Below are 56326 nucleotides of genomic sequence, written 5' to 3'. Positions count from 1 at the left end.
AGTTTGACGCCGTGGCGCAGCGCCGCCTCGACGTGCGCCATCGTGCCCTCGGGACGCGTGAAGTCGATCAGGCAATCGGAGGCGGCGAGCACGCTGTCGATGTCGCCCGTGAGTGCGACGCCGGTTTTCTTGCCGAGAAACGCGCCCGCGTCCTCGCCTATCGTCTGAGCATCGCGGCGATCGAGCGCGCCGGTAAGCGTCGCGTCCGGATCGTTCAGCACCGCTTCGATCAGCATCCGGCCCATTCGGCCCGATGCGCCCGCTATGGCGATTTTCATCGGCACGCTGTCCTCACGAAGAACTGGCGGACGACGAACCCGAGCGCGCGCCGCTGCCCGACCCGTTGCTGCTTTCCGTGCCGGCCGGCCCGACCGGCTGACTTTGATCGGGCGAAGCCGGCTGCGGCTGGCGATGAAACTGGAACTGCGGCGTCGCGCCGCCGGGCCCGCCCGGCGAAGGATTGCCCGAGCGCACTGAAGGCGTCCCGCCGGTGGGCGACTGCACCTGGTTGACGGCACGGTTGGCCGCCTGCGCGGCTTGAGCGTTCGGATCGGCGCCGGCGCCCGAAGCCGCCGTGGGTGCAGAGGCTTCGGCCGCCGCGGACGCGCTCGCCGCCGACGCGGCCGGTGCTGCCGCACTGGCGGGGCTCGCGATCGCCGCGACCGTTTTCGCCTTCTTGCCGCGCTTGTCGCCGTCGATGTCGGCGAGCAGCTCGAGTTCGGACGGCAAATCGTCGCCGCCCTCCCAGCTTGCGACGCGGTCATCCGCGAAGTGGACGATGAAATCGCGCTGCTGCACGACCGAGGTCGAGCCGCGCTTGAAATAGAACAGATAGTCCCAGCGATCGGCGTGGAACATGTCGGTCAAGAGCGGAGTACCGAGCGCGGTCTTCACCTCGGCGCGCGTCATGCCGACACGAAGCTTCGCGGCGGCTTCTTTCGAAACGAAGTTGCCCTGAACGACCGTGATCCGATAAGGCGTGATGCTTTGCGCGACGCGCTGCGTGAGGCTATCGTAGGTCGAACACCCGGCCAGAACGGCAATTGCCGCCATCACGGCGAAAGCGCCGCGCGCCATGCTGTTCGTTCTGCTCCCCCGATATATCTTCAAAACAAAATTTCGACTCATTTCACCCACCGTGCGGGCCTCCGTTTGCATCTTGAGCGTCTTTCCCCGAGGGGGTGCTCAGTATGCCTGGGGCGGCCCGGCGCATACTGAAGTGTGACCGGAAAAGCAAAAAACCATTACCATTGGAGCCCTGCATTGTACTCTAGGGACGCCGACCCATGACCAATCCCACGGATCTGAAAAATATAGGGCTCAAGGCGACTCTACCGCGCCTTAAGATCCTCGAGATCTTCCAGCGCAGCGCCGTTCGTCATCTGACCGCGGAAGACGTTTACCGAAATCTGCTGCAAGAGCAACTCGATATCGGGCTCGCCACTGTCTATCGCGTGCTCACGCAATTCGAGCAGGCGGGACTGCTCTCGCGCAGCAACTTCGAGTCAGGCAAGGCCGTCTTCGAGCTCAACGAAGGGAAGCATCACGATCACCTCGTCTGCATCGACTGCGGACGCGTCGAGGAGTTCTTCGACCCGGAGATCGAATCGCGCCAGCACTCGATCGCCGAAGCGCGCGGCTTCAAGCTCCAGGAACACGCGCTCGCGCTCTACGGCGCCTGCACGAAAGAAAACTGCCCGCACCGCAAGCACTGAACGGGCAGCGTTCCACTCCGGTACCCGACGCCGGCCAGCGTCGATGGACTTTCTGGCCGGCGCGGCGACTCTCCCGCTTACTTCGCGGTCCCGAGCGCGATGGCCGTATCGAGCATGCGGTTCGAGAAACCCCACTCGTTGTCGTACCAGCTCGACACCTTGACGAGACGGCCCGACACCTTCGTGAGCGTTGCATCGAACGTCGACGAAGCCGGATTGTGGTTGAAGTCGATCGAAACGAGCGGCGCGTCGTTGTAGGCCAGAATGCCCTTCAACGCTCCACCTTCCGACGCATCCTTCATGATCGAGTTGATCTCGTCGACGGTCGTATCGCGCTTGGCGATGAACGAGAGGTCGACGATCGACACGTTGATCGTCGGGACGCGGATCGCGTAGCCGTCGAGCTTGCCCGCGAGCTCGGGCAGCACAAGGCCGATCGCCGAGGCCGCGCCGGTCTTCGTCGGAATCTGGCTATGCGTAGCCGAGCGCGCGCGACGCAGATCCGAATGGTAGACGTCGGTCAGCACCTGGTCGTTCGTGTACGAGTGGATCGTCGTCATCAGGCCCGACTCGAGGCCGATCTTGTCGTTGAGCGGCTTGACGAGCGGCGCGAGGCAGTTCGTCGTGCACGACGCGTTCGAGATGACCGTATGGTCGGCTTTCAACGCCGTGTGGTTCACGCCGTAGACGATCGTCGCGTCGACATCCTTGCCGCCCGGCGCCGAAATCAGCACCTTCTTCGCGCCGGCCGCGAGGTGAGCACCTGCCTTTTCCTTCGACGTAAAGAGACCCGTGCACTCCATCACGACGTCGACGTTGAGCTCGCGCCACGGCAGCTCGGCCGGATTGCGATGTGCGAGCACGCGGATCTTGTCGCCGTTCACGACGAGGAACTCGCCCTCCACCGACACTTGCCCCGGAAACGGGCCGTGCGCCGTGTCGTACTTGGTCAGATGCGCGTTGGTGTTCGCATCGCCGAGGTCGTTGATCGCGACGATCTCGAGATCGTGCTTTTTGCCGCTCTCGTAGAACGCGCGCAGCGTGTTGCGGCCGATCCGGCCATAACCGTTGATTGCAACGCGAATCGTCATGCTGTTTCTCCTGATCTTGGGCTGAAAAATACGTTCGATGTTCGAAAGCCCGCCGGGCGCCTCAAGACTGCCTTGCGGGCGTTCCGCCGTTCTCGTCCTCTTATGAATCGAGCGCCGCCTTCGCCTGCGCGACGACATGCTCGACCGTGAAACCGAAGTGCTTGAAGAGCACGCCGGCCGGGGCCGATTCACCATACGTGTCGATACCGACCACGCCACCCTCGAGCCCGACGTACTTTCGCCAGTAGTCGGTCACGCCTGCCTCGATCGCTACGCGGCGCACGCCCTTCGGAAGCACGCGCTCGCGATATTCGGAGTCCTGACGGTCGAAGACCGTCGTCGATGGCATCGACACGACGCGCGCACCGATGCCCTCTCGCGCGAGCGGCTCGATCGCCTTCAAGGCGAGCTCGACTTCGGAGCCGGTCGCGATCAGGATGATTTTGCGCGCAACGATCTCGTCGTTCCAGTCGCGCAGCACATAGCCGCCTTTGGCGACGTTCGCGATCTGAGCGTCCGTGCGCGTCGTGAACGCCACGTTCTGGCGGCTGAAGACGAGGCACGACGGGCCGCGGTGCTCGACGGCCTGCGTCCACGCCACGGCCGTCTCGACCGTATCGGCCGGACGCCAGAGCGCCAGATTCGGGATCAGGCGCAGGCTCGCGAGATGCTCGATCGGCTGGTGCGTCGGGCCATCCTCGCCGAGTCCGATCGAATCGTGTGTGAAGACGAAGATCGAAGGCGCCTTCATCAGCGCGGCAACGCGCAGCGCGTTGCGGCTGTAGTCGGAGAACGTGAGGAACGTGCCGCCGAACGGCTTATAGCCGCCATGCAACGCAACGCCGTTGATGATGGCGCTCATGCCGAATTCGCGAACGCCATAGTTGATATGGTTGCCCCATTGGATGCCCGCGGCCGCGCCTTCGGCCGCGCGCACGGGCTTGCTCGCCTTCCAGTTGGTGAGGTTCGAGCCCGTCAGGTCGGCCGAGCCGCCGAGCAGTTCGGGCAGCGCCGCGGCGAGTCCTTCGATGGCTTGCTGCGAGGCCTTGCGCGTCGCGACCGTCTCGGCGCGCTCGTTCGCGCCCGCAATGATCGCCTGCGCCTTCGCGGCCCAGTCGGCGGGCAGTTGGCCCGCGGCGCGGCGCGCGAATTCGGACGCCTCTTGCGGATACTTGACCCGGTATTGCGCGAAGGCGTCGTTCCACTGCGCCTCGTTGCGCGCACCCTGCTCCTTCGCATCCCACGCCGCATAGACTTCCTGCGGAATGACGAACGGCTCCCATTTCCAGCCGATCGCCTCGCGCGTGGCCGCGACCTCGGCGGCGCCGAGCGGTGCGCCGTGCACGTCGTGCGTGCCCGCCTTCGTCGGTGCGCCCTTGCCGATTACCGTCTTGCAGCAGATCAGCGTCGGCCGGTCCGCGCGCTTGGCCGCTTGGATCGCGGCATCGACGGCCTCGACGTCATGACCGTCCACGGCGCGAATCACGTTCCAGCCGTAGGCTTCGAAACGTTTTGGCGTGTCGTCGTGGAACCAGTGCTCGACGTGGCCGTCGATCGAAATGCCGTTGTCGTCGTAAAGCGCGATGAGCTTGTTCAGCTTCAATGTGCCGGCGAGCGAGCACGCCTCGTGCGAGATGCCTTCCATCAGGCAGCCGTCGCCGAGGAACACGTAAGTGTGGTGATCGACGATCTTCGCATCGACCTTGTTGAATTCGGCCGCGAGGAGCGCTTCGGCAAGCGCCATCCCGACCGCGTTCGCAAGACCCTGGCCGAGCGGTCCGGTCGTCGTCTCGACGCCGGGCGTGATGCCGTATTCAGGGTGGCCGGGCGTCTTCGAATTGAGCTGGCGGAAGTTCTTCAGCTCTGCCATCGGCAACTCATAGCCGGTCAGATGCAGCAGCGAATACAGCAGCATCGAGCCGTGCCCGTTCGAGAGCACGAAGCGGTCGCGGTCGGCCCAGTGCGGATTCGCCGGATTGTGCTTGAGCTGCCGCGACCAAAGCGCGACGGCGATCTCCGCCATGCCCATCGGCATGCCGGGATGGCCTATGTTCGCTTGTTGCACGGCATCCATCGCGAGTGCGCGAATCGCATTCGCCATCAGGGCGGTCGGAGCGGGGGACGAGGTCGTCATGTCGGTGCGGAAGAACGAGTCGAGAAAGCGGGGCCGAAGGCGGACCGTCGCTCGGGCTGCGCGCTTTTCGGGCGTCGCCGGCGTGGGCCGCGAGGGCCACGGCGGGACGGCATCGGCCGCGCGGGCTCGCTGGACGCGACAGAAGCCGGGGAGCGAACGGACGGGGCTGCAAAGCGTGTAATTCTAACAGATAGCCACCGGGATTCCGGCCGCCGAACGTCCGCTGACCGCCGCCCTCGAGGGAGGGTCCGCTCCTATAATCGCGGGTTGTCACGCCCTGCACTTGCTGCCGCTACCGCGAGCGGCAGCTTTTCGACTCCGTTGCCATGCCCCGTTTCTTTCTCGATGCCGCCATCCATTCGGGTGACGTTCTCACGCTGCCCGACGACGTGGCGCGCCATGTTCAAGTGCTGCGCCTCAATGCGGGCGACACGCTGACGCTCTTCAACGGCCAAGGAGGCCAATATGCCGCGCGGCTCGCCGAAGTCGGCCGGCGCAGCGCCGTCGTCGAAGTCGGCGAATTTTCGGCGGTCGATGTCGAGCCGCCTTACGAAATCACGCTCGCGCAAGGCGTAGCGGGCGGGGACAAGATGGACTGGCTCATCGAGAAGGCGGTCGAGCTCGGCGCGGCGCGCTTCGTGCCGCTCGCGACGGCAAGAAGCGTAGTCCGGCTCACCGGCGAGCGCGCCGCGCGCCGACAGGCGCACTGGCAAGCGCTCGTTCAGTCCGCGTGCGAGCAGTGCGGCCGCAACCGTGTGCCGGCGGTCGAAGCGCCGAACGAATTCATGCGCTGGCTGGAGGGGTTACCCGCCGCCACTGCCGAAGGCGAGCTACGGCTCATGCTCTCACCGCGCGCGCAGCTTCCGTTCGCTGCGTTGCCCGCTGCGGCACCGAGCGCCGCGGTTACGCTGCTGATCGGTCCGGAGGGGGGGCTTTCACCGGAAGAGGAAGACGCCGCCGCTGCGCGCGGTTTCACGGCACTCTCGCTCGGCCCGCGTCTGTTGCGCACCGAGACCGCCGGGATTGCGGTGCTAGCCGCGCTTGCGGCGCGCTGGGGTGGCTGGTAGCACCTGGGCCTGCTAGCTGTTGCCGACCTCGAGGCTGTACCAGGTCGGCACCAGGCGCTTCACGAGCCCCTCGACGCGCACGACGCTCTCGATAAGGTCGATCGCTTGTCTCGCCGAAGGCGGCGGCGCTGGTGACTCGTATATTTTGTCATTGCTCTCACGAGCAGCGTGCTCGATTTCGATCCGATCGTCGATATCCAGTTCAAGGCCTACGTGGTCCAAAAGCGTCCCGATAGCGCGTATGCGATGGCCGTCACCACCCGTTGGCGCGAGCGCGTGCAGGTACAGGAAGCCAATCGCTAAAGCATGGACCGCCTCATAGGCGAGCGCGTAGCGGACGATCGGGGGCTGCTTCGCATCTTTCGCTGACTGTAGAAACGATGCGGCGTTTCGCCGGAACTGCGCTGCATTGCTAGCTTTGAAGATTGTTGGCCGAACGTACTTTGCGTTAAGCATGTTCGTCAGCTTGTCTGTGAGTGGGAGTGGAAACATCGAGCGGTATCTTGGGACCTTGATCGATCGAATGTAATACAGGGTCCGTTGCGCGCTTCGCATCCCATTCTTCTTTCGGATAAACGCTCACGTGAATCTCGCGCCCGAGCTCGCCACCCGCCACATCGAGCTCTCGTTGCACACGCCCAGTCCGAACATCGCCGACAACCATGACGTCGACGTCACTTGCCGCGGTTGCTGCCCCGCTGGCTATGGAGCCGAAGATAAAGGCCTGCACGATCTTGTCGCGGATTGGCGCGAGCGCACGCTCGAGAGGCTCCTTGACGCCGAAACTCTTCACCGCGATCCGCCGGAGTTCCGGGTAGAGCGGATGACCCGGATTGATGCGATACCGACGCTGCTTACGGTCAGTTTCCACGTCTATCACGCGCGCGTCGCACAGCGTTCTCAGAAATGCTTGCGTCGAGCTTCGCCCCCCTTCCGCAAGCTCGAAGAATTCCGATAGCGAAAAGCTGCGATCAGGGTTCAATAGCAGAGGGCCAAGGATGCGCTGTTGCTTCGGTGTAAGCAGGAAATCAGCGAGCATTCGTACCTCTTTCAGGTAACAAGTTACCTAAACATGGTAACTCATCATCAGCCTGTGCGTACCTTAATCAGGTATGAAGTTACCCTTTTTCGGTAAAATCGTTCGATAGCGTCCAGACGAAAGAAAGGCCTGCGCGGCGGCAGGCCTTGTAATCTGACAGCGTTGGCTATCGCCGATCCGGCGGCGGAGCAGCTCGCGTTTATCCCGCTCAGGCGAACGAGTAGAAGACGCGGAATGCCACTTTGCGCTCGGCCCAGAACTCGGCCGCTTCGCGGAACACGTCGAGCAGCGTCTCGCGTCCCTCCTTGTCGAACTTCTGCGCGATCGGCAGCGCTTCGAGCACGATGACGAATCCCGGCTGCGCACCCGCCTTGTCCACCAAATCGGTCAGACAGTCATAAAGCGCGTCGTAGTTCTTGCCGAAATGCTTCGGAAACAGGAACGACGTCGCGATCGTCTCGAGCACCTCCTGCTTCGAAGCCGCGCCGCCGCAATAGGCGTAGAGGAAATGCTGGCCCAGCCGGCCCGCCTCGTCGGCGAGATCCTGCACGCGGAACGCCCGGATCGACTGCACGATGTTCGGCCGCACCGTCGCGAATAAGCTCATAGGCTCCTCTTTCGATGAACGTCCGGGCTCGTCCTCAGGTTGCGCGCCCTGCCCGCGCTCGACCTTGCGCATTTGCATGACGCGCTGAAAAAGATTGCCGTCGCCGGCCGCGAACAGATCCGTCGCGACTTGCGAATCGTGCGCGTAGATGTTGTCGCTCATGCCGCTCATCCCGATATCATTCAACAATGCGTTTAAAACTGTTGTAGTGGTCGTCCGAATAAAAACAGTTGTCGGTCCGCCTCGGCGGTCCGCCACAGACGATGCGGCGGGCGCCGCGATTTCTGGCGCGCGGCGTAGGAACCGTGTATTCGTGGTAATAGCCGCGCGGGCGCGCCGGCAACAGCCGTTCGAAGTTGCCGAACACCACGCCATCCTTCGCGTAGGGATAGGGCCCGCCGGACGCGATCAAGTTCAATGTGTCTACCGCCTCGCCCGGCAATTGCGCCCGCGCGACGGTTGGGCCGACCCGTCCTGCCTCGCCATAACCGTGAGCCGGCTCGCGCGCGAGCGCGACCTGCCACCCGAACGGCTCCACGGCGCCCGGAACGAAACTCCCGAAGCCACCGAGCACAGCCGCCACCAGCAAGCCGACGAACATTCCGCCGCGCTTTCTCGCCGCTGCCGCGCCTCCCCGCGCGCTCTTCTTCATTGATCGGCCCGATTTCCCTGCTTTCGTTTCTCGACGTGAACGACCACGAAAAGCGTAAGGGTATCTCTAACGGTCCTCGGAAGCAATCTTTGTGTGGAAAATGAAAGGTTTACGCGCGCCGAGTGCCTGGATCGGCAGTTCGTCTCGGCGATTCCGCGTATCTTTTTATCTTTTACGAGGAATTTTTATCTAGTTTACGTTAAGCTAACAGTGACGGCTCCGATCGCGACGGGTTTTTGCCTCCTCGTCGCTGGTTCCGAACCTGGGAGTCGTCGTTTCACGCTTTTGGGCGGCAATCCTCTCTATCGCCCACGGCGTGCCCATCGCGGGCACGCCGTTTTTTTTGCTCGTCGTTTTTCCGCCGGCCGCTCGAGGATCTCCGTTCGAGAGCCCGTCTGCTCCTCGCGGCGGTGCGGTACTTGCGTTAGCGCGCAGCGTTGGCGTCCGCCACGAGCAGCGCCGTCATGTTGACGATTCGCCGCACTGTGGCCGAAGCCGTCAGCACGTGCACGGGCTTGGCCGCGCCGAGCAGGATCGGGCCGATCGCGACGTTGTTGCCGGCCGCGGTCTTGAGCAGGTTATACGCGATGTTGGCGGCATCGATGTTCGGCAGCACAAGCAGATTGGCGTCGCCCTCCAGTGTCGATTCGGGCAGCACCTCGCGCCGCAGATTCGAATCGAGCGCAACATCGCCGTGCATCTCCCCGTCGACCTGCAGATCGGGCGCCCGCTCCTTCAGCAGCGCGAGGGTGTCGCGCATTTTTTGCGCCGACGGTGCGTTGCTCGTACCGAAATTCGAGTGCGACACGAGCGCGATCTTCGGCTCGATACCGAAACGCCGCACTTCCTCGGCCGCCATGATCGTGATCTCCGCCAACTGCTCGGGCGTCGGATCGACGTTCACGTGCGTATCCACGAGGAAGATCTGCCGCCCCGGCAGCACGAGCGCATTCATCGCGGCATAGACGCTGCAGCCGGGCCGCTTGCCGATTACCTGGTCGATGAAGTGCAAATGCCGATGCGTCGTGCTGATCGTGCCGCACATCATCCCGTCGGCCTCGCCCTTCTCGAGCAGCATCGATCCGATCAGTGTCGTGCGCCGACGCATTTCGAGCTTCGCCATCTGCTGGCTGATGCCCTTGCGCGCCATCATGTGCGCGTACGTCTGCCAGAAATCGCGGTAGCGCTCGTCATGTTCCGTATTGACGATCGTGAAATCGACCCCTGCCGCAAGCCGCAATCCGTAGCGCTCGATCCGGTTTTCGATGACGGCGGGCCGGCCGATCAGGATCGGCGTGGCGATCTTCTCGTCCACGAGGATTTGCACCGCGCGCAGCACGCGCTCCTCCTCGCCCTCCGCGAAGACCACGCGCTTTTTCTCGGGCGCCACGGCGCGCGCCTGCTGGAACACCGGCTTCATCGTCGTGCCGCTGTGGTAGACGAACTGCTGCAGGTGCTGCTTATAGGCCTCCATGTCCTCGATCGGCCGCGTGGCCACGCCCGAATCCATCGCGGCTTGTGCCACGGCGGGGGCGATCTTCACGATGAGGCGCGGATCGAACGGCTTCGGAATCAGGTAGTCTGGTCCGAACGAAAGGTCCTGAATCCCGTACGCCGTGGCCACGATGTCGCTCTGTTCCTGGCGCGCGAGCTCGGCGATCGCATTGACGGCCGCGATCTCCATCTCCCGCGTGACCGTCGTCGCGCCCGCGTCGAGCGCGCCGCGGAAGATGAACGGGAAGCAGAGAACGTTGTTGACCTGATTGGGATAGTCGGTGCGTCCCGTGGCGAGCACGGCGTCGGGCCGCACTTCGAGCGCGACTTCCGGGAGAATTTCGGGCGTCGGGTTGGCGAGCGCGAGGATCAGCGGCTTGTCGGCCATATGCTTGACCATCTCAGGCTTCAGCACGCCGCCGGCCGACAGGCCGAGGAAAATGTCCGCGCCCTCGATCACCTCCGCGAGCGTGCGCGCGGACGTCTCGCGCGCGAACCGCTCCTTGTCCGGATCCATCAGCTCAGTACGCCCCTTGTAGACCACCCCGGCCAGGTCGGTCACGAAGATGTTCTCGAGCGGCAGCCCAAGATCGACGAGCAGGTCGAGGCACGCGAGCGCCGCCGCGCCGGCGCCCGAAGCGACGAGCTTGACCTTGCCGATCTCCTTGCCGACCACCTTCAGCCCGTTCAGAACCGCGGCGGCCACCACGATGGCGGTGCCGTGCTGGTCGTCATGGAAGACGGGAATCTTCATCCGCTTGCGGCATTCGCGCTCAACGATGAAGCAGTCCGGCGCCTTGATGTCCTCGAGATTGATCCCGCCGAACGTCGGCTCGAGCGCCGCGATGACGTCGACGAGCTTATTCGGGTCCGGCTCGTTGATTTCGATGTCGAAAACGTCGATGCCGGCAAACTTCTTGAACAGCACCGCCTTGCCTTCCATGACCGGTTTCGACGCGAGCGGGCCGATGTTGCCGAGCCCCAGCACGGCGGAGCCGTTCGTCACGACGCCGACCAAATTGCTGCGCGCCGTGAAGCGCGCCGCGTTGAGCGGGTTCTCGACGATCTCCTCGCACGCGAACGCGACGCCCGGCGAATACGCGAGCGCCAGGTCGCGCTGGTTGATCATCTGCTTGGTCGGCGCGATCGCGATCTTGCCGGGAGCGGGGAACTCGTGATAGTCGAGCGCGGCGTCGCGCAGTTTGCTTTTCGCGGGATTCGTAGACATGAGAAGAAAAATCCAGGCGTCGGGGCCGATTAGAATAGGAGGTCGACGCATTGTAGCGCCATTCCCAAGCCCGTCCGCGCGGGCTTGGTACGGCCTAGGCCATCCGGCCAGCCGTTTCGCGGCCGCTACCGCGATCCGCGACGATCGTCGTCGTTTTTGCGACTATCACCCCGAAACATGCCGCTTTCAGAGTTTTCCCTTATCGACCGTTTCTTCGCGCACCGGGCCCGTGCCCACGCCGGGACCGCGACTTCCCCGGCGGCGACGCTCGGCATCGGCGACGATTGCGCGCTCCTCGCGCCGCGGCCCGGCGAGCTTCTCGCCGTGTCGACGGATATGCTCGTCGAGGGCCGGCATTTTTTGCCCGATACCGATCCGCATGCGCTCGGTCACAAGGCGCTCGCCGTGAACCTGTCGGATCTGGCCGCGATGGGCGCGAAGCCGCGCGCGTTCACGCTCGCACTCGCGCTCGAGACGCCGCGCGAGACCTGGCTCACAGCCTTCGCCGACGGCATGTTCGAGTTGGCCGAGCGTTTCGGCTGCGAGCTCGTGGGCGGCGACACGACGCGCGGGCCGCTCAATCTCTGCCTGACCGTCTTCGGCGACGTGCCGGTCGGCGCCGCATTACGCCGCGACGGCGCGCAAGCGGGGGACGATATATGGGTATCGGGCACGCTAGGCGATGCGCGCGCGGGTCTCGCGCTGCTGCGCGATGAATGGCCTGGCGCGCCCCATGGCAAAGAGGGTTCGGCTCAGGTCGACGACGCGGCGTTCCTGCACCGCGCGCTCGAGCGCCCCGAGCCGCGGGTCGCGCTGGGCCTCGCGCTGCGCGGACTTGCCCATGCCGCGCTGGATATCTCGGACGGTCTCGCGGGTGATCTCATGCATATCCTCGAGCGCTCGCGCGTCAGCGCGATCGTCGACGTCGACGCCGTGCCGCGCTCGAGCGCGCTCCAAAAGCTGCCGCGCGACACGCAATTGCGTTGCGCGCTCGCGGGAGGCGACGACTACGAGCTCTGTTTCACGGCGCCGCCCGACGCACGCCGTGCGATCGCGGCGGCCGGCGAGCGCGCGCGCGTCGCCGTCACACGCATCGGTACAATAACCGCCTTGCGCGACGCGGCCGGCGCGCCGTCGATCGCCTGGCACGACGCGGCCGGCGCGCCGCTCTCTCTGACGTTGCACGGATTCGATCACTTCAATGCAGACTGACCCGACGCTTAGCGACGGCGCCCAAACCGAACTGCCGCCGGAAGGGCCGCGGCGCGCGACGGCGCGCTTCATGCTCTCGCATCCGTTTCATCTCGTTTCGCTCGGATTCGGCAGCGGTCTGTCGCCGATCGCCCCGGGTACGGTCGGAACGCTCTTCGCCTGGGTCTCGTTCGCGGCGCTAGCGGGGCGCCTGACTGTCACGGAATGGGCGGCGCTCATCGCGATTGGCTTTTTCGCCGGCATCGGCCTCAGCGGATTCACCGCCAAAAAGCTCGGCATCGGCGATCCGTCGCCCGTCGTCTGGGATGAAATCGTCGCCTTTTGGCTCGTTCTGCTTTTCGTCACGCCCGAGCCGTTCGTCGGCCAGCTTTGGGCGTTCGTCATCTTTCGCTTCTTCGACATGGTCAAGCCGCCTCCGGTCCGCTACTTCGACAGGCGTTTCTCAGGCGGCTTCGGCATCATGATCGACGATCTCGTCGCGGCGTTTCTGACGCTGTTCGTCATCGCGCTCTGGCGCATAACGATCTGATCGTACGAGAACACGCACGCGCGTTTCGCCCCGCTTCAACCGAATACAAGCCGGAATCCGAGCCATGGCCACCGATTCAGTCGTCCACCAACTTGCCGTACGCGTCGGCAACAAGCTACGCGATACGCGGCTCATGCTCGCCACCGCGGAATCGTGCACGGGCGGCATGGTCGCCACGGCGATCACCGACATTTCGGGCAGCAGCGGCTGGTTCGAGCGCGGCTTCGTCACGTATTCGAATCAGGCGAAAACCGAGATGATCGGCGTGCCGGCCGAGCTCATCGACAAGCATGGCGCCGTCAGCGAACCCGTCGCGCACGCGATGGCCGAAGGCGCGCTGCGCAACAGCCGCGCGCAGGTCTCGGTCGCGATCACGGGGGTGGCCGGTCCCGGCGGCGGAACCGAAACGAAGCCTGTCGGCATGGTCTCGTTCGCCTGGAGCAACCGGCTTCATACGTCGGTCGAGACGCTCGTCTTCAAAGGCGATCGCAAGCAGATCCGGACGCAGGCCGCCGCTCATGCGTTGCGCGGCCTGCTCTCCTTCCTCGACGAGCAGGAGCGTTGAACGGTTGAGCGCGTTGAAAGTACGCTGCGCTGACGCGGCTCAGCGGTAGAGATTGATCTTGTCGCGCGTTTCCTGAGCGGCGCGCGCGGCCGCCTGCGCGAAGTCGTCGCCTTTGCCGGCATAGAGGATCGCGCGCGACGAGTTGATCATCATCCCGACGCCGTCTTTCGTGCGGCCGGCGCGTACCGTCGCCTCGACGTCGCCGCCTTGCGCGCCGATGCCCGGAATCAGCAGCGGCATATTGCCGACGATGCCGCGCACCACCTCGATTTCGTTCGGGAACGTGGCGCCGACGACGAGCGCGAGCTCGCCCGCCGCATTCCATTTTTCGGCGGCCAGCTGCGCAACCGTTTGGTAGAGCGGTCTTCCGCCCACATCGAGAAACTGCAGGTCGGAGCCGCCCGGGTTCGACGTGCGGCACAGGACGATCACGCCCTTACCTTCGTGCGCGAGATAAGGCTCGATCGAATCGAAGCCCATGTACGGATTGACCGTCACGGCGTCGGCCCGATAACGCTCAAACGCCTCGCGCGCGTACTGCTCCGCCGTGCTGCCGATGTCGCCGCGTTTCGCGTCGAGGATGACGGGCAGGCCCGGGTGCTTCTCGTGGACGTGAGCGATCAGTTGCTCGAGCTGGTCTTCGGCGCGATGAGCCGCGAAATAGGCAATCTGCGGCTTGAAGGCGCTCGCATAGGGCGCCGTCGCATCGACGATCGCCCGACAGAAATCGAATATTGCGTCGCTGCGATTCGCGAACGCGCCCGGAAAACGCGACGGTTCGGGATCGAGCCCGACGCAAAGCAGCGAGCCCGTGCGGCGCCACGCCTCGTCGAGCGTTCGGACGAAGGACGGATTGGGAGACATGAGGAAACGCCCGGTCGGGCGGTGGTCGTCGGAGAAGGTGCGTATTCTAAACGCCCACGCGCGCCACGGTGAATCGAAACTCGCGCGTGAGCCGCTCGCCCGGCCCGAGCACCGTCATCCCGTGCGCATCGGCGCCGCCCGGAAGATTCACGGCGTTGATTGGATGATCGACGGGTTCGAAGCAAAAGAAATTCTCGCCCGGCGGCGTGTAAAGCACGTAATAGTCGGCGTTCGCGGCAATCGTCAGCGACAGGCGCCGCGTGGGCCAAACGACGGCCGCGTGGCCGCTCCAGTCCGTGAACGCATGGTTGACGAGCGTGTCGGGCAGCGGATAGGCAACGCCGAACTGCCAGGCCGGCGGCGCCTGCACGTGACGCACGGGCAGCCAGTCGTCGTCCGAAAGCCACAGCCCGCTTGCCGCCGCCGACAGATGCGTTTTCTCGTCGCGCGACAGAAACGGATGCAGGCCGAGCCCGAACGGCATCCGTTCGCGCCCTGCATTCTCGACGGTAAGCCTTATCCGCAACGTCGCGTCATCGAGCGCGTATGAGAGCGTGGCGCGATAAGCATAGGGACGTGCGCGGCTGCGATCGAGGACGAGCGTCGCGCGCACGGCATCGCTTTCGACGAGCTCCCACGCTTGCAGCCAGCCGTCGCCATGGATCGGCAGCGCTTCGTGGGGGCAGGTGCGTGGCACGTCGACCGAGCGGCCGCCGAACGCAAAGCGCGCGCCGCCGATTCGGTTCGAATAGGGGACGAGCGGATAGCAGCCGAGCGTGTTCGGATCGGCGCCGACCTCCACCGACGCCGCGCGGCGGAATATCGGCGTCGGTGCATCGCCGTTGCCGCGCCAATCGAAGCACGTGATCGCGCCGCCGAGCGAAGGGGCGATGTCGAGCCGCAGTTGCGGCGTGGCGAGGGTGACCGTCTCGCTCTCGCGAGCTTTGCCGAGACCGCGCGCCATCGCCGAGGTGCTGGGCCCCGGCCGCACGGGCTGCGCGATCGCCGCCAGCTTGGCGCGGCGCGCGGCGGAAGGCGTCGCGCCCCTGGCAGAGGTGGGTACGCTAGTCGATGCGGCTGGCGCCGTGGCGGTCGTGCCGTCGGTATCCGCTGCGGTCATCGTTCGCTCCCAGGGTCTGTTTGCGTATGGAGGCGGGAGGCCCTCGGCGCGTTACCGGCGACCCCCGATTGGTCTGCGAAAGGCGGCACTGCTTCCCGCCTTTGTCTCTTTATTTATTGGTCGGTTCCGCTCGTTGCTGAATTAGTGCGACGACGTAACCGCTCGCTAGGATCGGCGCACGCCGACGAACACCGGCTCCGGCAACCCGCGGCGCGCGACCGTCGCCGCGAACACGCCGCCCGACGAACGCTCGGCGGCGAGCGTCGCCGCGTCGAGCCCGACGCGCGCCGTCGTCACGTAAAGCGTGCCGAGCCGTGCACCGCCGAGCGCGACGCAGCTCGGCTGCCGAGCCGGCACGAGCACCCGCTCGGTTTCGCTGCCCTGCGCGTCGTAGCGAACGACGCGCCCCGCTCCCCATTGCGCATTCCAGAGCCCACCCTCGATATCGATGGTCGATCCGTCCGGCTCGCCGTCGGCATCCGCGAGCCGCACGAAGACGCGCGGCTGGCCGACATGGCCGTCGGCGCCGTAGTCGCAGGCGAGGATCTCGCGCGTAGGCGAATCGCAAAAGTACATCGTCGAGCCATCGGGACTGAATGCGATGCTGTTGGAGATCGCGGGCGCCGGCAACGGCAGTCTTTCGACAGACAAATCGCGGTTGAGCCGATAAAAGCCGCCGATCGGTTGGGGCTTGTCCGCTTCGTCCTTCGTGCCGAACACGAAGCGCCCCTGACGGTCGCAGCGCCCGTCGTTGACGCGCGTATTCAGATTGGGCTCCACCTTGGCGATCGTCGTGATTTCGCCCGTCGTCAGATCGAAAAAAGCGAGTTGCGAGGCAAGACCGAGCAGCAGCGCTCGCGGATCGGCGGTCAATGCGAATGTGGCTAGCCGCTCGGGCATGCGCCACGAAGAACGCTCGCCCGTCGCCGGATCAAAGCGCCACAGTTGCGCGCCTTCGATATCGACCCAATAGAGCCGCCCGCTGCGCGCACACCAGGTCGCGCCCTCGCCGAGCACGCATTTCGTGTCGACGGCGAGTGATGCGCGCAAGGTACGCCCGCTTCCGCGTTCTTGCTCGCGCCCCGTCATGCCCAGCCCCCATCGACGATAAAATCCTGCGCCGTCACCATGCGGCTATCGTCGGCCGCAAGAAAGAGCGCCATCCGCGCGAGGTCCTCGGGCATCACCTCGCCGTCGAGGCATTGCCCCGCCTGGAGCGCTTTCAGCCCCGCTTCGTCGAGCCAGAGCCGCCGCTGCTTTTCCGTCATGACCCAGCCGGGCACGAGCGTGTTCACGCGAATGCCGAAGGGGCCGAGGTCACGCGCGAGCGCATGCGTCAGTCCGGCGATCGCCGCCTTCGCCGTCAGATAGACGGGCATGCCGCCTTGTTTCAGCATCCAGCTGATCGAGCCGAGATTGATGATCGAACCCCCGCCGCGCGCTTTCATGTCGTCGGCGACGGCCTGCGCCGCAAAGAATTGATGGCGCAGATTGACGGCAATGCCGGCATCGAACGATTCGGGCGTGACTTCGGCGATCGAATGCCGCCGGTCGTTCGCCGCGTTGTTGACGAGCACGGCGATCGGGCCGAACGCGCTTCTCGCATCGGCGATGGCGCCTTTCAACGCGCCGATGTCCGTGATATCGCACGAGAGGAAAAGCGGCTTCGCGTGCGCCTCGCCGAGCGCGTCGGCGAGCGCTTCGCCCGACGACGTATCGATGTCGCAAAACGCGACGCGGGCGCCCTGCTGCGCGAAATGCGCAACGAACGAGGCGCCGATGCCGGTCGCGCCGCCGGTGACGAACACCGTGCGGTCGACGAGGCTCGGGTAGCTCGCGTAAGGCCCGGGCTCGGGATGATCGGGTAGCGCCATGATCGAGAGTCTCCTTCTACACTGAGACGGCCGCGCTCACGCTCAATCGCGCGAGCCGCGGTTCTTCAACTGGTCGAGCAACACGGCGGCGAGCAGGATCGCGCCACGCACGAGGTATTGATAGAACGCGTCGATGTTGAGCAGGTTCATCACGTTCTCGACGGTGCCCATGATGAGCACGCCGATCACGACACCCGAAATCGTCGCGCGGCCGCCGAGCAGCGAGACGCCGCCCAGCACGCAGGCCGAGATCACATTGAGCTCGAAGCCCTCGGCCGCATTGGGCTGCCCCGACGTGATGCGCGATGCGAGGATCACGCCCGCGAGCGCCGTCACGGCACCCTGAACGAGGAAGATGATGACGCGCGTGCGCTCGACGTTGATGCCGGCGAGCCGCGAGGCTTCCGGGTTGCCGCCGATCGCGAGGGTATTGCGGCCGTAGACGGTCTGGTTGAGCATCACGCCGAACACGATGAAGCAGACGAGCGTGACCCAGATCGGCAGCGACACGCCAGCGAGCGTCAGCCCGCCCATTGCGATGAACGTGTCGGACGAGACGCCGACGGCCTGGCCGTGCGAGACGATGAAGCCGAGCCCGCGCACGATCTCCATCGTCGCCAGCGTCGTGATCAGCGCGTTGATGCGCAGATAGGCGATGACGGCGCCATTGACGAAACCGATCACCGAGCCGGCGGCGACGGCCGCGACGATCGCGAGAAACGTGTTGTTCGTCGCATTGAGGACCATCGCGCAGAGCACGCCCGCGAACGCGACCGTCGAGCCGACCGAGAGGTCGAAGTCGCGCGATGCCAGGCAGAACATCATGGTGCAGGCAACCATGCCGATCTGCGAGATCGACAGCGCGAGGCCGAGCATGTTCTCGATCGAGAAGAAGTGATCGACCGTCAGCGACGTCGTGATGAACATCACGGCGAAGATGAGGATGAGGCTGTATTCGGTGATCTGCTGCCACCATTTCTGCCGATCGCTCGGCTGGGGAATCAGCGCGTCGGCGGCGTGCTTCGCCGCCGAGGTCGCCAGGTTTTCTCTTGCTTGCATTTCGTCGCTCCTTCGACCCGTATTCACGGGCTCCTATTCTGTCCACACCCTCTTGCGCACTGCGCGCCACCTTCACGGCGGCGCGCGTGAGCCGGCTCGTCACGCGGCTTCGCGCGGCACCTCTTGTTCTGAGCGCGTGCCTTGCGGCAGCGCGAGGCTCAAAAGCGCCGCTTCGCTCGCTTTCTCGCGCACCACTTCTCCCGAGATGCGGCCTTCGCGCATGACGACGATGCGGTCCGATACGCCGAGCACTTCCGGCAGCTCCGACGAGATCATCACGACGGCGCAGCCGCGTTCGGCGAGCTCGTAGATCACGTTGTAGATCTCGTGCTTGGCGCCGACGTCGATGCCGCGCGTCGGCTCGTCGAGAATCACGACCTTGAGGTCCGGTTCCGCGAGCCAGCGCGACAGGATCGCCTTTTGCTGGTTGCCGCCCGAGAGCAGACGGATCCGCTGCTTGCGGTGCGGCGTCTTGATCTTGAGCAGCTTGATGAAACGGTCCGCCGTCTCGGCCTCCTTCGCGCGATCGAGAAAGAGTCCGGCGCGCAAATCGTGACGGCGGCAGCTGATGTTGATGTTCTCGGCCACCGACGCCAGCGCGACGATGCCCTCCTCCTTGCGGTCCTCGGGGCACAGCACGATGCCCTGGCGAATCGCCTGCCCGGGGCTCTTCACGCTGATGGCCCGCCCGTCGAGCGAAAGCCGTCCACCGCGTTTTTTCTCCGCGCCGTAGACTAGGCGCATGAGCTCGCTGCGCCCGGCGCCGACGAGCCCGAAAAAGCCGAGAATTTCGCCCGCGTGAACCTCGAAGCTCACCGGCGCGGACAGACCGCGCCCCTCGATGCCGTCGACAGCCAGACGAACCGCGCCGTGTTCGCGCGGCCGATAGTCGTAGATATCCGTGATCTCGCGCCCGACCATCTCCGAGACGAGCGTTTCGCGCGGCACCTCATGGAGCGAGTGGTGCGACGCCACCTTGCGGCCGTCGCGAAAGATCGTGCACGAATCGCAGAGCTCGTAAATCTCGTCCATCCGGTGCGAGATGTAGACGAGCGCGCGGCCGTCGACCTTCAAATCGCGCACGAGCTTGAAGAGCACTTCGGTCTCGCGATGCGAAAGCGAGCTCGTTGGCTCGTCGAGCGCGATGACGCGCGCGTTGCGCAAAAGCGCCTTGCAGATCTCCACCATCTGCCTCTGCGCGATCGAAAGGCGCCCGAGCTTGGCGTTCGGATCGAGGTCGACGCCCATCGCCGCGAGCCGCTCGCGCACGAAGCGCTGCGCGCCGCGCTTGTCGACCCAGCCGAGCGCGTTCGGCAGGCGACCGAGCAGCAGATTCTCCGCCACCGTGAGATCGGGCACGTATTGCAGTTCCTGATGGATGACGGCGATGCCGGCCGCGATCGAAGCGGCGGCGCTCGAAAACCGCACTTCCTTGCCGTCGATCATGACGCGGCCCGAATCCGGCTGGTACTCGCCGCCGAGCACCTTGAGCAGCGTCGATTTGCCCGCGCCGTTCTCGCCCATGAGGCCGTGCACTTCGCCGGCGTTCACGTCGAACGAAACACCGTCGAGCGCACGCACGCCCGGAAAGACCTTGCCGATGTTGTCAAAACGCAGCGTTGCTGACATGTTGCTTCACCTTGCACTGAATGAAACGTCCGCGCCGGTTGCGCGGGCGCGCCTCTTTCTCTCATGAGGCGCGCCGGCGGCCGGCCCGGTTCGGCCGCGCCTGTTACTTCGAAGCGAGACCCATCTTCTCGCGCACTTCATTGACGTTGTCACGCGTGGCCAGCATGCCCGTCGTCAGCGTGAGCTTCGGCGGCTCCTTGCCTTGGGTGATCCATGCGTACATCAAGTCGGACGTTTCTTCGCCGTGACGCTTCGGACTGATGATCACCGTGCCGAAGAAACCCGTCGGATTCGGCTTCTTGAACTCGTTCAGAGCCGAATCCGAGCCGCCGATGCCGACGCCGATCATGTTGTCGGCCTTGAAGCCACGGCCTTCCGCCGCGCGCACGGCGCCGAGCACCCCTTCGTCGTTCAGCGCATAGGCCACCCAATGCTTGAATTGCGGGTTCTTCGTCAGCGCGATGTTGGCCGCGTTGAACGCGTTCTCCGTATCGGTCTTGGCTTGCGGCGCCTTGATGATGTTCGCCGCGGGGAAGCCCGCCTTCAGGAGTGCGTCGGTGGCGCCCGTCGTACGGTCGTGGGCCGTCGGCAGCTGTTCGTATGTGACGTCGATCGCGCCGACATCCTTCATATCCCAGCCCCGCTTCTTGATCTCGGCGGCGATCGCATCACCCACTTGCTGGCCGATGTTGTAGGCCGAAATGCCCATATGCGGCACCGATTCGATCGGCTTGCCCGAGCCGTCGACGAGACGATCGTCCACGGTCATCATCTTGAGCTTGTCGGCCTTCGCCTTGGCAACGATGCCGGGCCCGAGCTTCACGTCCGGCGTGCAGATGATGAAGCCCTGCGCCTGTTGGGCGGCCAGGTTGTCGATCGCGCTCATCACTTTCTCGCCCGAGGGCGCGCCGATCTTGACGAGCGTGAACCCGTCCTTCTTGGCGGCCTGCTCGGCAAACTTCCACTCGTCCTGGAACCAGGGCTCTTCCGGCTGCTTGACGAGGAAGCCGATCTTGACCTGGTCCGCCGCCTGCGCGGCCGGTGCGCCCGCGAGCATCGTACCCGCCGCAATGGCTGCCAGCGTGAGGATCATTCTGCGCTTCATGTGCATGTCTCCTGCTAATTGAAGGTGTGGGCCGCATCTTGTTTGTGTCGGATGGCTCACGCGGCCAGTGGGTCATCCGAATTGAGACTCTTGTCGTCTTGCTCGTCGTCTTCCGATTGCCTCGCTCGTTTGTCGATCGCTCCTCGTCGTTCGAGCATCGGCGGCGCTCCGCTCTCAATCGTGGTACAGCGCCGAGCGGCCTCCATCGACGGTGATGCAACTCGCGTTGATGAATGGCGCCTCGTCGGACGCGAGGAACACCGCCGTCATCGCCACCTCCTCGGGCTGCCCGATCCGCTTCATCGGCTGCAGGTCGAGCGTCGCGCGGCGGGCCGCCTCCGCGTCGGGCTGCGCATCCCACCAATCGCGCGTCAGTTGCGTTTCGATGTAGCCGGGCGCGATCGCATTGACGCGCACCTGCCGCGCCGCGTATTCGATCCCGAGCGCACGAGTGAGGCCAATCACGCCGTGCTTCGCGACCGGATACGGAAAGCAGCCCGGGATGATCTTGAAAGAATGCGTCGAGGCGATGTTTACGATGCTGCCGCGCCCGCGTTCGACCATGCCCGGCAGCACGGCCCGACATCCGTTCCAGACACCGTCCAGATCCACCGCGAAACAGCGCCGCCAGTCTTCGTCGGTCATCGTCAGCGGATCGCAGAAGACGTTGATGCCGGCGTTGTTGACGAGCACGTCGAGCGGGCCGAAGGTGCGCTCGGAGGCGGCGACGGCTTCGCGCACTGAAGTCGCGTCGGTCACATCGGTCCGCACGGCGAGCGTTCGCGCCCCGGGCGTCTCGCGCTCGATGGCGGCAGCCGTCTGGCCGGCCGTTTCGGCATCGAGCTCGGCCAGCACGACGGCCGCGCCCTCGCGGGCAAACGCATGCGCGATCGCGGCCCCGATGCCGCGGCCGGCACCCGTAATCAACGCGATCTTGCCCGCCAGCCTGCCCATCACGTCGACTCCGCGCGCGCCGTGCGCAACCCGTCGATGAACGCACCCGCATTCTTCGCCGTGAGGTCGGCGTCCTGTCCCGGGCGATAGAGCGCCGAGCCAAGGCCGAAGCCGTCGGCGCCCGCCGCGAGGAACGGCGCCATGTTGTCGGGCGTGATGCCCCCGACGGGCACGAGCGGCACTCGCTTCGGCGTCACCGCGCGCCATGCCTTCACGACATGCGTGCCGAGCTGCTCGGCCGGAAACATCTTGAGCGCGTCCGCGCCCGCAACGAGCGCGGCGAACGCTTCGGTCGGCGTCGCGACGCCAGGCGTGCAGGCAAGCCCGCGCGCTTTCGCGGCCCGAATGACGGCGGCATCGGCATGAGGCATGACGATGAGCTCGCCGCCCGCGTCCGCGACATCGTCGACGAACTCAGGCCGCAACACCGTGCCGGCACCGACGATCACGTCATCGGGCAAGGCGCCGCGCAGCGCCGCGATGCTCGCGAACGGCTGCGGCGAGTTGAGCGGCACTTCGATCAGGCGAAAACCGGCGTCGTAAAGCGCCTGCCCGTGCGCCGCGACCTCAGCCGGCGTCACGCCGCGCAGTATCGCGATCAGCGGGCATGCCGAGAAAGCGGCGACGAAACCCGGATGCGGCCGGTACGGCGCGGGGAGGTCGATGTCGGTTTGTCGATCAGTCGTGGCCATGTTGGCGAATCCCATCCATGTCTTCGCTTACGTTGCTTACGGTGCTCAAATTGCTTACGTTGTTTGCGTCGTGGCGGCGGCGACGAGCCGCGCCTGCATCGCGATGCGCCAAAGGCCGCGCTCGGCCGCCGCTTCGACGATCGTCGCGCTCGCGCAGCCGAACTCGGCAAGCGCGAGGCGATAGCGCTCGCACAACGACGGTTCGCCGATGAGCCGCAGCGCCTCGCTCGCGAGCGTCTCGCCACGCTCGGCGAGCAGCGCCTGTACGCCGGAAAGCTCGTGGCCGATCAGGAGCCCCGACAGGTAGTCGGGCTGCTGCTCGGCCTGCAACTGCGCCGTGAGGCCCAGCGTGCGCGTGCTGAAAATCGTCGCGAGCAGGCCCGCCCGATCGGCATTCTTCGCTACCGTCACGCCGCGCAGGAACGCTTCGGTATCGGGCTGCGCCGGCTCGGCCATCGTCCGGCCCAGAATCGTGTGGTTACGTAGCGCCGCGAAAAGCTCGCCCGTCATGAACGTATGGAACGCCTCGATGCGCTCGCCGTGGACGATGGCCCACTTCGCGTGCGTGCCCGGCAGCCCGACGAGCACGGCCCGCCCGTTCGCACCGAGCGCGGGATCGCCGGCCAGCGCGCCGACGATCTGCGTTTCCTCGCCGCGCATCACGTTCGGCAACTCGCCGCGCTCGATGACGCCAGGCACGATATTGAGCACCGTGCCGCGCGCGGTCGTCACGCGCACGAGGCCGGCCACGAGCGCGTCAGCCGCGGCCGGTGTATCGACATAGGGCGCTTCGCGCCAGCCTTGCGCGCTGCCGACCATGCCCGCCGCAATCGCGGGCAGGTCGGGCGCTTCGTCGAGCCAATCGCCGCAAGCCGCATCGAAGGCGGCGTCGAAGCCGCCGGGGCGCGGCAGATTCATGATGCCGGCACCGGACGCGCGCGTCGCGAGGACTTCGCCCGTCGCATCGAAGAGATACGCTCTGAGCGATGTCGTCCCCCAGTCGAGGCCGATCAGCGCCGGCTCGGCCAATCGCTTCTCCGATACGCTCATCGCTTGATCCGCCGTCCGTTTTGTGGGGTGGCCCACCCAAGCTCCTCCGAAATACCGCGCGCTTCGCGCTGGACGACGGGCACGAGTTCTTCCATCCGCTCGAGCGGCATATAAGGAATCGTGCTCGCCACCGAGACGGCGGCGACGATCGCCCCTGACGCGTCACGCACGGGCGCGGCCACACAACGGATCGACGCTTCGTTCTCCTCGAGATCGAAGGTGAATCCGCCGGCCGCATAGCGCACCATCCGGTGCAGGAAAACAGGCTTGTCGGGGCGCGTATCAGGCTTGAACGTGACAGCCGCCAGCGCACGGCGCGACGCGTCGAAAAGCGTCTCCCATTCTTCAGGCTTCAAGTCGATCATCATTGCCTTGCCGATACCCGTCGAAGCGAGCGGCATCCGGTGACCGATGCGCGAGCGCATCTCGAGGCCGCGCTGGCCGGGAATCTTGTCGATGTAAAGCACGTCGTCGCCATCGCGCACGCCGAGATGGATCGTATCGAGGGTCGCTTGCGCGAGCCGCTCGAGGTGCGGACGCGCCACCTTGGTGAGCGGCATCTGCTCGAGCGCGATCGTGCCGAGCTCGATCAGCTTCGGCCCGAGCAAATAGCCATTCGGCGTCTGACGCAGATAGCGCGCCTGCACGAGGCTGTTGACGAGCCGGTGCGTCGTGCTGCGCGTCGTGCCGAGCACCGCCGCGAACGCCCGCATATCGTGCGCATTGGCTGCCGCGGCTTCCAGAATCGCGAGGCCGCGCAGCAGCGTCTGCGTGCCCGCCTGCTGGCCGGCGATATCGAGCGGCGTTCCCGAAACGTTGATCTCGGCCGCATCCGAAGCGGCACGCAAAGCAGCGGCAAGCGTGGCGTCGACCGACGGTTCGCTCCCATCCGGGGCGTCGGCAGCTTGATCCGTGGCGTTCATGAAGGCGTCTCCTTGGCGTGCAAGCGTCATTTGCGCTTCGCACTGTCGTCGTGGCAGGGATCGCATTGAGCTCAGCCGCTGCCGTTCGCTGGATTGTAGGCGCTCTTTCGGCCGCTGTTCAACATATGAGTGACGCGCCCACATTTTGGGATTCGAATGTGAGTGGGGCGACGGACAGGATCAGGCCGGAACGGGCGAAGGCGCGCGCGTTGGCCTCGTTGGCATTCGTCTTATTTTCTGTCCGTGCAACCGCAGCTCTTATATAGTCAGTGCAAGTGGCGCTTAAAGCCGTTCGGCAACCCCGCGGGCCAATGCCGAATGAAATGGGGCCGCCGCTGCGGGTTCGGACGAGTCGGTTCGGCACGCAGCACGTCCCGCATCGCGGCCCCTTTTTCCCGCCATCTTTCAGGAGTCCAGAAACGATGAACCCCATCGTCAATATTGCCGACGTCGAACTGCAGCCTCGCCCATCCGCCTTCGCGCCGCCGGAATCGATGAACGACCGCTACGGCGATGTACGAATGGGCATGATCGGGCCGCGCGTGGGCGCGCAAAAGCTCGGCTACAACGTCACGGCCGTTCCGCCCGGCAAGCGCGCGTTTCCCTTTCACAACCACCGGATCAACGAGGAGATGTTCTTCGTGCTCGAAGGTGCCGGGGAAGTGCGCATCGGAACCGCGACGTACCCGATCCGCGCGGGCGACGTCATCGCGTGTCCGCCCGGTGGCGCCGAGCTCGCGCATCAGATCGTCAACACGGGGACCGTCGAGCTCAAGTACCTCGCGGTGAGCACGAAGATGACGCCCGAAATCGCCGAGTATCCGGATTCGGGCAAGTTCGGGGTCCTGGCTGAATTTCCGGGCGCGCCCGGAGAGCGGCCGACGCCCTTTCGCTTCGTCTCGCGCCAGGACGCGACGATCGAGTATTGGGAAGGGAACTGACTGAAGTGTGAAGCGTTGAAAAGAAGACCAGCGACGCGGCCAGTCGAGGCTAGCGCGGCACTTCCGCCGCGCCCATGCGCCTGGCGATGACGGCCGCGCGCTGCGCGAGATAGCCCGAGCCCCGATGCTCGTCGAAGTACTTCGGCCTCGGCAGCATGACGGCGAGGCGGGCCGCCTGCCAGCCGGAAAGCTGGTTGGCGGACACGCGATAGTAGTACCGCGCCGCCGCTTCGGCGCCATAGACGCCGTTGCCCCATTCGACCGAATTCAAATAGATCTCGAAGATGCGCTGCTTGTCCATCAGCGTTTCGAGCATCCAGGTGATGATGAGCTCCTGCCCTTTGCGGACGTAGCTCTTTTCGCGCGAAAGGAACAGATTGCGGGCGAGCTGCTGGCTGATCGTCGAGCCGCCCGCGACGATCTTGCCGCGCGATTTGTTTTTCTCCCACGCCTGCAGGATCGCGTCGGTCTCGTAGCCGTTGTTGTTGACGAAGTTGGCATCCTCGGAAGCGATGATCGCGCGTTTCAGGTTGCGCGAAATGCGTTCGTAGGGCACCCATTGATGTTGGATCGACAGATCGGGGCGATCCTGCGCAAGCCGCCATGCGTCGGCGCGCATGAAGGCCGTCGATCGCGGATTCACGATCGTCCATATCGCGACCTGCGCGAAGTAGTATGCCTGCGTCGCGATCCACGCGATCGCGCAGACCGATACCGCATAAGCGGCCCATCTCGCGAGACCGGCTCTGCTTGCGCGGCGTGCGCCCGTCATGACTGCCTGGCGAGCATCGTACGCAGTTCGGCAAGCACCGGCGCGCTCGCCGGTCTAACCGCGCGCCAGACGAAGAACGACTCGGCAGCCTGCTCGACGAGCATGCCGAGTCCGTCCGCGGCGCGCGCGCCGAGCGATTTCGCATGCTGCATGAAGACGGTCGGCTGCGCGCCGTACATCATGTCGTAGGCCAGCGTGCCGCGGCCGAACGCGCGCGCGTCGCACTCGGGCAGCGCCGCGTCGAGGCTGCCCGCCGTCGCGTTGACGATCAGGTCGTAGGGGCTCGATCCGACCAGACCGGCCCCGCCTCCGGTGAGCGCGGCGCGGGCTTCGTGCGCCGCCGCGGCAAACTGTGCGACGAGCGCCTCGGCCTTCTCCGCCGTGCGGTTGACGATCGTGAGCGAGCGCGGCTTGCGCTCCAGGATCGGCAGTACGACGCCGCGTGCCGCCCCGCCCGCGCCGAGCAGCAGAATGCGAGTATCGGCCAGCGGCATGCCGAGATTCGCCTCGATATCGCGCACGAGACCCACGCCGTCGGTGTTGTCGCCGTAAATGCGCTCGCCATCGAAGCGCAGCGTGTTGACGGCTCCCGCCGCGGCCGCGCGCGCGGAGAGGCTGTTCGCGAGCGCATGGGCTTCGAGCTTGAACGGCACCGTCACGTTGAGCCCGAGTCCGCCCGCGGCGACGAACAGACGCACCGTTTCCGCGAAACGGTCGCGCGGCGCAAGCAAATGGCGGTACTCGACGGGCTCGCCCGTTTGCTCCGCGAAGCGCGCGTGAATGAACGGTGACTTGCTGTGTGCAATCGGATTGCCGACGACCGCATAAAGGTCGCGGCCAGCCGTTGCCGGCGCTATTTCTGGAATCGCGCTCGTAGTGTCAATCGGTCCCATCGCTCAGTCCGTAATATGTGCGGCTCGGCTTGCTCCATCGAGCGGGGGCGCGCCGGAGGGCGCATCGCCGCTCGAAGTTTCGCCCCTCGAAGTTTCGCCGGTCGATTGCGAATCGCCGCCATCACCGGCGGCCGCCTCGCCGCTTGTTTCGGCGCGCGCCTCTTCTTCGCTTTCGGCGGAGGCGTCGGCGGCCTCGGCAAGCGTCTCGACTTCCTCGTCTTCCTCTTCAGCCGGCAAACCGACCGGCATCCCGGGCGCATCGAGCACGCGAATCGGCCGCACGGATGCTTCGACCGTCAGCTCATCGACGGACATCACTTCGAGCAGCAGGCGCGTGCCGCGCGCATGGACGCCCAAGCCCGGCACGTGCAGCAACAACGGCACGTCTTCCAGCCGCACGAGATCGCCTTTCACGACGGAGGCGACGACTTCCTTCTTGCCTTCCTGCGCGATCCAGCGCAGGCACCAGAAGTACTCCATGCGCCGCTGGTGGTCGGCGTAGGCGGTGTACGTATCGTCGAAGCCCTGCACCACAGCGAAAAGATCGGCGTCTTTCGGCTTGAACGGGGCCACGAGCTTGGCCGCGACGCCGTGCTGCACGCAGGCGAGCAGTTGCCACTGGTTCACGAGGTCGACGTATCGGCGCAACGGCGACGTGCTCCAGGCGTACTGCGCAACGCCGAGCCCCTCGTGGGGCGCGGCCGTCGTCTGCATTCGCGTGCGCTTCGGCCCGGCGGCCGCGAAGGTCCGCTGCGTCCGGTAGACACCCGGCACGCCGTGGTCGTGCAGCAATGCGCCCCACGTCGAGTTCGCGAGAATCGCCAGCTCGGCGACGATCAGGTCGAGCGGCGAGCCGCGCCGCCGCGGCGTGATCGTCACATGCTCGCCTTCGACGTAGAAATTGAAGTCCGTGTTGCCCGGTACCTCGCGCCTGAGGCCATAGCTCGCGCGCACGGCCTGACGCTTTTCGAAGAGCGCACGCGCGAGCGGCCACAGTATCGCGATGTCTTCCTTGTGCGGGTATTCGCCCGTGCCGGCGGCGAGCGCCTCTTCCGTCACGAGGGCGTCGAGCGTGTTGTGACGGAGATTGTTCTTGACGAAGACGCGTTCCGCGCGCGTTTCGCTCGCGACGATCTCCTGCGTCGCTCTGTCGACGATGATGTAAAGCGAGAGCGCCGGCCGCAGGCCGCCCTCCTTCAACGTAAACGCCTCGACGACTTCATCCGGCAGCATCGTGATCTTGTCGCCCGGCATGTAGACCGTCGACAGCCGCGCGCGCGCGATCGCATCGATGGCGTCTCCGCGCTCGATGCCGAGCGCCGGCGCCGCGATGTGCACGCCGACGCGCACGCGCGAGTCCGCGAGCAGCTCGACCGAGAATGCGTCGTCGATCTCGGTCGTCGTGATGTCGTCGATCGAGAAGGCTTCGACCTGCGCGCTCGGCAAATCGTCGGGCAAAGGGTTCGGCATGACGCTCGGAAACGCTGTGCCGTGCGGGAAGTACTCGGATAAAAAGCGTGCTTCATGCAGCGCGCGCGCCGAGGGGATGCCGCCGCAGTCGAGCATGAGCCGCGGCGGCGACACGCCGCGCGCGGCGGCGGCCGCTTCGAGCGCCTTGTATTCGATCGAGTTCTTGTCCGGCTTCGTGAGCAACGCGAGCGCCTTGCCCTTGAATGCGTCGGGCAGCCGCCCCGCCTTCAGCTCCTCTTCGTAGCCGGCCTGAACGAGCGCCTGCTGACGCTTGCGCTCGAGCGCCGCGAGCGCCATCTTGAGCTGCTCTTCGGGCGCACGCTGATATTGGCCGCGGCCCTTGCGCCGGAAGTAGACGGGCGCGCCCTGCATGCGCAAGACGAGCGCCGCGCGCTCTACAGGCCCCGCCGTCGCGCCGAAGTACTCATCGGCGAGCGAGCCGAACGCGAACTCTTCCTGCGGCGCGCACTCCCACAAAAAGTCGAGGTCGATATCGTGCGCGGCCGCCTCGGCCCGCTGCATGAGGTCAGCCGCGCCGGGCTCGCCGAATTCGATCAGGACGTCCTTCGAGCGGACCTTCGCCCGCCGGCCGCCCGGCAGCTCCACCTGCAACGCTTCGCCTTGCCGCGACAATACGTTGCCCGCCTTCAAACTGCCCGATTCCTCAAAAAATACGTTCACTCGATATTCCCGCTAGAAAGCTTGTCGCCCGCCGCTCCGGACGTGTGTCGCGCAATCCGTGCGCCCGATGGAGATCGGGTATTCGCTAAGCGCCGCGCGGCAGATCAGCCGCGCCCGGGCGATCTCACGCCGCAAAAGGCGAGCACGTCGTCGACATGCTCGGCGAAGTCGCTGATCGCATGATCGCCACCGTCGATCAGCTTCGTCTTGACACCGGGGTAGTGCGCGAGCATTTCGCGATAGTCGAGCACCTCATCGCCGGTGCAGGCGATCAGATAATAGCGTTCGGGCCGCGTCACCGACGCGACGCCGAGCATCCGCAACTCGTCCAGATGGCGCGGCGTCACGACGATGCTGCCGCCGCCGTGCCAAAGCGGCTGCTCGCCGAGATAAGCCGAAAGATCGCGTTGCGGCAGCACGGCCGGGTTCAGCAACACCGCGCGCCACCCGTGTTTTTCGGCGAGGTAAGTGGCGAGATAACCGCCGAGCGAGCTGCCGATCACGGTCACGCCGCGCGCCTTGCCGCCGTTCGCCGCCGCGTGGGCAGGCGCGTTCGCCCGCAGCGCGGCCTCCACTTCAGCCTCGACGAGCGCAATTGCCGCGAGCGGCGACACGGGCAGCGTCGGACAGCAGAGCGCGTCCGCAAGACCGAGCTCGGCCAGCCGCGCCGCGACGAGCCGCGCCTTGAACGAATTGGGCGACGAGCGGAAACCGTGCAGATAGACGATCACGCGACGCCTCGTTCGCCCGGGGCCGCGCACGCCGCGCCGGCGTCCGCGCTCCCTGTTGCCGCGGCATCTGGAACGGCGCCCGCTCCCGAGCGCGCCGCGAGCGCGTCGAGCAACTTCTGATGGACGCCGCCGAATCCGCCGTTGCTCATCACGAGCAGATGATCGCCGGCGCGCGCCGCCGCGACGACGGACGCGACGAGTGCGCCGAGATCGTCGAATGCCCGCGCCTTCGCACCGAGCGGCGCGAGCGCCTCGCCGAGATTCCAGCCCAGCGCGTCGCGCCCGCTTGGCGCGCCATAACCGAACACCAGATCGGCATCCGCGAGGCTCGCCGGCAACTGCGCCTTCATGACGCCGAGTTTCATCGTGTTCGAGCGCGGCTCGAGGACGGCGACGATGCGCGCGTGCTCGCCGATGCGTGTCCGCAAGCCCGCGATCGTCGTCTCGATGGCGGTCGGATGGTGGGCAAAGTCGTCATAGACGGTGACCCCGTCGACGCTGCCGCGCACTTCCATGCGCCGCTTGACGTTGCGAAACGATGTGAGCGAGCGCGCGGCCTGCGCGGCCGGCACGCCGACATGACGTGCCGCCGCGATCGCCGCCAGTGCGTTGAGGCGGTTATGCTCGCCTTGCACCTGCCAGTCGACCGCGCCGACACGCTCGCCCTGCCAGTAAAGAGCGAACTGTTCGTCCACGGCCTGCCCCTCGGCGACAGGCGCCGCGAGCCAACCGCCGTCGACGCCGAAGCGCTCGACCTCGCTCCAGACGCCGCGCGCGAGCACACGCTCGAGCGCCGCCTCCCGACCGTTGACGACGAGGCGCCCGACGCGCGGCACCGTGCGCACGAGATGATGAAACTGCGTCTCGATCGCGGCCAGGTCGGGAAAAATGTCGGCGTGGTCGTACTCGAGATTGTTGAGGATCGCCGTGCGCGGCCGGTAGTGGACGAATTTCGAACGCTTGTCGAAGAACGCGGTGTCGTATTCGTCGGCTTCGATCACGAAGAAACTCGAATCGGTGAGCCTCGCCGAGATGCCGAAGTTCAGCGGCACCCCGCCGATCAGGAAACCGGGGTCGAGTCCCGCATCCTCAAGCAGCCAGGCGAGCATCGAGCTCGTCGTCGTCTTGCCGTGCGTGCCGGCCACCGCGAGCACCCATTTGCCGGCGAGCACGTGCTCGCCGAGCCACTGCGGGCCCGACACGTAAGGCAGCCCGCGATCGAGGATCGCCTCCATCAGCGGATTGCCGCGCGTGACGACATTGCCGATCACGAAGAGATCGGGTGTGAGCGCGTCGATCTGTTCTGCGCCATAGCCCTCGATCAGCGCTATGCCCTGCGCTTCGAGTTGCGTGCTCATCGGCGGATAAACGCCGGCGTCGCAACCCGTCACCGTATGTCCTGCCTCGCGCGCGAGCACAGCAAGACCGCCCATGAACGTGCCGCAGATACCGAGGATGTGGATGTGCATAGGGGCTGCTTGCGGAAAAGGCGGTTATTGTAACCGAGGGTCTCCGCTCGCGAGGCCCGGTGTCGCCGATCTAGTATGATTGGTGGATGGTTCGCAGATATCACGTCGACCCGCAGCGTGTGCGGGAGGAAATCGCGATCGCCGCGGCCCGGCTGATCGCGGAAGAAGGGCTCGATTACTCGAGCGCCAAGCGCAAAGCAGCACGGCAGGTCGTGGGGCAAGGCCGCGTGGCGGGCGAATGGCTGCCCGACAACGACCAGATCGAGGAAGAAATCCGCGAGTACCAATCGCTTTTTCAGGCGGACAGCCAGCCGGCCGTGCTGCGCCGTTTGCGTGAAATCGCGCTCGACTGGATGAAGCGGCTCGCGGCCTTCAACCCGTATTTGACGGGAGCCGTGCTGAACGGCACGGCCGGCGAGCATTCGGACATTCACTTGCAGGTCTTTTGCGACAACCCGAAGGAGGTCGCCATCTATCTGCTCAACGCGAACGTGCAGTACGACGTGTCCGAGACGCGCCATTTCGGCGGCCGCGGCACCGTCGAAACGCTCAGTTTTCTATCGCGCGAGACGCGCGACGAGGAGCCGGTCGGTATGCATATCGCGCTTTACGATCTCGACGACCTGCGCGGCGCCGTTCGTGCCGATGCGCGCGGCCGGACGCAGCGCGCCAATACCGAAACCGTCGAGGCGCTGCTCACCGTCGGCGATGCCGACGACGTGCGCGCCCCCTCGAATTAACAGTCGTCTCATGATGAAGCCGACCTCGATCGTTGCCTCGGCCATTGCCGCCGTCGCCGTTCTCGCGCTTGGCGCCGGCGCGGCGTATTGGCTGCATGCCGGCGCGCCGAGCGCGAGCGCGTCCTCGTCGGCCTCCGATGAACCGGCGACGACGCCCGCCGTTGCCCCGGCGCAGCCAGGCGCCGTCGCGGCTCTCTGGCGGGCGCCGCTGACCGATGTCGCCGGCAACCCCCGCGCGCTCGACGCCTACAAGGGTCACGTTCTCGTCGTCAACTTCTGGGCGTCGTGGTGCGGTCCTTGCGTGCGCGAAATGCCGACGCTCGCCGATTTATCCCGCCAGTACGCGGGCAAGGGCGTGCAGTTTGTCGGCATCGGCGTCGACTCGAAGCAGAACGTCGAGTCGTTCCTGCGCAAAGTGCCCGTCGATTACCCGATATTCATCAGCGGATTCGGCGGCGCGGACCTCGCGCGCAGTTTCGGCAATACGGCGGGTGCACTCCCGTTCACCGTGGTAATTGACGCGAACGGCGCCGTACGGTCGACAAAATTAGGGGAAATCGTACCCGAGGATCTGCGGCACACACTCGACGCCATTGGACCGAAGTCGGCGATATAGGCGCCTCTTAGGGCAAGATGGGCCAATTATCAGATCAAGTTGCGAGAGGTTCGCGAATGCCGTGGGTGAAACCGGTCCGCAGGCACGCACGTGGGCGGTCGTTTTTTCATCCTCTGCTGGACAAATTTCGTTAAACGGCGCTAAAGTGCGCGCAATTCCGCTCAACCCGAAGCGACAGAATCACAAGCGACCATGACAAAACTGCTCGTACTGCACGGCCCCAACTTGAACCTGCTCGGCACGCGCGAGCCTGGTGTTTACGGGAACGTGACGCTGCAGCAAATCGACGAATCGCTTGGCCGCAGGGCGCAGCAGGCGGGAGTGGAAGTGGCGACGTTCCAGAGCAACCACGAAGGCCAGCTCGTCGATCGCATTCATGCCGCGCGCGCGGAAAACGTCGCGTTCATCGTAATCAATCCGGCGGCCTACACGCATACGAGCGTGGCGATTCGCGACGCGCTCAAGGGCGTCGACATTCCGTTCGTCGAAATCCACCTCTCGAACGTGCACCGCCGCGAGCCGTTCAGGCACCACTCCTACCTTTCCGACGTGGCCGAAGGCGTCATCTGCGGCCTCGGCTGGAAGGGCTATCTCTACGCGCTCGAGTTCGCGCTCGACAGGCTCGCGTCCGAACCGCGCAGCTGAACCAACAACACCAATTCGGCAAGGGCCTTGCGGCCGTCGCCTCACGCATTGAAGGGGATTCCCTATGGATCTACGTAAGCTGAAAACTTTGATCGACCTCGTCTCCGAGTCCGGCATCTCCGAGCTGGAAGTCACTGAGGGCGAGGGCAAAGTCCGCATCGTCAAGAATGCGCCGCCGGTTTACGTACAGCAGTCCACGTCCTACACGCCTCAACTGTCGGGGTCGCATCCCGCAGCCGGGGCATCCGCCCCTGCCGAAGCGGGCGCCGGGCAACCGGCACCGGTCGCGCCGGCGGCTCCGCAAGGCCACGTCGTCGCCTCGCCGATGGTCGGAACCTTCTATCGCGCGCCGTCGCCCGGCGCCGATCCGTTCGTGCAAGTCGGCGACGCCGTCAAGGAAGGCCAGACGCTTTGCATCATCGAGGCAATGAAGCTGCTGAACGAGATCGAGTCGGACAAGGCAGGCGTCGTCAAGGAAATCCTCGTCGACAATGGGCAGGCCGTCGAATTCGGACAGCCCCTGTTCGTCATCGGCTGATCCGCGAGCCAGCCTCGCGCTCGGCGCGTATGGCAACCGGGCTTCAATGCCCCGCGCCGCAACGCTTGCCGCCCGCATCCCGCGCGGGCCGCGTGGCGCCCAACGAAGAGACGAATCATCGCCATGTTTGAAAAAATACTCATTGCCAATCGCGGCGAAATCGCCTTGCGCATTCAGCGCGCGTGCCGCGAGCTCGGCATCAAGACCGTCGTTGCCTATTCGGTGGCCGACAAGGAAGCGAAGTACGTGAAGCTCGCCGACGAGGCCGTCTGCATCGGGCCGGCACCATCGCCGCAGAGCTATCTGAACATGCCGGCGCTCATCAGCGCGGCCGAAGTCACCGACGCGGAAGCGATCCATCCGGGCTACGGCTTTCTGTCCGAAAACGCCGATTTCGCCGAGCGCGTCGAGCAATCGGGCTTCACGTTCATCGGCCCGCGCCCGGAGACGATTCGCATGATGGGCGACAAGGTCACGGCCAAGCAGACGATGATCAAGACGGGCGTGCCTTGTGTGCCCGGCTCGGAAGGCGCTCTGCCCGAGGATCCGAAAGAAATCATCAAGATCGCGCGCGCGATCGGCTACCCCGTCATCATCAAGGCGGCCGGCGGCGGCGGCGGGCGCGGCATGCGCGTCGTGCACACGGAGGCGGCGCTCGTGAACGCCGTCAATACGACGCGCGAGGAAGCGGGCCGTGCCTTCGGCAATCCGCAGGTCTACATGGAGAAGTTCCTCGAGAACCCGCGCCATGTCGAGATCCAGATTCTCGCCGATTCGTTCAAGAACGCCGTCTGGCTCGGCGAGCGCGATTGCTCGATGCAGCGGCGCCACCAGAAAATCATCGAGGAAGCGCCGGCGCCGAACATCCCGCGCCGCCTCATCGATCGAATCGGCGACCGCTGCGCCGACGCCTGCAAGAAGATGGGCTATCTCGGCGCGGGAACGTTCGAGTTCCTGTATGAAAACGGCGAGTTCTACTTCATCGAAATGAACACGCGCGTGCAGGTCGAGCATCCGGTGACCGAACTGATCACGGGCGTCGATATCGTGCAGGAGCAGATCCGCATTGCCGCGGGCGAGAAAATCGGCTTCCGGCAGCGCGATATCGTCTTCCGCGGTCATGCGATCGAGTGCCGGATCAACGCGGAGGATCCGTTCAAGTTCACGCCGTCGCCGGGCCGCATCACCTCGTGGCATGTGCCGGGTGGCCCGGGCATCCGCGTCGATTCGCACGCGTACAATGGCTATTTCGTGCCGCCGAACTACGATTCGATGATCGGCAAGCTGATCGCGTACGGCACGACGCGCGAGCAGGCGATTCGCCGCATGCGCATCGCGCTGTCGGAGATGGTCGTCGAAGGCATTCAGACGAACATCCCGCTGCACCGCGAGCTGATGCTCGACGGCGGCTTCGTGGAAGGCGGCACGAGCATTCACTACCTCGAGAACCGGCTCGCGGAGAAGCAACAGGCGGCGCCGGAAGAAGTCTGATGGTGGAATACCTCCCCACGCCCACATTCAACGGGAGCCGTGATGAGTAGCTATCGGGAACTGATCGTCGAGCTCGATCGGGCCCGCGCCGAGGCACTCTCCGACGCGCTCCTCGAACTGGGTGCGCTGTCGGTGTCGGTCGAGGATGCCGACGCCGATACGCCCGACGAGCAGCCGCTTTTCGGCGAACCGGGTCTCGTCCCCGAGCGGACGGCCTGGCAGCACTCGCGCGTGCTGGCGCTCGTCGCCGAGGAGCACGATCCGGCCGTGCTCGCCGCCGCCGCTGCCAATGCGGTGGGCTTGGCCGCGGTGCCGCCGTTCCAGGTGCGCGAAGTGGCCGACGCCGATTGGGTGCGCCTCACGCAGTCGCAGTTCGAACCCATTGCAATCGGTAAGCGAGTCTGGGTCGTGCCCTCTTGGCACGATGCGCCGGATCCCGACGCCCTCGTTCTGGAGCTCGACCCCGGTCTCGCCTTCGGCACGGGCAGTCACCCGACCACGCGCCTCTGCATGGAATGGCTCGAGCAATCGGTGGTGGCCGGGCAATCGGTGCTCGACTATGGCTGCGGATCGGGCATCCTCGCGATTCTCGCGAAGAAATGCGGCGCCGATCCCGTCTTCGGCATCGACATCGATCCGCAGGCCGTCGAATCGGCGCGCCAAAACAGCGCCCGCAATCGCGCCGACGTCACCTATGCGCTACCGGAAGCCTGCCCCGCAACCGAGTTCGACACCGTCGTTGCCAATATTCTGTCGAATCCGCTGAAGCTCATGGCGTCGATGCTCTCGTCGAAGGTGAAGCCGGGCGGGCGGTTGGCGCTATCGGGCGTGCTCGCTCGGCAAGCGGACGAAGTGGCGGCGGCCTATGCGCCGTGGATTACCATGTGCGTCTGGCGGGAACTCGATGGCTGGGTCTGCCTGACAGGAACGAAACGTCCCGCAAGCGAGCAGCCAAAGCAGTAGAGCGCCACACAAGGCCGCGCACCGGGGCGCTGCCGCGAAAAACTTTAGAATAGAGCGTATCGATCCATCCTGCGCCCACCGCGGCCAGTTCGCGTGCCAACTATGGTCCTTGCCACCCGCTGCCCTCACTGCGAAACAGTCTTCCGCGTACAGGACGCACAGCTTGCCCGTACGCGCGGACGCGTCCGCTGCGGGCACTGCAATGAAGTGTTCGATGCGTTGCAGAACCTGCTCGACCCGAGCGCCGCATCGACGATCGACTTCGGCGCGCGCGATCAGGGCCGCCAGCAGCAGGCATCGAGCGCGGCACCGACGGCGTCCCAGGCCGCGCCCCTCGATCGCATAAACGGCGCGCCGCGCGCATTCACGGCGCAGCCTGCCGAACGCGAGGCTCGCGACGAGGCTACGGCCGAACAAGCGGCGCCGACGGTCCAGCCACCGCCCTCGACGTTCGCCGACATCGTGGCCGACGAGTTGCGCGAGCCGACGCTCGCGTCACCGCTGGTCGCCGAGCCGACGGCTAAAGCACCGCCTGCACCCAGCGGGCCGGAAGCGCCGCAAACCTTGCGAACCCCGAAGGAACCAGCGGTATCGACGGAACCGAATCAAGCACGAGCCCCGAGCGCAATGGGTACGCCGGCCCATGCCGAGCGCATGCAGGCGGCGGCCGGCGCCGCGGCCAACCCGGCTGCTCCCACAGCGGCCGTTTCAGCCGCTGCGGCCGCGTCGCCTGCTCCGGCCGAGCGTGAACCGGCAGCCAGTGAGTCTGACTCGCATTCAAAACCTGGCGACGAACGCGACGAGGAACCGAAGCTCTCGCTCGGCGACGCGCCGGCCGCTACGTGGCGTACCGAGCGCGAAGCCCGAGAGCCGCGCTTTTCCGTGCCGCCGGCGGAGCCGCTGATGCCCCCGCCCGCGAGCGCTCGCCCCGCCGGTGTGCCGCCATTGGCGGCACAAGCTGAAGAGCGCTCGCGTCCGTTCGAGGTGACGCGCGAGCCCCGCGCCGGTGCGCCGCGCTATGGGTGGCTGCGGGCCGTCGGCGCGTTCCTTTCGATCCTGCTCGCCGTGCTGCTCGTCGCGCAACTCACCTGGTGGCGCCGCGAAACGGTCATGGTTTATTGGCCGTCGTCGCAGTCGCTGTTCGCCGAAGTCTGCACGTATCTCGGTTGCCAAATCTCGCCACCGCGCGACATCGACGGCCTGCAAGTGGAAGCGTCCGATCTTCGCCAGATCGACGGGCCGCATCGGCTCGAGCTGCGCGTGCCGCTGCGCAACCGCTATAACATCGCACTGGCCTACCCTGCCATCGAGCTGACGCTGTTCGACGAGAAGAACGAGATCGCGATTCGCCGTGTGCTCTGGCCGCAAGACTATGCGCCGCCGGGCACGCCGATCGCGGCGGGCCTCCCGCCGCACACGACGCAGACGATGATCGTGAGGCTCGATAGCGGCAATGCCGTCGCCACGAATTTTCGCGTGCAGATCTTTTATCCGTAGCAATCGCGGGCGCGTCTCGTCACCGGTTGGCCGCGCCCATTCCCTCGCATCCGCGACAACCCGAAACGAATTTCCGGAGCACAACATGAGTCAAGTCACGCTGGGTGGCAATCCGATCGAAGTCGGCGGCACCTTTCCGTCGGCCGGCCAAAACGCGCCCGAGTTCTCGCTCGTCGGCAAGGATCTCAAGCCGCTGACGCTCGCCGACTTTGCCGGCAAGCGCAAAGTGCTGAACATCGTGCCGAGCCTCGATACCCCGACTTGCGCGACGTCAACGCGCAAGTTCAACCAAGCGGCGGCGAACCTGACGAACACGGTCGTCATCGTGATCTCGGGCGACCTGCCGTTTGCCGCGTCGCGCTTTTGCACGACCGAGGGCATCGAGAACGTCGTCACGGCCTCGACCTTCCGCGGCCGCGAGTTCGCGAAGGCTTACGGCGTCGATGTCACGAGCGGCCCGCTCACGGGCCTGACGGCGCGCGCCGTCGTCGTGCTCGACGAGAACGACAAGGTGCTACACGCCGAACTCGTCAGCGAGATCAAGAACGAGCCGAACTACGACGCGGCGCTCGCTGCGCTCAAGTAACGGCCACGCACATCGCGAAGACGCCGCGCCCACGAGCGCGGCGCTTTTACATCCGCTACCAACAATCCCGACCAGAGGAACCTTCGCCGTGGCTACGCTGATTTGCGGCTCGCTCGCCTACGACAACATCATGACCTTTCAGGGCCGGTTTCGCGACCACATCCTGCCCGAGCAAGTCCACATCCTGAACGTCAGCTTTCTCGTGCCGACGATGCGCCGCGAGTTCGGCGGATGCGCCGGCAACATCGCATACGCGCTGAACCTGCTCGGCGGCGACGCGCGAATCATGGCGACGCTCGGTTCGATGGATGCACAACCGTATCTCGATCGCTTCGACCATCTCGGCCTCGCGAAGGATCACGTCCTCGTCGTGCCCGACACCTATTCGGCGCAGGCGATGATCACGACCGATCTGGACAACAACCAGATCACGGCATTTCACCCGGGCGCGATGATGCAGTCGCATCTGAACCGCGCGGACGAAGCATCCGGCATTACGCTTGCCATCGTCGCGCCGGACGGCTACGAAGGCATGGTCCAGCACACGGAAAAACTCGCGGCGGCTGGCGTGCCGTTCATCTTCGATCCGGGTCAAGGCCTGCCGCTCTTTACGGGCGAAGCGCTGCGCCGCGCAATTGAACTTGCCGATTACGTCGCGGTCAACGACTACGAAGCGAAGCTCGTCAGCAACAAGACCGGCTGGTCGCTCGAGGAAATCGCCAGCCACGTCGACGCGCTCGTCGTCACGTACGGCGAAAACGGGGCCCATATTCACCACGCGGGCCGGTGCGAGGAGATTCCCGCGGTCGCGCCCGCGCGCGTCGTCGACCCGACGGGCTGCGGCGACGCCTTTCGCGGCGGCCTGCTCCACGGCATCGAAAACGGCATGGATTGGACCACGACGGGCCGCTTGGCAAGCCTCATGGGCTCGCTCAAAATCGAGCACGCCGGTCCGCAAACCTATGCGCCCTCTCGCGATGAAATCGACACGCGGTTCGCCGAGGCGTTCGGCTATAGCCTGCGGTGAACGGCAACCACAGTGCCACTGGAGTAGGAGTAAAAGAACATGAAGACATCGGCTCGTCTGGCGCTCGCCGCGATGCTCGCCGGCATGCTGGCGGTAACAGGGTGCGCCTATAACAGCAGTTCCGCGGACGTCTACAACGCCGATCAGGCGCAGCGCGAAGCGACCGTCCGTATGGGTACGATCGAGAGCGTGCGCGCGGTGACGATCGTCTCTAACAACGGCCAGCCGAGCGGGCTCGGCGCGCTCGGCGGCGGCGCCGTTGGCGCGGTCGCGGGCAGCACGATCGGCGGCGGCAAGGGCTCGATCCTGACGGCCATCGTTGGCGGCCTCGCGGGCGCCGTGGCCGGTAACGCGATCGAAAACGGCGTGGCGAAGAAGAACGGCGTCGAAATCACGGTGCGTCTCGACAACGGAGACTTGCGCGCAATTACGCAAGCGGCGACGGGCGAGGTCTTCCAGGCCGGCGAACGCGTTCGTCTGCTATCGAGCGGCGGCGTGACGCGCGTCACGCATTGACGCGTTGATGCATTGCGGATGAAAAAACCCCGCCGCCGATAACACCAGCGACGGGGCTTCGATCAACGAGTGGGCGCAAAGCGCCGCACTCGCGACGACAGCGCTTACGGACGGCTGCCAGTCGGGAAGGGCCAAGCCGCAGCGGGGTTGAGCGTCGACTTGGGAGCCGTGCTCGAGGTAACCGCCGGAGCCGCGGGAGCCGCAGGCGCAGCGGGGGCAGCAGGCGCAGCCTTCTTCGCGGCAGCCTTCTTCGCAGGGGCAGCCTTCTTCGCGGGGGCGGCCTTCTTGGCAGCAGCCTTCTTCGCGGGCGCAGCCTTCTTCGCGGCAGCCTTCTTCGCAGGCGCGGCCTTCTTGGCAGCAGCCTTCTTCGCGGGCGCAGCCTTCTTCGCCGCAACCTTCTTACCGGCTGCCTTCTTGGCCGGAGCTGCCTTCTTCGCGGCGACCTTCTTCGTCGCGACCTTCTTCGCTGCGGTCTTCTTGGCCGGGGCGGCCTTCTTCGCCGCAACCTTCTTCACGGCGGTCTTCTTGGCCGCAACCTTCTTCACGGCGGTCTTCTTCGCTGCAACCTTCTTGGCCGGAGCGGCTTTCTTCGCTGCAACCTTCTTCACCGCAACCTTCTTCGCCGCGGTTTTCTTGGCCGGAGCGGCTTTCTTCGCGGCGGGTTTCTTCTTGGCAGTTGCCATTGTTTTCTCCTTCAGGTTTCGATAGTCAGATTGAACTACACCCTTCTTCAAAACCCGCTTCCCGCTGCGCACCGGTCAGGGCGCGCGCTGCGAAGCGGGCTATTCATCGGCGTACGCGAATGCAACGCGCTTACGCTAATGAATGCGGTAAGGCGTGCGGCACCGTCGGGTGCAGCACGCCAGATCGAGTCGGCAGCCAAGCGCATCGCGCTTGCGCCTGCCGGAATTCGCTTGAGCCGAGCCGATGGCGGCAAGGCCTCGGCCACCGGTTTTTTCGGGGGGTAGTTCGCCCATCCCACTGAAGGGTTCGCAAAGTGCCTGTCATGTTTGTGGGCGGTCCTGCCGCCGGCCATGCTTTGCATCAGGCGTTTGTGCTCCTAGTCCTGCGCGCCGCGGCCTGTGCCGCGGCGACCCCATCCATTTCGTTCGCGATGCACGCCGTCGTCATTCCCAGGACAGCGCACCGCCGGTCTGATACTCGATGACTCGCGTCTCGAAGAAGTTGCGCTCCTTCTTCAAGTCGATCATTTCACTCATCCACGGGAACGGATTCTCTTCGTTCGGGAACAGCGGGTCGAGTCCGATCTGCTGGCAACGGCGGTTGCAGATGAAGCGCAGATAGCTTTTGAACATCGACGCATTGAGCCCCAGCACGCCGCGCGGCATCGTGTCCTCCGCGTAGCGATACTCGAGATCGACCGCGTGGCGGAACAGTCCGCGGATTTCCTCGCGGAATTCGGACGTCCACAGATGCGGGTTCTCGAGCTTGATCTGGTTGATGAGGTCGATGCCGAAATTGCAGTGCATCGACTCGTCGCGCAGGATGTACTGGTACTGTTCCGCCGCGCCCGTCATCTTGTTCTGCCGGCCGAGTGCGAGGATTTGCGTAAACCCGACATAGAAGAACAGTCCCTCCATCACGCACGCGAATACGATCAGCGACTTCAGGAGCTTCTGGTCCGCTTCGAGCGTGCCGGTCTTGAAGGCGGGATCGGTCAGCGTATGGATGAACGGGATCAGGAATTCGTCTTTCTCACGGATCGACTTGACCTCGTGATAGGCGTTGAAGATCTCGCCTTCGTCGAGACCGAGCGACTCGACGATGTACTGATAGGCATGGGTGTGGATCGCCTCTTCGAACGCCTGGCGCAGCAGGAACTGCCGGCACTCGGGCGCCGTGATGTGCCGGTAGGTGCCGAGCACGATGTTGTTCGCGGCGAGCGAGTCGGCCGTCACGAAGAAGCCGAGGTTGCGCTTGACGATGCGACGCTCGTCTTCCGTGAGCCCGTTCGGGTCCTTCCAGAGCGCGATGTCGCGGGACATATTGATTTCCTGCGGCATCCAGTGGTTCGCGCAGCCGGCCAGGTACTTCTCCCATGCCCACTTGTACTTGAACGGTACGAGTTGGTTGACGTCGGTGCGGCCGTTGATGATCCGCTTGTCGGCGACGTTCACGCGAGCTTCGGAGGCGGGCGCCTCGCTCGCGCGCACCGGCTGCTCCACGTAAGGGGCAACGGCGACGTCGCCCGCGAAGATGTCTTGCGCCACCGGAGCATGCGTCGCGCGGTGCGTCGCTGCTTGCGCTCCGACAGCCGGCCCCGCGGGGTTACGCAACGCATTCGATTGCGAACCGCTCGAGGGAGTTACGGCAGTCGTCTCGTCATCCCAGTTGAGCATAAATTCTCACCATCAATTTAGATCGGTTTGTACCATCTTTTCACGAGCGATAAAAGGGTTCGCTCATGAAAATCGCTCTTTTCGATTGACGCTGCAACGTGCATACAACACTTTGATCGCAGCTTCGATCGATCGACGTTGTCGAGTGTGCGAGCAATGCGAGTCGATGATGCTCGTTCATGCGATCGAGTGACCTCGAAGCCATCCCTCATCGAGGGCTCGCGATTGCTCCGGTCATGCGCCGCGCATCGCGCACGGCGCACGACTTCATCTCGCGCGTCGGCCGTTACTGGCAGGCCTCGCATTCGTCGAAGCCCGGGTCGCCCGGACGCAGCATGCAAACGGGACCGTCTGCTTCCGGCGCCGCGACCGCGGCCGGCGCTGCGTTGAAGCCGCCCGCGCCGCTCGTCACGCCACCCGCGCCGCCTACGGCGCCAAAGCCGCCGGCCGCGCCACCACCCTGGCCGCCAACGCCGCCTTCATTCATCGGCACCGCATTGAGCGCGCCATGCGCCACCGTCGATTTCTCAACGTGCGTCGCCGCCATCGTGCGCAGGTAGTAGGTCGTCTTGAGGCCGCGCAGCCAGGCAAGCTTGTAGACCTCGTCGAGCTTCTTGCCCGATGCGCCCGCCATGTAGATGTTGAGCGACTGGGCCTGATCGATCCACTTCTGGCGACGCGAGGCCGCCTCGACGAGCCACTTGGGATCGACCTCGAACGCCGTCGCATAGATCGCGCGCAAGTCCGCCGGCACGCGATCGATGCGCGAGAGGGAGCCGTCGAAGTACTTCAGGTCGGCGACCATCACTTCGTCCCAAAGCCCGCGCACCTTCAAGTCGCGCACGAGGTAGTCGTTCACGACCGTGAATTCGCCCGACAGATTCGACTTCACGTAGAGGTTCTGGAACGTAGGCTCGATGCAGGCGGAGACGCCGATGATGTTCGAGATCGTCGCCGTCGGCGCGATCGCGATGCAGTTCGAGTTGCGCATGCCGTGCGTGGCGATGCGCGCGCGCAACGCCGCCCAGTCCATCGCCTCGCTGGCGTCGACCTCCACGTAGCCGCCACGCGCCTCCTCGAGGAGCTTCAGCGTGTCCTGCGGGAGGATGCCGCGGTCCCAGAGCGAGCCGCGGTAGCTCGAATAGCGGCCGCGCTCCTCGGCGAGCTCCGTCGACGCGTAGTAAGCGTAGTAGCAGACCGCTTCCATCGAACGGTCGGCGAACTCGACGGCCGCATCCGAGGCGTACGGCGTGCGCAACAGGTGCAGGCAGTCCTGGAAGCCCATGATGCCCATGCCGACGGGACGGTGCTTCAAGTTCGAGTTGCGCGCCTTCGAGACGGCGTAATAGTTGATGTCGATGACGTTGTCGAGCATGCGCATCGCCACGCTGATCGTCCGCTTCAGCTTGTCGTGGTCGAGCGTGTAGCTGCCGTCGGCCGCTTTGGCCATGTGCGCGACGAGGTTGACCGAGCCGAGGTTGCAGACCGCGATCTCGGTGTCGCTCGTGTTCAGCGTGATTTCCGTGCAAAGGTTCGACGAATGGACCACGCCGACGTGCTGCTGCGGCGAGCGCACGTTGCAGGGATCCTTGAACGTGATCCATGGGTGCCCCGTCTCGAACAGCATGCCGAGCATCTTGCGCCAGAGCTGCTGCGCCGGGATCTTCTTGAACAGCTTGATCTCGCCACGGGCCGCCTTGTCTTCGTAGGCCGTGTAAGCCGCCTCGAACTCGGCGCCGAACTTGTCGTGGAGATCGGGGCACGTCGACGGCGAGAAGAGCGTCCACTCGCCGGCTTCCATGACCCGCTTCATGAAGAGGTCCGGAATCCAGTTCGCCGTATTCATGTCGTGCGTGCGGCGGCGGTCGTCGCCCGTGTTCTTGCGCAGCTCGAGGAACTCCTCGATGTCGAGGTGCCACGTCTCGAGGTAGGCACAGACGGCGCCCTTGCGCTTGCCGCCCTGGTTGACCGCGACGGCCGTGTCGTTGACGACCTTCAGGAACGGCACGACGCCCTGGGACTTGCCGTTGGTGCCCTTGATGTGGGAGCCCAGCGCACGCACGCGCGTCCAGTCGTTGCCGAGGCCGCCCGCGAACTTCGAGAGCAGCGCGTTTTCCTTCAGGGCCTCGTAGATGCCGTCCAGATCGTCGGCGACCGTCGTCAGGTAGCACGACGAGAGCTGCGAGCGGCGCGTGCCCGAGTTGAAGAGCGTCGGCGTCGAGCTCATGAAGTCGAAGGTCGAGAGGACGTTGTAGAACTCGATCGCCCGGGCCTCGCGGTCGATTTCGTTGAGCGCGAGGCCCATCGCCACTCGCATGAAGAATGCCTGCGGCATTTCGATGCGGGTGCCTTCGACGTGCAGGAAGTAGCGATCGTAGAGTGTCTGCAGGCCGAGGTAGCCGAACTGCAGGTCGCGGCTCGCGTCGAGCGCCGCGCCGAGGCGCTTCAGGTCGAATTGCAGCAGTTTCTCGTCGAGCAGCTCGGCCTCGACGCCGCGCTTCACGAACTGCGGGAAGTACTCGACATAGCGCTCGGCCATTTCGTGCTGCGTCACCTCTTCGCCGAGGATCTCGCGCCGGATCGTGTGCAGCAGGATGCGCGCCGTCACCTGGCTGTACGCCGGGTCCTTCTCGATCATCGTGCGCGCCGCGAGGATGGCCGAATCGTAGACCTGGCTCATCGGCACGCCGTCGTAGAGGTTCTTGACGGTCTCGGCGACGATCGGCTCGGCGCTCACGGCGTCGCCGAGATGCTCGCAAGCCGATTCGATGAGCGCCGAGAGCGCCCGCATGTCGAGCGGACGCGTCACGCCGTTGTCGACGACGTTCAAGCCCGGCGCCTGGCCCGCCTCTTCATGGGCCTGCGCCCGTTCCTGATTGCGCTTCTCGCGGTACAGCACATAGGCGCGGGCGACGTTGTGCTCGCCGCCGCGCATCAGCGCGAGCTCGACCTGATCCTGGATGTCTTCGATATGAAACGTGCCGCCGTTCGGCCGGCTGCGCACGAGCGCACGGACGACGTTTTGCGTGAGTTGCTCGACGAGCTCGCGCACGCGCGCCGACGCGGCACCCTGCCCGCCGTTCACAGCGAGAAACGCCTTCGTCATCGCGATGGCGACCTTGGACGGCTCGAACGACACGACGCTGCCATTACGGCGAATTACCTTGTAATCCGCGAACGTCGCCTGTGGCGCAAGCGCATTCGCGGAGGCTGCGGCACCGACGGCGCGGCCTACCGGCGCGCTCTCGTGCTGGCTCGTCATGTTGTCGGTCGTTTGCATATGCAAAGCTCCTGATCTCTGATTTGCGGACAACCCGCGGATTGGAACAACCGCCGCGCCACCCCGAGCGCGAACGATGAGGTGCGGAGAAAGAAGAGACGCAATTTGGCTGCCAGACCTGGCAATGCGTGATGGACGATGGCCTTCGTCATTTCTTCTTGCAGGTTTCCTGCGTCCTTTTTCCCCGAAGGCCAAGGCGTCGGACCTGTTGCCCACGCCTTCGGCCCGCATCTTTGATGACGCCTTCGAATACCGCGGCGCCCCGCCCGATTCGGAGCGCTGCCGGCGTCTCGACACAACATCTAGTGAGTTTGTGTAACGCTGATACCAAGTATAGTAGACCCAATTGGCCTAGCCAAAAGGTTTATTTGCGGTCGAACCCTTGACTTTTCGTCTGTCGAGACCGGACAAGGACTTGGCCCGAACGCAAGAGGCGGCGCGGCTTTCCGGGCACGGGGCAAACCGCGGGTACGTCTGCTCAACGATGTCGATAGGGGAAATACCGATCGGCGAGTCCGGCGTCGCGCGCGAGCCGGGGCCAATCGAAATACGGACCGGGGTCCGTCTTGCGGCCAGGCGCGACGTCCGAGTGTCCGGCGAGCGCTTCGATCGGATAGCGGGCGACGAGTATCCTCACGAGCGCTGCGAGCGCTCCATACTGCTCGGACTCGAACGGGACGTGGTCGGTACCTTCGAGTTCGATGCCGATGGAGAAGTCGTTGCAACGTTCCCGGCCGAGAAAGCTCGAGGCGCCCGCGTGCCAAGCCCGCGCGTCGCACGAAACGAATTGCTCGAGCGCCCCGTCTCGGCGGATCAGGAAATGGGACGACACGCGCAGATCGCGCAGATGGGCGTGATAGTAAGGGTGCGCCGAGCAATCGAGGCGATTCTGAAACAGCTCGCCGATCGCTTCGCCGCCGAACTCGCCGGGCGGCAGACTGATGTTGTGAACGACGACGAGCGTCGGCACGGTGCCCTCGGGGCGCGCTTCGAAGTTCGGCGATGGCAGCGCGCGCGCACCGTGCACCCAGCCGTCGTCGCCGACCACCCACTCTCGCGCCGGCACCGGTGGGCGATGGGGACTTTCGTTCATCACCGCGCCGCGCGCGCCGCATGACGGCGGGCGTGGTCCGCGCAGCAGAAATACAGCCCCTCGGCGAAGAGCGACTCGCTCTTCGGCGCATGCACGCCGCAGGCCGCGCAGCGTACGACCGGCTCCGCGAGAGAGGGGGCGGTCTGCGCCGGCCGCGCGCCGAACGGGCCTCGTCGATCAGTCCGCGGCCCGCCCGCGGACCCAGCGCCGTTCGCGCCCGACGCCCGGGCGGCTTCGGCCGCGCGAATCGTCTTCATGAGCCAACGTCCGACGAAGACGAGCAGGATGAGAAGGAGAAGTTGTCGCATAGGGGAAACGCGAGCGCGTTGCCGTGAGATTAGACGACGGGGCGGTGCAACAGCACCTCGAAGACGAAGCGGCTGCCGACGTACGCGAGCAGCAACGCGACGAACGACGCGAGCACCCAGCGCAGCGCGGCGCGGCCTCGCCAACCCGAGATCTTGCGCGCCGTGAGCAGCGCGCCGAACATGAGCCACGAGAGGATCGCAAAGACGGTCTTGTGATCGAACGTGAGCGCGCGCGCCTTCAATTGCTCGCTGAAAAGCGCGCCGGAAAGCAGCGTCAGCGTCAGCAGCGCGAACCCGGCGCCGATCATCCTGAACAGCAGTTTCTCGAGCGTCAATAGCGGCGGCAACGTATCGAGCCAGCCCGCGATCCAGCCGGCGGCAGGCCTGCGCTCGAGCGCGCCGCGCAGCGCATGGAGACGCCGCTCGGCGAAGAGCATCAGCACCGCGTGCAGCGCGGCAATCGCGAAAAGCCCGTAAGCCATGTTCGCGATGATGAAATGCAGCTTGAAGAGCGGCGCGGCCGCGTAAGGAAGCACGCGCACGCCCCCGAACGCGAGGGGCAGCAGCGACGCGACGCAGGCAAGCGGCAGCACGAGCAGGCGCAGCCCGTCGAGCGGCAGAAAGAAACTTTCGATCCAGTAGATGCCCGACCCGAGCCAGAACATGGCCGAGAGCGCGAACGCGAAGCCGAACACCATCGCGTCGTGCGGGAAGATCGTCATGTGGAGCAGCACGCCGTGCGCGACGAGCGCAACGAAGAGCAATACGCGGCCCGGTGCCGTCATGCCCGAAGCCGCCGCAAGCGCGGGCGCCGCCGGCACGGGCGGCACGCTCGAGAACATGCCGTGCCGCTGCGCGTCGAGCCCCCCCGTCGCGGCCACCCAGCAGGCGCGCCACGCCGCCGCGGCGAGGCCGCCGTAAAGGAGCGCGGTAAGGGCATACAGTACAATGTCCATATTCCCGAGTTTACACTAGTCATTTGCGCGCGCCTGGCTGGCCAAGCGCGCCCGCGACGCTCTCTTTCTCTTTCGCCCGCTTCCCATGCTCGACACTCTTACCCAACGGATGGCGCGCGTCGTCAAGACGCTGCGCGGCGAAGCCCGACTCACCGAAGCGAATACGCAGGAAATGCTGCGCGAAGTGCGCCTCGCCCTGCTCGAAGCCGACGTCGCCCTGCCCGTCGTCCGCGATTTCATCGCGAAGGTCAAGGAAAAGGCGGTCGGCGAGGAAGTGCTCGGCAGCCTGTCGCCGGGGCAAGCGCTCGTCGGCGTCGTGCAGCGCGAACTCACCGCCGTGATCGGCGGCGACTATGAAGGCCGCGCCGCGGAGCTCGATCTTGCCGTCACGCCGCCCGCGGTCATCTTGATGGCGGGCCTGCAAGGCGCCGGCAAGACGACGACGGTCGGCAAGCTCGCGAAGCTGCTGCGCGAGAAGTACAAGAAGAAGGTGCTGACCGTATCGTGCGACGTCTATCGCCCGGCCGCCATCGCGCAGCTGAAGACGGTCACCGAGCAGGTCGGCGCCGACTTTTTCCCGTCGCAGCCGGATCAGAAACCCGTCGATATCGCCGTCGCGGCGGTCGACTGGGCGAAGCGCCACTATCACGACGTGCTGATCGTCGATACGGCGGGGCGGCTCGGCATCGACGAGGCGATGATGCAGGAAATCGCCGCGCTGCACGCGGCCCTGAAGCCAGCCGAAACACTCTTCGTCGTCGACGCGATGCTTGGCCAGGACGCCGTCAACACCGCGAAAGCGTTCAATGACACGCTGCCGCTGACGGGCGTCGTGCTGACGAAGCTCGACGGCGATTCGCGCGGCGGCGCAGCACTCTCGGTGCGGCACGTCACGGGCAAGCCGATCAAGTTCGTCGGCGTGGCAGAAAAACTCGACGGGCTCGAGATTTTCTATCCGGACCGCATGGCAAACCGGATCCTCGGCATGGGCGACATCCTCGCGCTCGTCGAGGAAGCGCAGCGCAACGTCGACGTAAAGGCCGCGCAACAGCTTGCCGACAAGGTCAAGAAAGGCGGCGACTTCGATCTCAACGACTTTCGCGCGCAGCTCTCGCAGATGAAGAACATGGGCGGTCTCTCGACGCTCATGGACAAGCTGCCCGCGCAGTTTCAGCAAGCGGCGGCCGGCGCCGACATGAGCCAGGCGGAAAAGCAGATGCGTCGCATGGAAGGGATCATCAACTCGATGACGCCGGCCGAGCGCGCGAAGCCCGAGCTCATCAAGGCGACGCGCAAGCGCCGCATCGCCGCGGGCGCGGGCGTGCAGGTGCAGGAGGTCAACCGGATGCTCAATCAATACGAGCAGATGCGCACGATGATGAAAAAGCTCAAAGGCGGGAATCTGCAAAAGATGATGCGCGGCATGAAAGGCATGTTGCCGGGGATGCGCTAAGCGCGGTGCACGGCGATCGCCGCCGCGCTTAGTTGTCGTTCTTTCCTTGCGCCGAGCCAGCCGCAGCGCTATCACACTATATATATTGTCACTGCCCGCTCATGACCATGAATCGAGAAGAAGCCCTCCAGATCTTCCGCCAATCGGAAGAAATCGTATCGGCCGCCGATGTCGAGGCGTCGATTTCGCGTATGGCGCAAGCTATCCGCGCGGAGATGAGCGAAGCCTTCCCGCTCCTGCTCTCCGTGATGGGCGGGGCGGCCGTGTTCACGGGCATGCTGCTGCCGCGCCTCGACTTCCCGCTCGAGTTCGATTACATCCATCTGACGCGCTACCGCAACAGCACGCAAGGCAGCAAGGAAATGCAGTGGCGCGTGGCGCCGGCCGAATCGGTCAAAGACCGCATCGTGCTCGTGCTCGACGACATTCTCGATGAAGGGGAGACGATGGCGGCCATCCGCGATCGGATCCTCGCCATGGGAGCGAAGCGCTTCCTCTCGGCGGTGCTCTGCGAGAAACAGCTCAACAAGGACAAGCCGCTCTACCCCGACTTTCGAGGCTTCGAGGTGCCCGATCGCTATGTATTCGGCTGCGGCATGGATGCGAAGGGCTACTGGCGCAATCTGCCGGCGATCCGCGCGTTGACGGACGATCTGTAACGGCGCGCGCCCCGCGCGGGCGCACGCCTTGCCGCCGGATGAGGGACTAGACCTCGACCGGCCGATTCGCCGCTACTCCACCCTCGAGTCCTTCCTGAATCCGCGCACGGGCGAACGCGGCCGCTTCGCCGGTCGGCACGAGCGTCGGCTCGGTGTCGCGGCGGCCCTGATACTCGATCTTGCCATCCTTCAAGCCGCGATCGCCGATAACGAGCCGATGCGGAACGCCGATCAGCTCCCAGTCGGCGAACATGACGCCGGGCCGCTCGCCGCGATCGTCGAGGATCACGTCGACGCCGGCTTCCACGAGTTGCGCATAGAGTTTGTCGGCTGCTTCGCGTACGGCGTCGCTGCGATCGTAGCCCATCGGGCAGAGGACGATCTCGAAAGGCGCGATCGCTTCGGGCCAGATGATGCCGCGCTCATCGTAGTTTTGCTCGATAGCGGCGCCGAGAATGCGCGTGATGCCGATGCCGTAGCAGCCCATCATCATCGATTGCGGCTTGCCCGTTTCGTCGAGGAACGTTGCGCCCATCGCATCGGAGTACTTCGTGCCGAGCTGGAAAACGTGGCCGACTTCGATGCCGCGGCAGATGTCGAGCGTGCCCTTGCCGTCCGGCGATGGGTCGCCCGGCCGCACGTTGCGGATATCGGCGACGGTCGGCTCGGGCAAATCGCGCCCCCAGTTCACGCCCGTGGTGTGATAGTCGACCTCGTTCGATCCGACGACAAAATCGCTCATGTGCGCAACGGTGCGGTCGGCGATGACCTGGACAGGCTTTTTCGTGCCGATCGGCCCGAGATACCCGGGCGGCGTGCCGAACCACTCGACGATTTCCTGTTCCGTTGCAAAGCGGAAGTTCGCGAGGCCCGGCAGCTTGCCCGTCTTCACCTCGTTGAGCTCGTGATCGCCGCGCAGCATCAGCAGCCAGATCGTCGGCTCGGCGCCTTCGTTATCGGTTGCGAGCACGATCGACTTGATCGTTCGCTCGAGCGGAATGTTCAAGTATTCCGCAACGGCCTCGCACTTGGCCTTGCCCGGCGTCGCCGTCTTCTTCATGGGCTCGCTCGGGGCCGCACGATCGGCGATGAGCGGCAACGCCTCGGCAGCCTCGACGTTGGCGGCGAAATCCGAGTTCGGGCAGTAGGCGATATCGTCCTCGCCCGTCGCCGCGATCACGTGGAATTCTTGCGAGCGATTGCCCCCGATCGCGCCGCTATCGGCCGTCACGGCGCGAAATTCGAGTCCGATTCGCGTGAAGATGCGCACGTAGGCGTCAAACATCTTGCGGTACGACGCTTCGAGCCCGGCCTGGTCCTTGTCGAACGAGTACGCATCTTTCATCGTGAACTCGCGGCCGCGCATGACGCCGAACCGAGGACGGATCTCGTCGCGGAACTTCGTCTGAATCTGATAGAAGTTCACCGGCAGTTGCCGGTAGCTCTTGATCTGATTGCGCGCGATGTCGGTCACGACCTCCTCGTGCGTCGGCCCCATCACGAAGTCGCTTTCCTTGCGGTCTTTGAAGCGCAGCAGCTCGGGGCCGTACTGGGTCCAACGCCCCGACTCCTGCCAGAGCTCCGCCGGCTGCACGGCCGGCATCAAAACTTCGAGCGCCCCCGCCCGATTCATTTCTTCGCGTACGATGGCTTCGACCTTGCGTACCGAGCGCAACCCGACCGGCAAATAGGAGTAGATGCCGCCGGCGACGCGCCGGATCATGCCGGCGCGCACCATGAGCTTGTGACTGACGACTTCGGCGTCGGCGGGCGCTTCCTTGAGGGTGCCGATAAAAAAACGGGACGCTTTCATTGAAGGATTTTCCAAAAGCAGCCGCCCCGGAAGGGGCGGCCGAAAGAGGGAACGAGCGGACTCGGGCGTTCGCGGCGGTTTTCCCGAAGAAGGCGCCGCACCGTACTTCAGGTGCCGCAACCATTCGTCGGACAAACCGCCCGTCGCGCCACGCGCGAGCCGTGCGGCGACGCCGACCGGTCCTTCCGGATGCCGGTGCCAAAGGCTCGTTATCTGTTTATAATCAAGACAATTTTAAAGGATTCGAAGGTGGTTGTATGCTGGATCGCGAAGGCTTTCGCCCGAACGTCGGCATCATCCTCTTGAACGCGCACAACGAGGTGTTTTGGGGCAAGCGGCTACGTGAACATTCCTGGCAGTTTCCGCAAGGGGGCATCAAGTACGGAGAGACCCCTCTGCAAGCGATGTATCGGGAGTTACACGAGGAAACCGGCTTGCTTCCCGAGCATGTCAAGATCATCGGTCGCACGCGCGACTGGCTGCGTTACGAGGTGCCGGACAAGTTCATCAAGCGCGAAGTACGTGGGCACTATCGCGGCCAGAAACAGATTTGGTTCTTGCTGCGGATGCTGGGTCGCGATTGCGACATCTGCCTGCGTGCCACCGATCACCCGGAGTTCGATGCCTGGCGCTGGAACGATTACTGGGTGCCGCTCGATTGTGTGATCGAGTTCAAGCGGGATGTCTATCAATTGGCTCTGACCGAGCTGTCGAGGTATCTGCGCCGCCCCGCGCCGCGCCACGGACAGAACGGGCACGGGCACCGTGAAGGCGTCGGCTCGCGTTACGGCCGTCGGTCTCCCTGCGCACCGTGCCCGCCCGAGGCGGAGCGCGAGGAGCATGCATCGGCCGCGGGCACGATCGTCCCGGTCGCGGAAGAAGGGGCCAGCCCGCCCGAGGCACCCTGCTCGGAAACGTCGACGATTCTAATCTTGCCCGAGTGACGAAGGGCCGATCATCACTGAACGCCGCGAACGGACGCTATCATTCGGTTCTCCGAATATCGCGCCCGTTTCTCGAGGACATCAATTGAAAGCAACGACTCTCGCGGCGGCAAGCCTCGTATGCGCAGCCGCTGGCGCGCTCCTCGCCGGCTGCTCGCATACGCCCGCCAACCCCACGCCGAGCTCGAACAAGGACGACAGCGTCTTCACCTATCTGCTCGATCGCCAGGGCAACTGGACCGAAAACAAGGTCGATCAACTGCCGCCGCTGCCGCAGCAATCGAATCTGCTCCCATTCGACGTCTCGCAGAACACGCCGCTCAAGTTCGCCGTCGATGCGAAATCGGTCGATGTCGGCTCGGACGGCGTCGTGCGGTACACGGTCGTCGTGACGAGCCCCTCGGGCGCGCGCAACGTCAATTACCAGGGCATCCGCTGCGATACCTACGAGTGGCGGCAATACGCCGGACTGAACGCCGATCACGACGGCTGGGACCGCGACGTCGCGACGAGCTGGACGCGGATCGAGAATGGCAACCTGAATGCCTATCAGGCCGCGCTTTACCAAGATTATTTCTGCGACAACAAGATGCCGGCCGCGCCGACCAAGACCATCGTCAACAACCTTCGCCTCGGCCGCACGCTGTCGTCGGCGATTCACTGAGCGGGCTTGCCGCCGCGCTCGCGGCGGCGCGCGTCAGACGAGGACGAGATTGTCGCGGTGAATGAGCTCGGGTTCGAGCATGTAGCCGAGGACCGCTTCAATCTCGCCGCTGGGCTTGCGATGAATCAGCTTCGCTTCGGCACTGCTGTAGTTCGTGAGTCCGCGGGCCACCTCGCGGCCGGCGACGCTCAGGCAGGCGATGACCTCGCCGCGCGCGAACTGCCCGTGGACGTCGACAACGCCGATCGGCAGCAAGCTCTTGCCGCCGGCGGTGAGCTTCTCCACTGCGCCGTCGTCGATGACGACATGGCCGCGCACCTGCAGATGATCGGCCATCCACTGCTTGCGCGCCGCGAGCCGCGCCGTGCGAGCGATGAGCTGGGTGCCGATTGCCTCTCCCGTCGCGAGCCGCACGAGCACATCGGGCGCGCGTCCGCTTGCAATCACGGTATTAGCGCCGCTGCCGGCCGCGCGCTTCGCCGCGAGGATCTTCGTGAGCATGCCGCCGCGGCCGATGCTCGTGCCCGCGCCGCCCGCCATCGCCTCGAGCTCGGGCGCACCCGCATCGGCCTCCCGGACGAGCTCCGCGCCCGGATGCTTGCGCGGATCACCCGTAAAAAGCCCCTGCTGATCGGTGAGAATGATGAGCGCATCGCCTTCGATGAGGTTCGCGACGAGCGCGCCGAGGGTGTCGTTGTCGCCGAACTTGATTTCGTCGGTGACGACGGTGTCGTTTTCGTTGATGATCGGCACCACGCCCAGCGACAGCAGAGTCAGCAGCGTCGAGCGAGCGTTGAGATAGCGCTCGCGGTCGGCCAGATCGGCATGCGTCAGCAAAATCTGCGCGGTGCGGATGCCATGCTCGGCGAAGCGGCTTTCATAGACCTGCGCGAGCCCCATCTGCCCGACGGCGGCCGCGGCTTGCAACTCGTCGATCTCGCGCGGACGCTTGACCCAGCCGAGTCGCTGCATTCCCTCCGCGATCGCACCCGAGCTCACGAGCACGACCTCCTTTCCCTCATGGCGCAGCTTCGCGATCTGGAGCGCCCAGCGGCCGATCGCAGCTTGATCCAGGCCGCGGCCGTCGTTCGTCACGAGACTGGACCCCACTTTCACGACCAGGCGTTTCGAATCCGCGATGACAGAGCGCATCGTGCAAAAGTCTCCTTGATTGACCCTTTGGCGCTTCAGCCGCCCCGCGCTGAAACGGCGTGGGCAGGACAACGCAGCAACTGACCGCTTTCTCCCTGGCCGCTTCCGGCAGGCGAGACCGCGTAGGGCGTATCACGCCCGCGGCGGCGGCGCGTCGCTTGGCGAACCTGGCGCGGCAGCTTCGCGAAAGCGTACGTCGGCGGCAAGATCCTCCGCCTGCTCGGCGCGATGCGCGTCCGAATGCTCGGCAAGATAGTCATAGACCGCGTAGCAAAGATTCTCGCAGCCAAGGCCAGTCAGCGCCGAGATCTCGAAAACGGGCCCGTCCCATTCGAAGCGCTTGACGAAGTCGGCCACGCGCGCCTCGCGCTCGTCCTCAGACACCATGTCGAGCTTGTTCAGCACGAGCCAGCGCGGCTTGCGGTAAAGCGCCTCGTCGTACTTGCGCAGCTCGCCGACAATCGCCTTTGCTTCGGCGACAGGATCGACACTCTCGTCGAACGGAGCAAGGTCGACGAGATGCAGCAGCAGGCCAGTGCGCTGCAAATGCCGCAGGAATTGGTGCCCGAGTCCGGCGCCTTCGGCCGCCCCTTCGATCAGGCCCGGAATATCGGCAATGACGAAGCTCTTACTGGGGCCGACGCGCACCACGCCGAGGTTCGGCGCGAGGGTCGTGAACGGATAGTCGGCGATTTTCGGCTTCGCATTCGAGACCGACGAAATGAACGTCGATTTGCCGGCGTTCGGCATGCCGAGCAAGCCCACATCGGCCAGCACCTTCAATTCGAGACGCAGCATGCGACGCTCGCCGGGCTTGCCGTCCGTCTTCTGGCGCGGCGCGCGGTTCGTGCTCGACTTGAAATGCAGGTTGCCAAGGCCACCCGCGCCGCCCTTTGCGAGCAGCACGGTCTGTTCGTGCTCGGTCAGATCGGCAATCAGCTCGCCCGTGTCGAGATCCGCGATCACCGTGCCGACGGGCATGCGCAGGACGATATCGTCGCCGCCCTTGCCGTAGCAATCGGAGCCGCGGCCGTTTTCGCCGTTGCGGGCCTGATGCTTTTTCGCATAGCGGTAGTCGATCAGCGTATTGATGTTGCGATCCGCAACGGCGTAGACGCTGCCGCCACGGCCGCCGTCGCCGCCGTCCGGCCCACCGAACGGAACGAACTTTTCGCGGCGCATCGACGCGCTGCCGTCGCCGCCGTCGCCGGCGATTACTTCGATCCGCGCTTCGTCAATGAACTTCATGTGTCGCTCCGTCCCATATTTCCGCTATTTTGCCGCGCCCGGCGCATGACCGCCACGATACGCCCGCGGCGCGCGTGCTTCCGCGTACGGTTTCGCACGACGCAAAGCACAGCGGCCCCGGCATCGAGTAGGGGACGGGGTTGCCCCCGTCGCCCTCTCACACCACCGTACGTGCGGTTCCGCATACGGCGGTTCATGAACAACGCTGGAGGCGCCG

General features: G+C 65.2%; 54 protein-coding genes and 1 pseudogene (1 of these 55 cut by a window edge). 20 read left to right on the top strand and 35 right to left on the bottom strand.

Annotation, left to right across the window (positions count from 1 at the left end; all coding sequences use genetic code 11):
- Positions 1 to 278, bottom strand: partial view of a 4-hydroxy-tetrahydrodipicolinate reductase gene (gene dapB / locus B0G57_RS19640; RefSeq protein ID WP_026229526.1) — the beginning only. 520 nt of this gene lie to the left of the window's left edge; the window shows 278 of its 798 coding nt (coding positions 1–278); its start codon is at positions 276 to 278; the stop codon falls past the left edge of the window.
- 13 nt (positions 279 to 291) lie between these two features.
- Entirely contained in the window at positions 292 to 1077 is a 786-nt protein-coding gene (locus B0G57_RS19635) for an outer membrane protein assembly factor BamE (protein ID WP_018439896.1), read from the bottom strand.
- A gap of 209 nt (positions 1078 to 1286) precedes the next feature.
- Here B0G57_RS19635 and fur point away from each other — a divergent pair, with 209 nt between their 5' ends.
- A complete protein-coding gene (fur, locus tag B0G57_RS19630) occupies positions 1287 to 1715 on the top strand; it encodes a ferric iron uptake transcriptional regulator (RefSeq protein ID WP_018439895.1) in 429 nt (142 codons plus the stop codon).
- 77 nt (positions 1716 to 1792) lie between these two features.
- On the opposite strand, the gene gap is transcribed toward fur, so the two are convergent.
- Together gap and tkt are read right to left on the bottom strand one after the other, a co-directional pair.
- The gene (gap, locus tag B0G57_RS19625) at positions 1793 to 2806 is read right to left on the bottom strand and encodes a type I glyceraldehyde-3-phosphate dehydrogenase (RefSeq protein WP_018439894.1); all 1014 of its coding nucleotides are present in this window, start codon (positions 2804 to 2806) and stop codon (positions 1793 to 1795) included.
- A gap of 100 nt (positions 2807 to 2906) precedes the next feature.
- Positions 2907 to 4940, bottom strand: a complete 2034-nt coding sequence (gene tkt / locus B0G57_RS19620; protein ID WP_035468438.1) for a transketolase — start codon at positions 4938 to 4940, stop codon at positions 2907 to 2909.
- Positions 4941 to 5266: 326 nt separating this feature from the next.
- Between tkt and B0G57_RS19610 the strand changes: the two genes are divergently transcribed.
- Positions 5267 to 6007, top strand: coding sequence for a 16S rRNA (uracil(1498)-N(3))-methyltransferase (locus tag B0G57_RS19610; RefSeq protein WP_018439891.1), 741 nt, complete (start codon positions 5267 to 5269; stop codon positions 6005 to 6007).
- A 12-nt stretch (positions 6008 to 6019) separates the two neighbouring features.
- Here B0G57_RS19610 and B0G57_RS31410 read toward each other — a convergent pair whose 3' ends face one another.
- The 5 genes from B0G57_RS31410 to B0G57_RS19585 form a co-directional block, all read right to left on the bottom strand.
- A complete protein-coding gene (locus tag B0G57_RS31410) occupies positions 6020 to 6562 on the bottom strand; it encodes a hypothetical protein (RefSeq protein ID WP_199189641.1) in 543 nt (180 codons plus the stop codon).
- The gene (locus B0G57_RS32375; RefSeq protein WP_018439889.1) at positions 6456 to 7046 is read right to left on the bottom strand and encodes a nucleotidyltransferase domain-containing protein; all 591 of its coding nucleotides are present in this window, start codon (positions 7044 to 7046) and stop codon (positions 6456 to 6458) included. Before B0G57_RS32375 ends, B0G57_RS31410 begins: the two co-directional genes overlap by 107 nt.
- Positions 7047 to 7254: 208 nt before the next feature.
- Positions 7255 to 7815 (bottom strand): barstar family protein, encoded by a 561-nt coding sequence (locus B0G57_RS19595; protein WP_026229525.1) that lies wholly within the window; start codon positions 7813 to 7815, stop codon positions 7255 to 7257.
- 16 nt (positions 7816 to 7831) lie between these two features.
- Positions 7832 to 8254, bottom strand: a complete 423-nt coding sequence (locus tag B0G57_RS19590; protein ID WP_026229524.1) for a ribonuclease — start codon at positions 8252 to 8254, stop codon at positions 7832 to 7834.
- Between the two features lie 475 nt (positions 8255 to 8729).
- On the bottom strand, positions 8730 to 11027 hold the full coding sequence (locus tag B0G57_RS19585) for an NADP-dependent malic enzyme (RefSeq protein WP_018439886.1): 2298 nt from the start codon (positions 11025 to 11027) through the stop codon (positions 8730 to 8732).
- Between the two features lie 177 nt (positions 11028 to 11204).
- Here B0G57_RS19585 and thiL point away from each other — a divergent pair, with 177 nt between their 5' ends.
- The 3 genes from thiL to B0G57_RS19570 all read left to right on the top strand — a co-directional run bounded on the left by thiL (position 11205) and on the right by B0G57_RS19570 (position 13333).
- Positions 11205 to 12239 (top strand): thiamine-phosphate kinase, encoded by a 1035-nt coding sequence (thiL, locus tag B0G57_RS19580; protein WP_018439885.1) that lies wholly within the window; start codon positions 11205 to 11207, stop codon positions 12237 to 12239.
- Complete coding sequence (locus tag B0G57_RS19575; protein WP_018439884.1) at positions 12229 to 12768, top strand: phosphatidylglycerophosphatase A family protein; 540 nt, start codon at positions 12229 to 12231, stop codon at positions 12766 to 12768. The genes thiL and B0G57_RS19575 overlap by 11 nt, the downstream gene beginning before the upstream one ends.
- Positions 12769 to 12832: 64 nt before the next feature.
- On the top strand, positions 12833 to 13333 hold the full coding sequence (locus B0G57_RS19570; RefSeq protein WP_018439883.1) for a CinA family protein: 501 nt from the start codon (positions 12833 to 12835) through the stop codon (positions 13331 to 13333).
- Between the two features lie 39 nt (positions 13334 to 13372).
- Here B0G57_RS19570 and pyrF read toward each other — a convergent pair whose 3' ends face one another.
- From pyrF to B0G57_RS19515, 11 genes are all read right to left on the bottom strand, one after another.
- On the bottom strand, positions 13373 to 14197 hold the full coding sequence (gene pyrF / locus B0G57_RS19565) for an orotidine-5'-phosphate decarboxylase (RefSeq protein WP_018439882.1): 825 nt from the start codon (positions 14195 to 14197) through the stop codon (positions 13373 to 13375).
- Positions 14198 to 14243: 46 nt separating this feature from the next.
- Positions 14244 to 15317 (bottom strand): aldose 1-epimerase, encoded by a 1074-nt coding sequence (locus B0G57_RS19560; RefSeq protein ID WP_018439881.1) that lies wholly within the window; start codon positions 15315 to 15317, stop codon positions 14244 to 14246.
- 165 nt (positions 15318 to 15482) lie between these two features.
- A complete protein-coding gene (locus B0G57_RS19555) occupies positions 15483 to 16406 on the bottom strand; it encodes an SMP-30/gluconolactonase/LRE family protein (protein WP_018439880.1) in 924 nt (307 codons plus the stop codon).
- On the bottom strand, positions 16403 to 17191 hold the full coding sequence (locus B0G57_RS19550; protein ID WP_018439879.1) for an SDR family NAD(P)-dependent oxidoreductase: 789 nt from the start codon (positions 17189 to 17191) through the stop codon (positions 16403 to 16405). Before B0G57_RS19550 ends, B0G57_RS19555 begins: the two co-directional genes overlap by 4 nt.
- Positions 17192 to 17233: 42 nt before the next feature.
- Positions 17234 to 18250 carry an L-arabinose ABC transporter permease AraH gene (araH, locus tag B0G57_RS19545; protein ID WP_018439878.1) on the bottom strand — a complete coding sequence of 339 codons (1017 nt, stop codon included), beginning with the start codon at positions 18248 to 18250 and terminating at the stop codon, positions 17234 to 17236.
- Positions 18251 to 18349: 99 nt separating this feature from the next.
- On the bottom strand, positions 18350 to 19879 hold the full coding sequence (gene araG / locus B0G57_RS19540; RefSeq protein ID WP_018439877.1) for an L-arabinose ABC transporter ATP-binding protein AraG: 1530 nt from the start codon (positions 19877 to 19879) through the stop codon (positions 18350 to 18352).
- Between the two features lie 103 nt (positions 19880 to 19982).
- Positions 19983 to 20984 (bottom strand): arabinose ABC transporter substrate-binding protein, encoded by a 1002-nt coding sequence (locus B0G57_RS19535; RefSeq protein ID WP_020566098.1) that lies wholly within the window; start codon positions 20982 to 20984, stop codon positions 19983 to 19985.
- A 174-nt stretch (positions 20985 to 21158) separates the two neighbouring features.
- Positions 21159 to 21938: an SDR family oxidoreductase gene (locus B0G57_RS19530; RefSeq protein WP_018439874.1), complete on the bottom strand. Its 780-nt coding sequence runs from the start codon at positions 21936 to 21938 to the stop codon at positions 21159 to 21161.
- Entirely contained in the window at positions 21938 to 22630 is a 693-nt protein-coding gene (locus B0G57_RS19525) for a 2-dehydro-3-deoxy-6-phosphogalactonate aldolase (protein WP_026229523.1), read from the bottom strand. Before B0G57_RS19525 ends, B0G57_RS19530 begins: the two co-directional genes overlap by 1 nt.
- A 54-nt stretch (positions 22631 to 22684) precedes the next feature.
- A complete protein-coding gene (locus B0G57_RS19520) occupies positions 22685 to 23680 on the bottom strand; it encodes a 2-dehydro-3-deoxygalactonokinase (RefSeq protein ID WP_051089991.1) in 996 nt (331 codons plus the stop codon).
- Entirely contained in the window at positions 23677 to 24633 is a 957-nt protein-coding gene (locus tag B0G57_RS19515; RefSeq protein ID WP_018439869.1) for an IclR family transcriptional regulator, read from the bottom strand. The genes B0G57_RS19520 and B0G57_RS19515 overlap by 4 nt, the downstream gene beginning before the upstream one ends.
- A 392-nt stretch (positions 24634 to 25025) precedes the next feature.
- Between B0G57_RS19515 and B0G57_RS19510 the strand changes: the two genes are divergently transcribed.
- Positions 25026 to 25544 carry a cupin domain-containing protein gene (locus tag B0G57_RS19510; RefSeq protein ID WP_018439868.1) on the top strand — a complete coding sequence of 173 codons (519 nt, stop codon included), beginning with the start codon at positions 25026 to 25028 and terminating at the stop codon, positions 25542 to 25544.
- A 49-nt stretch (positions 25545 to 25593) separates the two neighbouring features.
- Here B0G57_RS19510 and mtgA read toward each other — a convergent pair whose 3' ends face one another.
- The 5 genes from mtgA to mpl form a co-directional block, all read right to left on the bottom strand.
- A complete protein-coding gene (gene mtgA, locus B0G57_RS19505; RefSeq protein ID WP_018439867.1) occupies positions 25594 to 26316 on the bottom strand; it encodes a monofunctional biosynthetic peptidoglycan transglycosylase in 723 nt (240 codons plus the stop codon).
- Positions 26313 to 27209, bottom strand: coding sequence for a shikimate dehydrogenase (gene aroE, locus B0G57_RS19500; protein ID WP_018439866.1), 897 nt, complete (start codon positions 27207 to 27209; stop codon positions 26313 to 26315). Before aroE ends, mtgA begins: the two co-directional genes overlap by 4 nt.
- Before the next feature lie 3 nt (positions 27210 to 27212).
- Entirely contained in the window at positions 27213 to 29360 is a 2148-nt protein-coding gene (locus B0G57_RS19495) for a ribonuclease catalytic domain-containing protein (protein ID WP_018439865.1), read from the bottom strand.
- A gap of 104 nt (positions 29361 to 29464) precedes the next feature.
- Complete coding sequence (locus B0G57_RS19490) at positions 29465 to 30091, bottom strand: YqiA/YcfP family alpha/beta fold hydrolase (protein WP_018439864.1); 627 nt, start codon at positions 30089 to 30091, stop codon at positions 29465 to 29467.
- Entirely contained in the window at positions 30088 to 31560 is a 1473-nt protein-coding gene (mpl, locus tag B0G57_RS19485) for a UDP-N-acetylmuramate:L-alanyl-gamma-D-glutamyl-meso-diaminopimelate ligase (protein ID WP_018439863.1), read from the bottom strand. The genes B0G57_RS19490 and mpl overlap by 4 nt, the downstream gene beginning before the upstream one ends.
- A gap of 86 nt (positions 31561 to 31646) precedes the next feature.
- Here mpl and B0G57_RS19480 point away from each other — a divergent pair, with 86 nt between their 5' ends.
- The 10 genes from B0G57_RS19480 to B0G57_RS19435 all read left to right on the top strand — a co-directional run bounded on the left by B0G57_RS19480 (position 31647) and on the right by B0G57_RS19435 (position 40179).
- On the top strand, positions 31647 to 32300 hold the full coding sequence (locus B0G57_RS19480; protein WP_018439862.1) for a hypothetical protein: 654 nt from the start codon (positions 31647 to 31649) through the stop codon (positions 32298 to 32300).
- A 13-nt stretch (positions 32301 to 32313) separates the two neighbouring features.
- Entirely contained in the window at positions 32314 to 32916 is a 603-nt protein-coding gene (locus B0G57_RS19475) for a TlpA family protein disulfide reductase (RefSeq protein WP_026229520.1), read from the top strand.
- A 192-nt stretch (positions 32917 to 33108) separates the two neighbouring features.
- On the top strand, positions 33109 to 33561 hold the full coding sequence (gene aroQ, locus B0G57_RS19470) for a type II 3-dehydroquinate dehydratase (protein WP_018439860.1): 453 nt from the start codon (positions 33109 to 33111) through the stop codon (positions 33559 to 33561).
- Positions 33562 to 33625: 64 nt separating this feature from the next.
- Positions 33626 to 34099 (top strand): acetyl-CoA carboxylase biotin carboxyl carrier protein, encoded by a 474-nt coding sequence (accB, locus tag B0G57_RS19465; RefSeq protein WP_018439859.1) that lies wholly within the window; start codon positions 33626 to 33628, stop codon positions 34097 to 34099.
- A gap of 123 nt (positions 34100 to 34222) precedes the next feature.
- Positions 34223 to 35590 (top strand): acetyl-CoA carboxylase biotin carboxylase subunit, encoded by a 1368-nt coding sequence (gene accC, locus B0G57_RS19460; protein WP_018439858.1) that lies wholly within the window; start codon positions 34223 to 34225, stop codon positions 35588 to 35590.
- A gap of 42 nt (positions 35591 to 35632) precedes the next feature.
- Complete coding sequence (prmA, locus tag B0G57_RS19455; RefSeq protein WP_018439857.1) at positions 35633 to 36553, top strand: 50S ribosomal protein L11 methyltransferase; 921 nt, start codon at positions 35633 to 35635, stop codon at positions 36551 to 36553.
- Positions 36554 to 36655: 102 nt separating this feature from the next.
- Positions 36656 to 38050 carry a DUF3426 domain-containing protein gene (locus B0G57_RS19450; protein WP_026229518.1) on the top strand — a complete coding sequence of 465 codons (1395 nt, stop codon included), beginning with the start codon at positions 36656 to 36658 and terminating at the stop codon, positions 38048 to 38050.
- Positions 38051 to 38135: 85 nt separating this feature from the next.
- A complete protein-coding gene (gene tpx, locus B0G57_RS19445; protein WP_018439855.1) occupies positions 38136 to 38636 on the top strand; it encodes a thiol peroxidase in 501 nt (166 codons plus the stop codon).
- An 88-nt stretch (positions 38637 to 38724) separates the two neighbouring features.
- Complete coding sequence (locus B0G57_RS19440; RefSeq protein WP_018439854.1) at positions 38725 to 39663, top strand: carbohydrate kinase family protein; 939 nt, start codon at positions 38725 to 38727, stop codon at positions 39661 to 39663.
- 39 nt (positions 39664 to 39702) lie between these two features.
- Positions 39703 to 40179, top strand: a complete 477-nt coding sequence (locus B0G57_RS19435) for an outer membrane lipoprotein (RefSeq protein WP_018439853.1) — start codon at positions 39703 to 39705, stop codon at positions 40177 to 40179.
- A gap of 104 nt (positions 40180 to 40283) precedes the next feature.
- Here the strand turns inward: B0G57_RS19435 and B0G57_RS19430 are convergent, their stop codons facing one another.
- From B0G57_RS19430 to B0G57_RS19400, 7 genes and pseudogenes are all read right to left on the bottom strand, one after another.
- Positions 40284 to 40862, bottom strand: coding sequence for a histone H1-like DNA-binding protein (locus tag B0G57_RS19430; RefSeq protein ID WP_083925552.1), 579 nt, complete (start codon positions 40860 to 40862; stop codon positions 40284 to 40286).
- A gap of 25 nt (positions 40863 to 40887) precedes the next feature.
- Positions 40888 to 41224 (bottom strand): annotated as a pseudogene (locus tag B0G57_RS32275) (hypothetical protein).
- A gap of 82 nt (positions 41225 to 41306) precedes the next feature.
- Positions 41307 to 42539 carry a ribonucleotide-diphosphate reductase subunit beta gene (locus B0G57_RS19420; RefSeq protein WP_018439850.1) on the bottom strand — a complete coding sequence of 411 codons (1233 nt, stop codon included), beginning with the start codon at positions 42537 to 42539 and terminating at the stop codon, positions 41307 to 41309.
- 286 nt (positions 42540 to 42825) lie between these two features.
- Positions 42826 to 45819: a ribonucleoside-diphosphate reductase subunit alpha gene (locus B0G57_RS19415; RefSeq protein WP_018439848.1), complete on the bottom strand. Its 2994-nt coding sequence runs from the start codon at positions 45817 to 45819 to the stop codon at positions 42826 to 42828.
- Between the two features lie 478 nt (positions 45820 to 46297).
- On the bottom strand, positions 46298 to 46912 hold the full coding sequence (ampD, locus tag B0G57_RS19410) for a 1,6-anhydro-N-acetylmuramyl-L-alanine amidase AmpD (protein WP_051089990.1): 615 nt from the start codon (positions 46910 to 46912) through the stop codon (positions 46298 to 46300).
- Positions 46912 to 47220, bottom strand: coding sequence for a PP0621 family protein (locus tag B0G57_RS19405; protein WP_018439846.1), 309 nt, complete (start codon positions 47218 to 47220; stop codon positions 46912 to 46914). Before B0G57_RS19405 ends, ampD begins: the two co-directional genes overlap by 1 nt.
- Before the next feature lie 29 nt (positions 47221 to 47249).
- Positions 47250 to 48176, bottom strand: a complete 927-nt coding sequence (locus B0G57_RS19400) for a cytochrome C assembly family protein (protein WP_018439845.1) — start codon at positions 48174 to 48176, stop codon at positions 47250 to 47252.
- Between the two features lie 85 nt (positions 48177 to 48261).
- On the opposite strand from B0G57_RS19400, the gene ffh reads away from it, so the two are divergent.
- Both ffh and B0G57_RS19390 read left to right on the top strand, forming a co-directional pair.
- Positions 48262 to 49629, top strand: coding sequence for a signal recognition particle protein (ffh, locus tag B0G57_RS19395; RefSeq protein ID WP_026229517.1), 1368 nt, complete (start codon positions 48262 to 48264; stop codon positions 49627 to 49629).
- Positions 49630 to 49736: 107 nt separating this feature from the next.
- A complete protein-coding gene (locus tag B0G57_RS19390; protein ID WP_026229516.1) occupies positions 49737 to 50288 on the top strand; it encodes a hypoxanthine-guanine phosphoribosyltransferase in 552 nt (183 codons plus the stop codon).
- A 46-nt stretch (positions 50289 to 50334) separates the two neighbouring features.
- Here B0G57_RS19390 and B0G57_RS19385 read toward each other — a convergent pair whose 3' ends face one another.
- The gene (locus tag B0G57_RS19385) at positions 50335 to 52101 is read right to left on the bottom strand and encodes a proline--tRNA ligase (protein ID WP_018439842.1); all 1767 of its coding nucleotides are present in this window, start codon (positions 52099 to 52101) and stop codon (positions 50335 to 50337) included.
- Positions 52102 to 52358: 257 nt separating this feature from the next.
- Between B0G57_RS19385 and B0G57_RS19375 the strand changes: the two genes are divergently transcribed.
- Both B0G57_RS19375 and B0G57_RS19370 read left to right on the top strand, forming a co-directional pair.
- Positions 52359 to 53045, top strand: coding sequence for an RNA pyrophosphohydrolase (locus B0G57_RS19375; protein ID WP_018439841.1), 687 nt, complete (start codon positions 52359 to 52361; stop codon positions 53043 to 53045).
- An 85-nt stretch (positions 53046 to 53130) separates the two neighbouring features.
- The gene (locus B0G57_RS19370) at positions 53131 to 53709 is read left to right on the top strand and encodes a CNP1-like family protein (protein WP_018439839.1); all 579 of its coding nucleotides are present in this window, start codon (positions 53131 to 53133) and stop codon (positions 53707 to 53709) included.
- A gap of 33 nt (positions 53710 to 53742) precedes the next feature.
- Here the strand turns inward: B0G57_RS19370 and proB are convergent, their stop codons facing one another.
- Positions 53743 to 54861, bottom strand: coding sequence for a glutamate 5-kinase (gene proB, locus B0G57_RS19365; RefSeq protein ID WP_018439838.1), 1119 nt, complete (start codon positions 54859 to 54861; stop codon positions 53743 to 53745).
- Between the two features lie 132 nt (positions 54862 to 54993).
- On the bottom strand, positions 54994 to 56109 hold the full coding sequence (gene cgtA, locus B0G57_RS19360) for an Obg family GTPase CgtA (protein WP_018439837.1): 1116 nt from the start codon (positions 56107 to 56109) through the stop codon (positions 54994 to 54996).
- Positions 56110 to 56326: the final 217 nt, after the last annotated feature.

The organism is Trinickia symbiotica (assembly GCF_002934455.1).
GTDB lineage: Bacteria > Pseudomonadota > Gammaproteobacteria > Burkholderiales > Burkholderiaceae > Trinickia > Trinickia symbiotica.
The sequence above is the reverse complement of the archived record's forward strand: the minus strand, read 5'-3'. Positions and strand labels throughout refer to the sequence as shown.

Coding starts and splice junctions, on each gene's coding strand:
- B0G57_RS19635 (WP_018439896.1), bottom strand. CDS start 1,077: ATGGCGCGCGGCGCTTTCGCCGTGATGGCGGCAATTGCCGTTCTGGCC.
- fur (WP_018439895.1), top strand. CDS start 1,287: ATGACCAATCCCACGGATCTGAAAAATATAGGGCTCAAGGCGACTCTA.
- gap (WP_018439894.1), bottom strand. CDS start 2,806: ATGACGATTCGCGTTGCAATCAACGGTTATGGCCGGATCGGCCGCAAC.
- tkt (WP_035468438.1), bottom strand. CDS start 4,940: ATGACGACCTCGTCCCCCGCTCCGACCGCCCTGATGGCGAATGCGATT.
- B0G57_RS19610 (WP_018439891.1), top strand. CDS start 5,267: ATGCCCCGTTTCTTTCTCGATGCCGCCATCCATTCGGGTGACGTTCTC.
- B0G57_RS31410 (WP_199189641.1), bottom strand. CDS start 6,562: ATGCGAAGCGCGCAACGGACCCTGTATTACATTCGATCGATCAAGGTC.
- B0G57_RS32375 (WP_018439889.1), bottom strand. CDS start 7,046: ATGCTCGCTGATTTCCTGCTTACACCGAAGCAACAGCGCATCCTTGGC.
- B0G57_RS19595 (WP_026229525.1), bottom strand. CDS start 7,815: ATGAGCGACAACATCTACGCGCACGATTCGCAAGTCGCGACGGATCTG.
- B0G57_RS19590 (WP_026229524.1), bottom strand. CDS start 8,254: ATGTTCGTCGGCTTGCTGGTGGCGGCTGTGCTCGGTGGCTTCGGGAGT.
- B0G57_RS19585 (WP_018439886.1), bottom strand. CDS start 11,027: ATGTCTACGAATCCCGCGAAAAGCAAACTGCGCGACGCCGCGCTCGAC.
- thiL (WP_018439885.1), top strand. CDS start 11,205: ATGCCGCTTTCAGAGTTTTCCCTTATCGACCGTTTCTTCGCGCACCGG.
- B0G57_RS19575 (WP_018439884.1), top strand. CDS start 12,229: ATGCAGACTGACCCGACGCTTAGCGACGGCGCCCAAACCGAACTGCCG.
- B0G57_RS19570 (WP_018439883.1), top strand. CDS start 12,833: ATGGCCACCGATTCAGTCGTCCACCAACTTGCCGTACGCGTCGGCAAC.
- pyrF (WP_018439882.1), bottom strand. CDS start 14,197: ATGTCTCCCAATCCGTCCTTCGTCCGAACGCTCGACGAGGCGTGGCGC.
- B0G57_RS19560 (WP_018439881.1), bottom strand. CDS start 15,317: ATGACCGCAGCGGATACCGACGGCACGACCGCCACGGCGCCAGCCGCA.
- B0G57_RS19555 (WP_018439880.1), bottom strand. CDS start 16,406: ATGACGGGGCGCGAGCAAGAACGCGGAAGCGGGCGTACCTTGCGCGCA.
- B0G57_RS19550 (WP_018439879.1), bottom strand. CDS start 17,191: ATGGCGCTACCCGATCATCCCGAGCCCGGGCCTTACGCGAGCTACCCG.
- araH (WP_018439878.1), bottom strand. CDS start 18,250: ATGCAAGCAAGAGAAAACCTGGCGACCTCGGCGGCGAAGCACGCCGCC.
- araG (WP_018439877.1), bottom strand. CDS start 19,879: ATGTCAGCAACGCTGCGTTTTGACAACATCGGCAAGGTCTTTCCGGGC.
- B0G57_RS19535 (WP_020566098.1), bottom strand. CDS start 20,984: ATGAAGCGCAGAATGATCCTCACGCTGGCAGCCATTGCGGCGGGTACG.
- B0G57_RS19530 (WP_018439874.1), bottom strand. CDS start 21,938: ATGGGCAGGCTGGCGGGCAAGATCGCGTTGATTACGGGTGCCGGCCGC.
- B0G57_RS19525 (WP_026229523.1), bottom strand. CDS start 22,630: ATGGCCACGACTGATCGACAAACCGACATCGACCTCCCCGCGCCGTAC.
- B0G57_RS19520 (WP_051089991.1), bottom strand. CDS start 23,680: ATGAGCGTATCGGAGAAGCGATTGGCCGAGCCGGCGCTGATCGGCCTC.
- B0G57_RS19515 (WP_018439869.1), bottom strand. CDS start 24,633: ATGACGCTTGCACGCCAAGGAGACGCCTTCATGAACGCCACGGATCAA.
- B0G57_RS19510 (WP_018439868.1), top strand. CDS start 25,026: ATGAACCCCATCGTCAATATTGCCGACGTCGAACTGCAGCCTCGCCCA.
- mtgA (WP_018439867.1), bottom strand. CDS start 26,316: ATGACGGGCGCACGCCGCGCAAGCAGAGCCGGTCTCGCGAGATGGGCC.
- aroE (WP_018439866.1), bottom strand. CDS start 27,209: ATGGGACCGATTGACACTACGAGCGCGATTCCAGAAATAGCGCCGGCA.
- mpl (WP_018439863.1), bottom strand. CDS start 31,560: ATGCACATCCACATCCTCGGTATCTGCGGCACGTTCATGGGCGGTCTT.
- B0G57_RS19480 (WP_018439862.1), top strand. CDS start 31,647: ATGGTTCGCAGATATCACGTCGACCCGCAGCGTGTGCGGGAGGAAATC.
- B0G57_RS19475 (WP_026229520.1), top strand. CDS start 32,314: ATGAAGCCGACCTCGATCGTTGCCTCGGCCATTGCCGCCGTCGCCGTT.
- aroQ (WP_018439860.1), top strand. CDS start 33,109: ATGACAAAACTGCTCGTACTGCACGGCCCCAACTTGAACCTGCTCGGC.
- accB (WP_018439859.1), top strand. CDS start 33,626: ATGGATCTACGTAAGCTGAAAACTTTGATCGACCTCGTCTCCGAGTCC.
- accC (WP_018439858.1), top strand. CDS start 34,223: ATGTTTGAAAAAATACTCATTGCCAATCGCGGCGAAATCGCCTTGCGC.
- prmA (WP_018439857.1), top strand. CDS start 35,633: ATGAGTAGCTATCGGGAACTGATCGTCGAGCTCGATCGGGCCCGCGCC.
- B0G57_RS19450 (WP_026229518.1), top strand. CDS start 36,656: ATGGTCCTTGCCACCCGCTGCCCTCACTGCGAAACAGTCTTCCGCGTA.
- tpx (WP_018439855.1), top strand. CDS start 38,136: ATGAGTCAAGTCACGCTGGGTGGCAATCCGATCGAAGTCGGCGGCACC.
- B0G57_RS19435 (WP_018439853.1), top strand. CDS start 39,703: ATGAAGACATCGGCTCGTCTGGCGCTCGCCGCGATGCTCGCCGGCATG.
- B0G57_RS19430 (WP_083925552.1), bottom strand. CDS start 40,862: ATGGCAACTGCCAAGAAGAAACCCGCCGCGAAGAAAGCCGCTCCGGCC.
- B0G57_RS19420 (WP_018439850.1), bottom strand. CDS start 42,539: ATGCTCAACTGGGATGACGAGACGACTGCCGTAACTCCCTCGAGCGGT.
- B0G57_RS19415 (WP_018439848.1), bottom strand. CDS start 45,819: ATGCAAACGACCGACAACATGACGAGCCAGCACGAGAGCGCGCCGGTA.
- ampD (WP_051089990.1), bottom strand. CDS start 46,912: ATGAACGAAAGTCCCCATCGCCCACCGGTGCCGGCGCGAGAGTGGGTG.
- B0G57_RS19405 (WP_018439846.1), bottom strand. CDS start 47,220: ATGCGACAACTTCTCCTTCTCATCCTGCTCGTCTTCGTCGGACGTTGG.
- B0G57_RS19400 (WP_018439845.1), bottom strand. CDS start 48,176: ATGGACATTGTACTGTATGCCCTTACCGCGCTCCTTTACGGCGGCCTC.
- ffh (WP_026229517.1), top strand. CDS start 48,262: ATGCTCGACACTCTTACCCAACGGATGGCGCGCGTCGTCAAGACGCTG.
- B0G57_RS19390 (WP_026229516.1), top strand. CDS start 49,737: ATGAATCGAGAAGAAGCCCTCCAGATCTTCCGCCAATCGGAAGAAATC.
- B0G57_RS19385 (WP_018439842.1), bottom strand. CDS start 52,101: ATGAAAGCGTCCCGTTTTTTTATCGGCACCCTCAAGGAAGCGCCCGCC.
- B0G57_RS19375 (WP_018439841.1), top strand. CDS start 52,359: ATGCTGGATCGCGAAGGCTTTCGCCCGAACGTCGGCATCATCCTCTTG.
- proB (WP_018439838.1), bottom strand. CDS start 54,861: ATGCGCTCTGTCATCGCGGATTCGAAACGCCTGGTCGTGAAAGTGGGG.
- cgtA (WP_018439837.1), bottom strand. CDS start 56,109: ATGAAGTTCATTGACGAAGCGCGGATCGAAGTAATCGCCGGCGACGGC.